The 40,490-nt window shown below is 66.5% G+C and carries 47 protein-coding genes, 1 tRNA gene and 1 pseudogene; 3 read left to right on the forward strand and 46 right to left on the reverse strand.

Translation table 11 applies throughout. The annotated features are described in order from the left end of the window. From ACZ5XS_RS41435 to rpsJ, 29 genes and pseudogenes are all read right to left on the reverse strand, one after another. A pseudogene (locus tag ACZ5XS_RS41435) lies at nt 1–261 on the reverse strand (DNA-directed RNA polymerase subunit alpha); the annotation flags it as partial. 138 nt (nt 262–399) lie between these two features. After that, the gene (rpsK, locus tag ACZ5XS_RS41440; RefSeq protein ID WP_003956432.1) at nt 400–804 is read right to left on the reverse strand and encodes a 30S ribosomal protein S11; all 405 of its coding nucleotides are present in this window, start codon (nt 802–804) and stop codon (nt 400–402) included. A gap of 65 nt (nt 805–869) precedes the next feature. After that, complete coding sequence (rpsM, locus tag ACZ5XS_RS41445) at nt 870–1,250, reverse strand: 30S ribosomal protein S13 (RefSeq protein WP_037680379.1); 381 nt, start codon at nt 1,248–1,250, stop codon at nt 870–872. A 225-nt stretch (nt 1,251–1,475) separates the two neighbouring features. Then, nucleotides 1,476–1,589, reverse strand: a complete 114-nt coding sequence (rpmJ, locus tag ACZ5XS_RS41450; protein WP_003998809.1) for a 50S ribosomal protein L36 — start codon at nt 1,587–1,589, stop codon at nt 1,476–1,478. 59 nt (nt 1,590–1,648) lie between these two features. Continuing rightward, nucleotides 1,649–1,870: a translation initiation factor IF-1 gene (gene infA / locus ACZ5XS_RS41455; protein ID WP_003948620.1), complete on the reverse strand. Its 222-nt coding sequence runs from the start codon at nt 1,868–1,870 to the stop codon at nt 1,649–1,651. A gap of 304 nt (nt 1,871–2,174) precedes the next feature. Continuing rightward, nucleotides 2,175–3,011 (reverse strand): type I methionyl aminopeptidase, encoded by an 837-nt coding sequence (gene map / locus ACZ5XS_RS41460; protein ID WP_468660428.1) that lies wholly within the window; start codon nt 3,009–3,011, stop codon nt 2,175–2,177. Nucleotides 3,012–3,129: 118 nt separating this feature from the next. Further along, nucleotides 3,130–3,792, reverse strand: a complete 663-nt coding sequence (locus ACZ5XS_RS41465; RefSeq protein ID WP_468660430.1) for an adenylate kinase — start codon at nt 3,790–3,792, stop codon at nt 3,130–3,132. Further along, nucleotides 3,792–5,105, reverse strand: coding sequence for a preprotein translocase subunit SecY (secY, locus tag ACZ5XS_RS41470; protein WP_468660432.1), 1,314 nt, complete (start codon nt 5,103–5,105; stop codon nt 3,792–3,794). Before secY ends, ACZ5XS_RS41465 begins: the two co-directional genes overlap by 1 nt. A 454-nt stretch (nt 5,106–5,559) precedes the next feature. Beyond that, a complete protein-coding gene (gene rplO, locus ACZ5XS_RS41475) occupies nt 5,560–6,015 on the reverse strand; it encodes a 50S ribosomal protein L15 (protein ID WP_217237692.1) in 456 nt (151 codons plus the stop codon). Between the two features lie 2 nt (nt 6,016–6,017). Further along, the gene (gene rpmD, locus ACZ5XS_RS41480) at nt 6,018–6,200 is read right to left on the reverse strand and encodes a 50S ribosomal protein L30 (RefSeq protein ID WP_005481207.1); all 183 of its coding nucleotides are present in this window, start codon (nt 6,198–6,200) and stop codon (nt 6,018–6,020) included. Continuing rightward, the gene (gene rpsE / locus ACZ5XS_RS41485) at nt 6,200–6,808 is read right to left on the reverse strand and encodes a 30S ribosomal protein S5 (protein ID WP_217237693.1); all 609 of its coding nucleotides are present in this window, start codon (nt 6,806–6,808) and stop codon (nt 6,200–6,202) included. Before rpsE ends, rpmD begins: the two co-directional genes overlap by 1 nt. A 41-nt stretch (nt 6,809–6,849) precedes the next feature. Further along, nucleotides 6,850–7,233, reverse strand: a complete 384-nt coding sequence (gene rplR / locus ACZ5XS_RS41490) for a 50S ribosomal protein L18 (RefSeq protein WP_053753923.1) — start codon at nt 7,231–7,233, stop codon at nt 6,850–6,852. 3 nt (nt 7,234–7,236) lie between these two features. Continuing rightward, nucleotides 7,237–7,776, reverse strand: a complete 540-nt coding sequence (rplF, locus tag ACZ5XS_RS41495; RefSeq protein ID WP_217237694.1) for a 50S ribosomal protein L6 — start codon at nt 7,774–7,776, stop codon at nt 7,237–7,239. Nucleotides 7,777–7,800: 24 nt separating this feature from the next. Next, nucleotides 7,801–8,199 carry a 30S ribosomal protein S8 gene (gene rpsH, locus ACZ5XS_RS41500; RefSeq protein WP_007384075.1) on the reverse strand — a complete coding sequence of 133 codons (399 nt, stop codon included), beginning with the start codon at nt 8,197–8,199 and terminating at the stop codon, nt 7,801–7,803. Between the two features lie 214 nt (nt 8,200–8,413). Continuing rightward, nucleotides 8,414–8,599 (reverse strand): type Z 30S ribosomal protein S14, encoded by a 186-nt coding sequence (locus tag ACZ5XS_RS41505; protein WP_003948630.1) that lies wholly within the window; start codon nt 8,597–8,599, stop codon nt 8,414–8,416. A gap of 5 nt (nt 8,600–8,604) precedes the next feature. After that, on the reverse strand, nt 8,605–9,162 hold the full coding sequence (gene rplE, locus ACZ5XS_RS41510; protein WP_217237695.1) for a 50S ribosomal protein L5: 558 nt from the start codon (nt 9,160–9,162) through the stop codon (nt 8,605–8,607). Beyond that, nucleotides 9,162–9,485, reverse strand: coding sequence for a 50S ribosomal protein L24 (gene rplX, locus ACZ5XS_RS41515; RefSeq protein ID WP_006376030.1), 324 nt, complete (start codon nt 9,483–9,485; stop codon nt 9,162–9,164). The genes rplE and rplX overlap by 1 nt, the downstream gene beginning before the upstream one ends. Nucleotides 9,486–9,487: 2 nt before the next feature. Continuing rightward, nucleotides 9,488–9,856, reverse strand: coding sequence for a 50S ribosomal protein L14 (gene rplN / locus ACZ5XS_RS41520; RefSeq protein ID WP_003998823.1), 369 nt, complete (start codon nt 9,854–9,856; stop codon nt 9,488–9,490). Nucleotides 9,857–9,960: 104 nt separating this feature from the next. Continuing rightward, on the reverse strand, nt 9,961–10,248 hold the full coding sequence (gene rpsQ, locus ACZ5XS_RS41525; protein ID WP_217237696.1) for a 30S ribosomal protein S17: 288 nt from the start codon (nt 10,246–10,248) through the stop codon (nt 9,961–9,963). Continuing rightward, complete coding sequence (rpmC, locus tag ACZ5XS_RS41530) at nt 10,248–10,472, reverse strand: 50S ribosomal protein L29 (protein WP_003998824.1); 225 nt, start codon at nt 10,470–10,472, stop codon at nt 10,248–10,250. The genes rpsQ and rpmC overlap by 1 nt, the downstream gene beginning before the upstream one ends. After that, a complete protein-coding gene (gene rplP / locus ACZ5XS_RS41535; protein WP_004927269.1) occupies nt 10,472–10,891 on the reverse strand; it encodes a 50S ribosomal protein L16 in 420 nt (139 codons plus the stop codon). Before rplP ends, rpmC begins: the two co-directional genes overlap by 1 nt. Before the next feature lie 5 nt (nt 10,892–10,896). Next, nucleotides 10,897–11,730: a 30S ribosomal protein S3 gene (rpsC, locus tag ACZ5XS_RS41540; RefSeq protein ID WP_217237697.1), complete on the reverse strand. Its 834-nt coding sequence runs from the start codon at nt 11,728–11,730 to the stop codon at nt 10,897–10,899. Next, nucleotides 11,730–12,077 carry a 50S ribosomal protein L22 gene (gene rplV / locus ACZ5XS_RS41545; protein ID WP_006604878.1) on the reverse strand — a complete coding sequence of 116 codons (348 nt, stop codon included), beginning with the start codon at nt 12,075–12,077 and terminating at the stop codon, nt 11,730–11,732. Before rplV ends, rpsC begins: the two co-directional genes overlap by 1 nt. Nucleotides 12,078–12,118: 41 nt before the next feature. Then, nucleotides 12,119–12,400: a 30S ribosomal protein S19 gene (gene rpsS, locus ACZ5XS_RS41550; RefSeq protein ID WP_030619138.1), complete on the reverse strand. Its 282-nt coding sequence runs from the start codon at nt 12,398–12,400 to the stop codon at nt 12,119–12,121. A gap of 12 nt (nt 12,401–12,412) precedes the next feature. Beyond that, nucleotides 12,413–13,249 (reverse strand): 50S ribosomal protein L2, encoded by an 837-nt coding sequence (gene rplB / locus ACZ5XS_RS41555; RefSeq protein WP_030039757.1) that lies wholly within the window; start codon nt 13,247–13,249, stop codon nt 12,413–12,415. A 40-nt stretch (nt 13,250–13,289) separates the two neighbouring features. Beyond that, nucleotides 13,290–13,709 carry a 50S ribosomal protein L23 gene (rplW, locus tag ACZ5XS_RS41560; RefSeq protein WP_217237698.1) on the reverse strand — a complete coding sequence of 140 codons (420 nt, stop codon included), beginning with the start codon at nt 13,707–13,709 and terminating at the stop codon, nt 13,290–13,292. Beyond that, complete coding sequence (gene rplD, locus ACZ5XS_RS41565) at nt 13,709–14,365, reverse strand: 50S ribosomal protein L4 (protein ID WP_468660437.1); 657 nt, start codon at nt 14,363–14,365, stop codon at nt 13,709–13,711. Before rplD ends, rplW begins: the two co-directional genes overlap by 1 nt. Nucleotides 14,366–14,373: 8 nt before the next feature. Further along, on the reverse strand, nt 14,374–15,018 hold the full coding sequence (gene rplC, locus ACZ5XS_RS41570; RefSeq protein WP_217237700.1) for a 50S ribosomal protein L3: 645 nt from the start codon (nt 15,016–15,018) through the stop codon (nt 14,374–14,376). A gap of 17 nt (nt 15,019–15,035) precedes the next feature. Continuing rightward, nucleotides 15,036–15,344: a 30S ribosomal protein S10 gene (gene rpsJ / locus ACZ5XS_RS41575; protein ID WP_003948644.1), complete on the reverse strand. Its 309-nt coding sequence runs from the start codon at nt 15,342–15,344 to the stop codon at nt 15,036–15,038. A gap of 677 nt (nt 15,345–16,021) precedes the next feature. On the opposite strand from rpsJ, the gene ACZ5XS_RS41580 reads away from it, so the two are divergent. Continuing rightward, entirely contained in the window at nt 16,022–16,336 is a 315-nt protein-coding gene (locus ACZ5XS_RS41580; RefSeq protein WP_468660439.1) for a hypothetical protein, read from the forward strand. Nucleotides 16,337–16,339: 3 nt separating this feature from the next. Here ACZ5XS_RS41580 and ACZ5XS_RS41585 read toward each other — a convergent pair whose 3' ends face one another. The 16 genes from ACZ5XS_RS41585 to ACZ5XS_RS41660 all read right to left on the reverse strand — a co-directional run bounded on the left by ACZ5XS_RS41585 (nt 16,340) and on the right by ACZ5XS_RS41660 (nt 36,573). Then, complete coding sequence (locus ACZ5XS_RS41585; protein ID WP_468660457.1) at nt 16,340–17,560, reverse strand: acyltransferase family protein; 1,221 nt, start codon at nt 17,558–17,560, stop codon at nt 16,340–16,342. A gap of 293 nt (nt 17,561–17,853) precedes the next feature. Next, nucleotides 17,854–19,047, reverse strand: coding sequence for an elongation factor Tu (tuf, locus tag ACZ5XS_RS41590; RefSeq protein WP_217237702.1), 1,194 nt, complete (start codon nt 19,045–19,047; stop codon nt 17,854–17,856). Nucleotides 19,048–19,205: 158 nt separating this feature from the next. Further along, a complete protein-coding gene (gene fusA, locus ACZ5XS_RS41595) occupies nt 19,206–21,335 on the reverse strand; it encodes an elongation factor G (protein ID WP_217237703.1) in 2,130 nt (709 codons plus the stop codon). Nucleotides 21,336–21,374: 39 nt separating this feature from the next. Then, nucleotides 21,375–21,845 (reverse strand): 30S ribosomal protein S7, encoded by a 471-nt coding sequence (gene rpsG / locus ACZ5XS_RS41600; protein ID WP_005481264.1) that lies wholly within the window; start codon nt 21,843–21,845, stop codon nt 21,375–21,377. A 2-nt stretch (nt 21,846–21,847) separates the two neighbouring features. Further along, entirely contained in the window at nt 21,848–22,219 is a 372-nt protein-coding gene (gene rpsL / locus ACZ5XS_RS41605; RefSeq protein WP_003948652.1) for a 30S ribosomal protein S12, read from the reverse strand. Nucleotides 22,220–22,597: 378 nt separating this feature from the next. Continuing rightward, nucleotides 22,598–23,140, reverse strand: coding sequence for a DUF1707 and DUF4190 domain-containing protein (locus ACZ5XS_RS41610; protein ID WP_308406648.1), 543 nt, complete (start codon nt 23,138–23,140; stop codon nt 22,598–22,600). A 134-nt stretch (nt 23,141–23,274) separates the two neighbouring features. Further along, nucleotides 23,275–27,174: a DNA-directed RNA polymerase subunit beta' gene (locus tag ACZ5XS_RS41615; protein WP_468660442.1), complete on the reverse strand. Its 3,900-nt coding sequence runs from the start codon at nt 27,172–27,174 to the stop codon at nt 23,275–23,277. 94 nt (nt 27,175–27,268) lie between these two features. Next, on the reverse strand, nt 27,269–30,754 hold the full coding sequence (rpoB, locus tag ACZ5XS_RS41620; RefSeq protein ID WP_217237705.1) for a DNA-directed RNA polymerase subunit beta: 3,486 nt from the start codon (nt 30,752–30,754) through the stop codon (nt 27,269–27,271). Between the two features lie 611 nt (nt 30,755–31,365). Beyond that, entirely contained in the window at nt 31,366–31,749 is a 384-nt protein-coding gene (gene rplL, locus ACZ5XS_RS41625) for a 50S ribosomal protein L7/L12 (protein ID WP_468660444.1), read from the reverse strand. A gap of 125 nt (nt 31,750–31,874) precedes the next feature. Beyond that, entirely contained in the window at nt 31,875–32,405 is a 531-nt protein-coding gene (gene rplJ / locus ACZ5XS_RS41630; RefSeq protein ID WP_217237707.1) for a 50S ribosomal protein L10, read from the reverse strand. Between the two features lie 307 nt (nt 32,406–32,712). Next, nucleotides 32,713–33,573, reverse strand: coding sequence for an SCO4651 family lipoprotein (locus tag ACZ5XS_RS41635; protein ID WP_468660446.1), 861 nt, complete (start codon nt 33,571–33,573; stop codon nt 32,713–32,715). A 120-nt stretch (nt 33,574–33,693) separates the two neighbouring features. Then, nucleotides 33,694–34,419 carry a 50S ribosomal protein L1 gene (gene rplA / locus ACZ5XS_RS41640; RefSeq protein WP_217237709.1) on the reverse strand — a complete coding sequence of 242 codons (726 nt, stop codon included), beginning with the start codon at nt 34,417–34,419 and terminating at the stop codon, nt 33,694–33,696. A 76-nt stretch (nt 34,420–34,495) separates the two neighbouring features. After that, on the reverse strand, nt 34,496–34,930 hold the full coding sequence (gene rplK / locus ACZ5XS_RS41645) for a 50S ribosomal protein L11 (RefSeq protein ID WP_020135826.1): 435 nt from the start codon (nt 34,928–34,930) through the stop codon (nt 34,496–34,498). A gap of 185 nt (nt 34,931–35,115) precedes the next feature. Then, a complete protein-coding gene (gene nusG / locus ACZ5XS_RS41650; protein ID WP_468660449.1) occupies nt 35,116–36,027 on the reverse strand; it encodes a transcription termination/antitermination protein NusG in 912 nt (303 codons plus the stop codon). 77 nt (nt 36,028–36,104) lie between these two features. After that, the gene (gene secE / locus ACZ5XS_RS41655) at nt 36,105–36,392 is read right to left on the reverse strand and encodes a preprotein translocase subunit SecE (protein WP_217237711.1); all 288 of its coding nucleotides are present in this window, start codon (nt 36,390–36,392) and stop codon (nt 36,105–36,107) included. 108 nt (nt 36,393–36,500) lie between these two features. Next, nucleotides 36,501–36,573: transfer RNA gene (locus ACZ5XS_RS41660), tRNA-Trp, on the reverse strand. Nucleotides 36,574–36,859: 286 nt separating this feature from the next. On the opposite strand from ACZ5XS_RS41660, the gene ACZ5XS_RS41665 reads away from it, so the two are divergent. Together ACZ5XS_RS41665 and ACZ5XS_RS41670 are read left to right on the forward strand one after the other, a co-directional pair. Then, entirely contained in the window at nt 36,860–38,086 is a 1,227-nt protein-coding gene (locus ACZ5XS_RS41665) for a pyridoxal phosphate-dependent aminotransferase (protein ID WP_468660451.1), read from the forward strand. A gap of 126 nt (nt 38,087–38,212) precedes the next feature. Beyond that, nucleotides 38,213–39,244: an adenosine deaminase gene (locus ACZ5XS_RS41670; protein ID WP_468660453.1), complete on the forward strand. Its 1,032-nt coding sequence runs from the start codon at nt 38,213–38,215 to the stop codon at nt 39,242–39,244. A 40-nt stretch (nt 39,245–39,284) separates the two neighbouring features. Here the strand turns inward: ACZ5XS_RS41670 and ACZ5XS_RS41675 are convergent, their stop codons facing one another. Beyond that, nucleotides 39,285–40,340, reverse strand: coding sequence for a UDP-N-acetylmuramate dehydrogenase (locus ACZ5XS_RS41675; protein ID WP_468660455.1), 1,056 nt, complete (start codon nt 40,338–40,340; stop codon nt 39,285–39,287). Nucleotides 40,341–40,490: the final 150 nt, after the last annotated feature.

Below are 40,490 nucleotides of genomic sequence, written 5' to 3' on the forward strand. Positions count from 1 at the left end.
CGAGGAGACGACCAGCTGCTTGATGTTGAGGATCAGGTCGGTGACGTCCTCCTTGACGCCCGGCACGGTGGTGAACTCGTGCAGAACGCCGTCGATGCGGATGGACGTGACCGCCGCACCCGGGATCGAGGACAGGAGCGTACGACGCAGGGAGTTGCCGAGGGTGTAGCCGAAGCCCGGCTCCAGCGGCTCGATCACGAACCGGGAGCGGAATTCGTCGACGACCTCTTCGGTCAACGAGGGACGCTGAGCAATCAGCATGGTGCGATCCTTCAGTCAGGGGCGCCCGCTATTTGACGCCCTGCTCCGGGCGGCAGCCCGATGGTGTTACTTCTGCAAGGGTACGGGCGGCACGCCTCCGAAGAGCCGTACCGCCCGGAACCTCAGGACGACCGAGCCTCAGACGCGGCGGCGCTTGGGCGGACGGCAGCCGTTGTGCGGGGTGGGGGTGACGTCCTGGATGGAGCCGACCTCGAGACCGGTGGCCTGGAGGGAGCGGATCGCGGTCTCGCGACCGGAGCCCGGGCCCTTCACGAAGACGTCGACCTTGCGCATGCCGTGCTCCTGCGCGCGGCGGGCGGCCGACTCGGCGGCCATCTGCGCGGCGAAGGGGGTGGACTTGCGCGAGCCCTTGAAGCCGACGTGGCCGGCGGAGGCCCAGGAGATCACGTTGCCCGAGGGGTCCGTGATCGAGACGATCGTGTTGTTGAACGTGCTCTTGATGTGCGCGTGGCCGTGAGCGACGTTCTTCTTTTCCTTGCGGCGCACCTTCTTGGCAGCGCCCTGACGACCCTTGGGGGGCATCTATAACTCCTACGGGAGGTGGTCGGTCCTACAGCTGAAGACCGCTGATGAGCGTCCGCTGAGGACTACTTCTTGCCCGGCTTCTTCTTACCGGCGATGGCGCGACGCGGGCCCTTGCGGGTGCGGGCGTTCGTGCTGGTGCGCTGACCGCGGACAGGCAGACCGCGACGGTGACGGAGACCCTGGTAGCAACCGATCTCGACCTTGCGGCGGATGTCGGCCTGGATCTCGCGACGGAGGTCACCCTCGGTCTTGATGTTGTTGTCGACGTACTCGCGGATCGCGACCAGCTGCTCCTCGGAGAGGTCGCGAACCCGGGTGTTCGGGTCGATGCCGGTCTCGGCCAGCGTGAGCTGGGAAAGGGTCCGGCCGATGCCGAACACGTAGGTCAGGGCGACCTCCACGCGCTTTTCGCGCGGGATGTCAACACCGGAAACGCGTGCCATTCAATGGCTCCAGTTGATCTTCGGAGGTCTTCCACAGAACCGACCCCCAGCCGCCGGCCTCTTCACGCTGATCCATGGATGCAGCGAAAGACTTGGTACGAACTGGGTCCCCGGCCTCCGAACCGGGGGTGTCAGGCGATCGCTCGCGATGCCTGGGTCCTGCGTATGAACATGTTCAGCTCGCGTCGCGCGAAGTTCTGCGAAGAGCAGAGGGTGGGTCGTGCGTCAGCCCTGGCGCTGCTTGTGCCGCGGGTTCTCGCAGATGACCATGACCCGACCGTGACGGCGGATCACCCTGCACTTGTCGCAGATCTTCTTGACGCTCGGCTTGACCTTCATGGGGTGAGGTTCTCCGGGTCAGTGCCACCACCCCGCCGGAAGCGGGGCAAAGGCAAGATCTACTTGTACCGGTAGACGATCCGGCCACGCGTCAGGTCGTACGGAGACAACTCCACCACGACCCGGTCGTCAGGGAGGATACGGATGTAGTGCATACGCATCTTGCCGCTGATGTGCGCCAGGACCTGGTGGCCGTTCTGGAGCTCGACCTTGAACATGGCGTTCGGAAGAGACTCGACGACAGTGCCCTCGATCTCGATGGCACCTTGCTTCTTGGCCACGCTTCGCCCTTCGAATCGACTACCTTGATCGACTCCCTTTGCGTCTCATACGAGCGCATGCGGACATGCGGGTGCACGAGAGCCGACGAGTCAGTCTACGACAGCGCACCCGGAAAGACGAATCGAGAGAGTCTGCCCCGGGCCGGAGATCTCTAAGCACGTCGGCCTGTGACCCAGCCCGGCGCCAGGCGCCCTGAAGAGGCGCGGGGCCGGCCGATGCGCCGGCTCCGCCGCGTGGGGGCGCGACCAGCCACCGCGTACGCGCGGCCGGCGTCCGGACAGGACCCGGCATCCGGGAACGCGCTCAGGCAAGCGGATCCGGCGCCGCCGTGATCCCGTGCTCCGCGAGCTTCGCCTTGCCGCCGTCCGGAGCCGTCAGGACCAGCGGGCCCTCCTCCGTCAGCGCGACCGAGTGCTCCCAGTGCGACGACCACGTGCCGTCGGTGGTGATGACCGTCCAGTCGTCCTGGAGGACCTCGGTCCTGGGCGTGCCCAGGGAGACCATCGGCTCGATGGCGAGGCAGAAGCCGGGGACGAGCTTGGGGCCCTTGCCGCGGCGGCGGTCGACGTAGTTCAGCAGGTGCGGGTCCATGTGCATCTCGGTGCCGATGCCGTGGCCGCCGTAGTCCTCGATGATGCCGTAACGCCCACCGCCGGCCTTGGGCTGGCGGCGGATGTACGTCTCGATGGCCCGGGACACGTCCACGAGCCGGTTGCCCTGCTTCATGGCCGCGATACCGGCCCACATCGACTCCTCCGTCACCCGGGAGAGCTCGATGAGCTCCGGGGCGTGACCGGAGCCCACGAAGGCCGTGTAGGCCGCGTCGCCGTGCCAGCCGTCGATGATCGCGCCGCAGTCGATGGAGATGATGTCGCCGTCCTTGAGGACGACCTCGTCCGACGGGATGCCGTGGACGACGACCTCGTTCACCGAGGTGCAGATGGTCGCGGGGAAACCGCCGTACCCGAGGAAGTTCGGCTTCGCGTCGTGCTCCGCCAGCACCTTGCGCGCGACCTGGTCCAGGTCCTTCGTCGTGGCCCCGGGCACCGCTGCCTCACGCGTCGCCGCGTGAATGGCGGCGACGACCAGCCCCGCCTCACGCATCTTGGCGATCTGCTCGGGGGTCTTGATCTGCACCATGGGGGCGGGGGCCTTTCTGCGACCGAGGGGTGTGACGGGTGTCTTCAACGATACGTGCACCCACGCAACAGCCGCGGCCCCCCAGGAGGGGAACCGCGGCTACGGCACGTACGAACGACTACGCGGCGTCGTCCTCGCGCTTCAGTGCCTCCATGGCCCGGCCGGTGACGTCCTCGACCTTGCCGAGCGCCGAGATCGTGACGACCAGACCCTGCGCCTTGTAGTAGTCGATGATCGGCTCGGTCTGCGTGTGGTAGACCTCCAGCCGCTTGCGGACCGTCTCCTCGGAGTCGTCGTCCCGCTGGTACAGCTCGCCGCCGCAGACGTCGCAGACGCCGTCCTGCTTCGGCGCCTTGTACGTCACGTGGAAGACGTGCGCCGAGTCGTTACGGCAGATGCGGCGGCCGGCGATGCGCTTGACGACCTCTGCCTCGGGGACCTCGAGGTCCAGCACCGCGTCCAGCTTCATGGTCTCGGCCTGCAGCATCTCGTCCAGCGCCTCGGCCTGCGACACGTTCCGGGGGAAGCCGTCGAGAAGGAACCCGTTCTCGGCGTCCGGCTTCTCCATGCGGTCCTTGGCCATCGCGATGGTGACCTCGTCGGGGACCAGGTTGCCGGCGTCCATGTAGGACTTCGCCAGTTTGCCGAGTTCCGTCTGCTGGCTGATGTTGGCCCGGAACAGGTCGCCCGTGGAGATGTGCGGGATCGACAGATTCTGGGCGAGGTAGGCGGCCTGCGTGCCCTTTCCCGCACCCGGCGGTCCGACGAGGACGATTCGCATCAGCGGAGGAACCCTTCGTAATTGCGCTGCTGAAGCTGGCTCTCAATCTGCTTCACCGTCTCGAGGCCGACACCCACGATGATCAGGATGCTGGTGCCGCCGAAGGGGAAGTTCTGGTTTGCACCGAAACCACTCAACGCCATTGTCGGGATGAGAGCGATCAGACCCAGATACAGCGATCCCGGCCAGGTGATCCGGTTGAGTACGTAGCTCAGGTACTCAGCGGTCGGTCGGCCAGCCCGGATGCCCGGGATGAAGCCACCATACTTCTTCATGTTGTCGGCGACTTCCTCGGGGTTGAAGGAGATCGCGACGTAGAAGAAGGCGAAGAAGACGATCAGGAAGAAGTAGAGAGTGACGTGCGCCGGAGCAGCCGGATCCGCGAGATTTCGTTCGATCCAGGTCTTCCAACCGGAGTTTCCACCGGAGAACTGCGCGACCAGTGCCGGGATGTAGAGCAGCGACGAGGCAAAGATCACAGGGATGATGCCCGCCTGGTTGACCTTCAGCGGGATGTACGTCGACGTGCCGCCGTAGGAACGGCGGCCGATCATGCGCTTCGCGTACTGGACCGGAATGCGGCGCTGAGCCTGCTCGACGAAGACGACCAGGCCGATCATGACGAGACCGATGGCGACCACGGTGCCGAACTCGATCCAGCCGTCGGCCAGGGAGCCCTCCTGCTTGATGGCCCACAGCGCGGACGGGAAGGTCGCGGCGATCGAGATGAACATCAGGATCGACATGCCGTTGCCGATACCACGGTCGGTGATGAGCTCACCGAGCCACATGACGACGGCCGTGCCGGCGGTCATGGTGATGACCATGGTCATCGTGGAGAAGATCGAGCGGTCCGGCACGATCGAGGTGGCGACCGGGCAACCGCTGAAGAGCGCACCGCTGCGGGCCGTGGCCACCAGGCCGGTGCCCTGCAGGACGGCGAGCGCCACCGTCAGATAACGGGTGTACTGCGTGATCTTCGCCGTACCGGCCTGTCCCTCTTTCTTGAGGGCCTCCAGACGCGGGATCACGACGGTCAACAGCTGCAGGATGATGCTCGCCGTGATGTACGGCATGATGCCGAGCGCAAAAATGGTGATCTGCAGCAGCGCGCCACCACTGAACATGTTGACCAGCCCGAACAGACCCGAGTTGGCGCTGGCCTGGTCGATGCAGGTCTGTACGTTCCTGTAGTCGACACCGGGGATCGGCACATGCGTGCCGACGCGGTAGACCACGATGATGCCGAGCGTGAAGAGCAGCTTCTTGCGCAGGTCGGGCGTCCTGAACGCCCGGGCGAACGCGGTGAGCACGGAGCCTCCTGCGCCCCCCGCACGCAGAGCAGGGAGGCTAGTCGTTGACAAGGCCTTGAAAAGCCAGTAGACGGTCGCCCAACAGTGCTGAGGGAGACAGACACCTGTCACCACTAGCTATGGATGGACCACAGGACTCTAACAGTGCCGACCCCCTTGCAAGAAGCGGACGAACCCGATGACGGCCGCCCGGGACCGGCTCCGCGCCACGTCCGCTAATCGCTTCTTCCACGCACACCGCCGCATTTCAGATCAATCACCTCTACGAAAGCGGCCGAACTGTGCCGTGACCTGTGGGGTGACATGTGGGATGACATGTCCGGGACTCCCGCGGTGACCCGCCTCATAGGAAAAGGGCCCGCCGAAATATCGGCGGGCCCTTTTCAGCCAGGGATACCCACAAAAGAGGTATCCCCGAGCGGGATCGTTCAAGTCAGCGAGACGTCCGAGGAAATCAGACGAGCTCGGTGACGGTACCGCCGGCGGCGGTGATCTTCTCCTTGGCGGAGCCGGAGACGGCGTCGACCGTCACCTGCAGCGCCACGGAGATCTCGCCCTGGCCGAGGACCTTGACGAGGCTGTTCTTGCGAACGGCACCCTTGGCGACGAGCCCCTCGACGGTGACCTCGCCACCCTCCGGGTACAGGGCGCCCAGCTTGTCGAGGTTCACGACCTGGAACTCGGTCTTGAACGGGTTCTTGAAGCCCTTGAGCTTCGGAAGGCGCATGTGGAGGGGCATCTGGCCACCCTCGAAGCGCGCCGGAACCTGGTAGCGGGCCTTCGTGCCCTTGGTACCACGACCAGCCGTCTTACCCTTCGACGCCTCACCACGACCCACACGGGTCTTGGCGGTCTTGGCGCCCGGGGCGGGACGGAGGTTGTGGATCTTGAGCGGGTTGTTCTCCGCCATGATCAGTCGACCTCCTCGACCGTCACGAGGTGGCGGACGGTGTGCACCATGCCGCGGAACTCGGGACGATCCTCCTTGACGACCTGCGTGTTGATGCCCTTGAGACCAAGGGAGCGCAGGGTGTCACGGTGGTTCTGCTTGCTGCCGATGTACGACTTCGTCTGCGTGATCTTGAGCTGAGCCATTACGCAGCACCAGCCCCGGCACGCGCACGCAGCAGAGCCGCGGGAGCGACGTCCTCGAGCGGCAGACCGCGGCGGGCCGCGACCTCCTCGGGACGCTGCAGGCCCTTCAGGGCCGCCACGGTCGCGTGCACGATGTTGATCGCGTTCGACGAGCCGAGCGACTTCGACAGGATGTCGTGGATACCGGCGCACTCGAGCACGGCACGCACCGGACCACCGGCGATAACGCCGGTACCCGGGGACGCCGGCTTGAGCAGCACGACGCCGGCAGCCTTCTCACCCGTGATCGGGTGCGGGATGGTGCCCTGGATACGGGGGACCTTGAAGAAGTGCTTCTTGGCCTCCTCAACACCCTTGGCGATGGCGGCCGGCACCTCCTTGGCCTTGCCGTAACCGACACCCACGGTGCCGTCACCATCGCCCACCACGACCAGCGCGGTGAAGCTGAAGCGACGACCACCCTTCACAACCTTGGCGACACGATTGATCGCGACGACGCGCTCAACGTAAGCGGTCTTCTCGGCGGCAGCTGCGCCGCCGTCACGGCCCTTCCGGTCCCGCCGCTCGCCGCCACCGGCACCGCCACCGCGGCGCTGGGGTCCAGCCATTGGAATTACCTCTCTCTGTTTCCGCTAGCTACGGAACCGGCTCAGAACTTCAGTCCGGCTTCGCGGGCGGCGTCCGCCAGGGCAGCAATCCGCCCGGCGTACTGGTTGCCACCACGGTCGAATACGACAGCCTCGACACCGGCGGCCTTGGCACGCTCGGCGACCAGGGCGCCGACCTGCTTGGCCTGCGCCGACTTGTCGCCCTCCGCACCGCGGATCGAGGTGTCCAGGGTGGACGCCGACGCAAGGGTGTGACCCTTGAGGTCGTCGATCACCTGGGCCACGATGTGGCGGTTCGAGCGGGTCACGACCAGACGAGGACGCTCCGCCGTACCGTTGATCGACTTGCGGATCCGGATGTGGCGGCGCTTGATCGCGGCGCGCTTGTAGGCGTCGCCCTTGAGGATCTTCTGTCCGTATGCCATGGCTTACTTACCCGCCTTTCCGACCTTGCGGCGGATGACTTCGCCCTCGTACTTGACACCCTTGGCCTTGTACGGGTCGGGCTTGCGCAGCTTGCGGATGTTGGCCGCAACCTCGCCGACCTTCTGCTTGTCGATGCCCTCGACCTGGAAGCGGGTCGGGTTCTCCACCTTGAAGGTGATTCCCTCGGGCGCCTCGACGGTGATCGGGTGGCTGTAGCCCAGAGCGAACTCGAGGTTCGATCCCTTGGCCTGTACGCGGTAACCGACACCGCTGATCTCGAGCTTCTTCACGTAACCCTGGGTCACGCCGGTGATCATGTTCGCCACCAGCGTGCGGGACAGGCCGTGCAGGGCCTTGTTCTGACGCTCGTCGTTGGGGCGGGTGACGTTGAGTACGCCGTCCTCACCCTTGGCGATGTCGATCGGCGCAGCGACGGTGTGGCTCAAGGAACCCTTGGGGCCCTTGACCGAGACCGTACGGCCGTCGATGGTGACGTCCACGCCGGCGGGAACCGTGATGGGGAGCTTGCCAATACGCGACATAGCTGTTTCCTCCGTTCCCTTCCGTTACCAGACGTAGGCGAGAACTTCTCCGCCTACGCCCTTCTTGCCGGCCTGCTTGTCGGTGAGAAGCCCGTGCGACGTGGAGATGATCGCCACGCCCAGGCCGCCGAGCACCTTCGGCAGGTTGGTGGACTTCGCGTACACCCGGAGACCGGGCTTGGAGATCCGCTTGATGCCCGCGATGGAGCGCTCACGGTTCGGGCCGAACTTCAGCTCGAGAACGAGGTTCTTGCCGACCTCGGCGTCCTCGACCTTCCAGCCCGTGATGAAGCCCTCCTGCTGGAGGATCTCCGCGATGTGCGACTTGATCTTCGATGCCGGCATCGTCACGGAGTCGTGGTATGCCGAGTTCGCGTTCCGCAGACGCGTAAGCATGTCTGCGATCGGATCAGTCATGGTCATGAATTGGCCTTCGGCCTCTCTCGCCGGGGTTTCCTGGTGCGCCATCCCTCTCCCCGATCCGAGACGGGGCGGGTGCGGCGCGGTGGACCTACGGCGTAGTAAGTCGTACGGGCGACCATCAGGCGCCCAACCCTCCAAGCCTAAGCCATGAAGGGGTGGGCGCCTGACACGCCCATTGCTTACCGAGAGCTCCGGAAATCCCTGATTAGGGGGATTACCAGGAGCTCTTGGTCACGCCCGGCAGCTCGCCACGGTGAGCCATCTCACGAAGGCAGACGCGGCACAGGCCGAACTTGCGGTACACGGAGTGCGGACGGCCGCAGCGCTGGCAGCGCGTGTAGCCGCGTACTCCGAACTTGGGCTTACGAGCAGCCTTGGCAATCAGAGCCTTCTTCGCCATCTCGCTCACGCCTCCTTGAAGGGGAAGCCGAGGTGACGAAGGAGCGCGCGGCCCTCAGCGTCGTTGGTCGCCGTGGTGACCACGGTGATGTCCATACCCCGGACGCGGTCGATCTTGTCCTGGTCGATCTCGTGGAACATGACCTGCTCGGTGAGACCGAAGGTGTAGTTGCCACGACCGTCGAACTGCTTGGGAGACAGGCCGCGGAAGTCGCGGATGCGCGGCAGCGCGAGCGACAGGGTGCGGTCCAGGAACTCCCACATGCGGTCGCCACGAAGCGTGACGTGGGCCCCGATCGGCTGACCCTCACGCAGCTTGAACTGCGCGATGGACTTGCGGGCCTTGGTGACGGCCGGCTTCTGACCGGTGATCGTGGTGAGGTCGCGGATGGCGCCCTCGATCAGCTTGGAGTCGCGGGCGGCGTCGCCCACACCCATGTTGACCACGATCTTGACGAGACCGGGGATCTGCATGACGTTCTCGTACTTGAACTCGTCACGCAGCTTGCCCGCGATCTCCTCGCGGTACCTCGTCTTCAGACGCGGAGTGGTGGTGGTCGTCATCAGATGTCCTCACCCGTCCGCTTGGCAACGCGGATCTTGTTGCCCTCGTCGTCGAAGCGGTAACCGACACGCGTGACGACCTTGTTGCCGTCCTTCTCCACGACGAGCTGAACGTTGCTCACGTGGACAGGGGCCTCGGTCGTGACGATGCCACCGGCCTGCGAACCCTTGGCGGTCGGGCCGGCCTTGGTGTGCTTCTTGACCCGGTTGACACCCTCGACCAGGACACGGTCCTCACGGGGGAAGGCCGCGATGACCTTGCCCTGCTTGCCCTTGTCCTTACCGGTGATGACCTGGACCAGGTCGCCCTTCTTGATCTTCATGCTTACAGCACCTCCGGCGCGAGCGAGATGATCTTCATGAACTTCTTCTCGCGCAGCTCACGACCCACCGGGCCGAAGATACGGGTGCCGCGAGGGTCGCCGTCGTTCTTCAGAATGACAGCGGCGTTCTCGTCGAAGCGGATGTACGAGCCGTCCGGACGGCGGCGCTCCTTGACGGTGCGAACGATGACCGCCTTGACGACGTCACCCTTCTTCACGTTGCCACCGGGGATCGCGTCCTTGACGGTGGCGACGATGACGTCACCGATGCCCGCGTAGCGGCGACCGGAGCCACCGAGCACACGGATGCAAAGGATTTCCTTCGCACCAGTGTTGTCGGCGACACGCAGTCGCGACTCCTGCTGGATCACGTCTATCTCCTGTTTGTCTGCCGGTTCCCGGCGAGCTCCGCAAGTTACTTACGGAGCTCGCCGAGCCTGGCGGAACTGTCCTGCGGGGTTTGCCCCGCAGGAAATTACTTGGCCTTCTCGAGGATCTCGACGACGCGCCAGCGCTTCGTGGCGGACAGCGGACGCGTCTCCATGAGGAGGACGCGGTCGCCGACGCCGGCAGCGTTCTGCTCGTCGTGCGCCTTGAGCTTGTTCGTACGGCGGATGACCTTGCCGTACAGCGCGTGCTTGACGCGGTCCTCGACGGCGACGACGACGGTCTTGTCCATCTTGTCGCCGACGACCAGGCCCTCACGGGTCTTGCGGAAGCCGCGGGCCTCTGCAGTCTGCTCAGTCACGTTGCTCTCACTCATCAGGCGCTCTCCACCGTCTCGATGCCCAGCTCGCGCTCACGCATCAGGGTGTAGATCCGCGCGATGTCCTTACGGACGGCCTTGAGCCGACCGTGGTTCTCGAGCTGACCGGTCGCCGCCTGGAAGCGGAGGTTGAACAGCTCTTCCTTGGCTTCGCGGAGCTTCGCGAGAAGCTCCTCGTCACCCAGTTCGCGCAGCTCGGACGCCTTGGTACCGGCCGACATCACGCTTCACCTGCCTCGCGCTTGACGATCCGGCACTTCATCGGCAGCTTGTGGGCTGCGCGAGTCAGGGCCTCACGGGCGATCTTCTCGTTGGGGTAGGACAGTTCGAACATGACCCGTCCCGGGTGCACGTTCGCGATCCACCACTCCGGCGAACCCTTACCGGAACCCATGCGGGTCTCGGCAGGCTTCTTCGTGAGCGGGCGGTCCGGGTAGATGTTGATCCAGACCTTGCCGCCACGCTTGATGTGGCGGGTCATCGCGATACGGGCCGCCTCGATCTGGCGGTTGGTCACGTACGCCGGCGTGAGGGCCTGAATGCCGTACTCGCCGAACGCGACCGTCGTACCACCCTTGGCCTGACCGCGGCGCTTCGGGTGGTGCTGCTTGCGGTGCTTGACCCGTCGGGGGATCAGCATTTCGGTCAGGCCTCCGTTCCGGTGCTCTCAGCCGGAGCGGCAGCCGGAGCGTCGGCCTTGGGGGCCTCGGCAGCGGGAGCCTGCTGCGGCTTGCGACCGCGACCGCCACGCTCGCCACCACGGCCACCACGGGCCGGGCGGTCGGCGCCGCCGCCACCACGGGCCGGGCGGTTGCCGGCGCGGGCAGCAGCGTTCTCGGCGCGGACCTCGGCGATGTTCTTGACGTCGCCCTTGTAGATCCAGACCTTCACGCCGATGCGGCCGAAGGTCGTCTTGGCCTCGAAGAAGCCGTAGTCCACGTTCGCGCGGAGCGTGTGCAGGGGCACACGGCCCTCGCGGTAGAACTCCGAGCGGGACATCTCGGCGCCACCGAGGCGGCCACCGCACTGGATCTTGATGCCCTTGGCGCCGGCCTTCATCGTGCCCTGCATGCTCTTGCGCATGGCGCGACGGAAGGAGACGCGGGAGGAGAGCTGCTCGGCAACGGCCTGGGCAACCAGCTGAGCGTCGGTCTCGGGGCTCTTGACCTCGAGGATGTTCAGCTGGACCTGCTTGCCCGTGAGCTTCTCGAGGTCACCGCGGATGCGGTCGGCCTCGGCGCCACGGCGGCCGATGACGATGCCCGGACGGGCCGTGTGGATGTCCACACGGACGCGGTCACGGGTGCGCTCGATCTCCACCTTCGAGATACCGGCGCGCTCCATGCCGGACGTCATCATCCGACGGATGGCGACGTCTTCCTTGACGTAGTCCTTGTACAGCTTGTCGGCGTACCAACGGGACTTGAAGTCCGTGGTGATGCCGAGCCGGAACCCATGCGGGTTAACCTTCTGGCCCATTACCGGGTTCCTTCCTTGCTGCTGACGACCACGGTGATGTGGCTGGTCCGCTTGCGGATCCGGTAGGCGCGGCCCTGGGCACGCGGACGGAACCGCTTCAGGGTCGGACCCTCGTCGACATACGCCTCGGAGATGACGAGGCTGCCGGCGTCGGTGTGGTCGTAGTTGTGTGCGGCGTTGGCAATGGCGCTGTCAAGCACCTTGCCGACCGGCACGCTCGCGGCCTGCGGGGCGAAACGCAGGACCGCCTGAGCCTCCGTGGCGTCCATGCCACGGATAAGGTCCACCACTCGGCGGGCCTTCATGGGCGTGACGCGGATGTACCGCGCCTGGGCCCTGGCTTCCATGGTTGTCCTTCCAGTGTCTGTCATGGTCATTCCACCCCGCGTTAGCGGCGCTTCGACTTCCGGTCGTCCTTGACGTGACCCCGGAAGGTGCGCGTCGGCGAGAACTCGCCGAGCTTGTGGCCGACCATCGACTCGGTGACAAACACCGGAATGTGGGTCTTGCCGTTGTGCACCGCGATCGTGTGGCCCAGCATGGCCGGGACGATCATCGAGCGACGGGACCAGGTCTTGATGACGTTCTTGGAACCCGCTTCGTTCTGGACGTCCACCTTCTTGATCAGGTGGTCGTCGACGAAGGGCCCCTTCTTGAGACTGCGCGGCATCTAAACCCGCTCCTAGCGCTTCTTGTTCGTCTTGCGGCGGCGGACGATGTACTTGTTCGAAGCCTTCTTCGGCGAACGAGTACGACCCTCCTTCTGACCCCACGGCGAGACCGGGTGGCGACCACCGGAGGTCTTGCCCTCACCACCACCGTGCGGGTGGTCAACCGGGTTCATCGCCACACCGCGAACGGTCGGGCGGACGCCCAGCCAGCGCTTGCGCCCGGCCTTGCCCCAGTTGATGTTGCTCTGCTCGGCGTTGCCGACCTCGCCGACCGTGGCGCGGCAGCGCTGGTCGACCAGGCGGATCTCACCGGAGGGCATACGAAGGTGGGCCATCGTGCCCTCCTTCGCCAGCAGCTGCACCGAGGCGCCTGCGGAGCGGGCGAACTTGGCGCCGCCACCGGGACGGATCTCGATCGCGTGGATCGTGGTACCGACCGGGATGTTGCGGAGCGCCAGGTTGTTGCCCGGCTTGATGTCGGCCCCGGGACCGTTCTCGACGCGGTCACCCTGCTGCAGGTTGCGCGGGGCGAGGATGTAGCGCTTCTCGCCGTCCGCGTAGTGCAGCAGCGCGATGCGCGCGGTGCGGTTGGGGTCGTACTCGATGTGCGCGACCTTCGCCGGCACGCCGTCCTTGTCGTGACGACGGAAGTCGATCACTCGGTAGGCGCGCTTGTGTCCGCCACCCTGGTGGCGAACGGTCACACGACCGGCGTTGTTACGGCCGCCCTTGCTGTGCAGCGGGCGGACCAGCGACTTCTCCGGCGTGGACCGCGTGACCTCGACGAAGTCGGCGACGCTCGAGCCACGACGGCCCGGCGTAGTCGGCTTGTACTTGCGGATTCCCATTTCTCAGTCCTCGTCCGATATCGGACGATCCAGACCGCCGTCAGGCGGTCGGACCGCCGAAGATGTCGATACGGTCGCCCTCAGCGAGGGTCACGATCGCGCGCTTGGAGCCGGCGCGCTGACCGAAACCGGTCTTGGTGCGCTTGCGCTTGCCCTGGCGGTTGATCGTGTTGACCCCGGTGACCTTGACCGAGAAGACCGCCTGGACGGCCTGCTTGATCTGGGTCTTGTTGGCGCCCGGGGCGACGATGAAGGTGTACTTGCCCTCGTCGAGAAGCGCGTAGCTCTTCTCGGACACGACCGGCTTGAGCAGGATGTCACGGTGGTCCGTGAACGACTTGCTCACCGGGGTGACGACGGTGTTCTTGCCCTCGGTCTCGTGGCGACGCGCCTTGGCGACGCGCGCGACCTTCTTGGCCTTGGCGGCCTTCGAGGCGATGCTCGGGTGACGCGTAGCCATCAGGCCTCGCTCCCTTCGGTGTCGGTGGCCTGCGGGCCGGACACGAAGGACTCGAAAGCGGCCTGGGTGAAGACCACGTCGTCGGAGACGATCACGTCGTACGTGTTCAGCTGGCCCGGCTCCAGGATGTGGACCTGGGGCAGGTTGCGGGCGGAGAGCCACGCGGCCTCGTCGGCGCGGTCGATGACCAGGAGCAGGTTCTTGCGCTCCGAGATCTTGCCGAACAGCGTCCTGGCGGCCTTCGTGGAGGGGTTCTCGCCCTCGATCACGCCGGTGACGACGTGGATGCGGTTGTGGCGGGCCCGGTCGGTGAGGGCGTGACGCAGAGCGGCAGCCTTCATCTTCTTCGGGGTCCGCTGCGAGTAGTCACGCGGCTGCGGGCCGTGGACGACGCCACCGCCTGCGAACTGCGGCGCGCGGGTCGAGCCCTGACGGGCGCGGCCGGTGCCCTTCTGGCGGTACGGCTTCTTGCCGCCACCACGGACTTCACCGCGACGCTTGGTCTTGTGCGTGCCCTGACGGGCAGCGGCGTTCTGCGCGACGACGACCTGGTGGATCAGCGGAATGCTGATCTTCTCCACGCCGAAGATCTCCGCGGGGAGCTCGACGCTTCCGGTCTTCTCGCCTGCAGGCGAAAGGATGTCAACAGTGCTCATCGGTTACCTCAGGCCCCCTTGGCCGCGGTGCGGACCAGGACGAGGCCGCCGTTCGGACCGGGGATGGCTCCCTTGATGAGGAGCAGTCCCTTCTCCGCGTCAACAGCATGGACGGTCAGGTTCTGGGTGGTGACCCGCTCGTTACCCATACGGCCCGCCATACGCATGCCCTTGAAGACACGGCCGGGGGTGGCGCAGCCACCGATGGAGCCGGGAGAGCGGTGCTTGCGCTGGGTGCCGTGTCCGGCGCCGAGGCCCTTGAAGTTGTGACGCTTCATGACACCGGCGAAGCCCTTGCCCTTGCTCTTGCCGGTCACGTCGACCTTGATGCCGGCCTCGAACACCTCAGCGGTGATCTCCTGGCCGAGGGTGTACTCGCTGGCGTCAGCGGTACGGATCTCGACGAGGTGGCGGCGGGGAGTGACGTCGGCCTTGGCGAAGTGACCCTTGAGGGGCTTGTTCACCTTGCGAGGGTCGATCTCGCCGAAGGCGATCTGGACCGACTCGTAGCCGTCGGAGTCATTCGTACGGACCTGGGTGACGACGTTGGGGCCGGCCTTGACGACGGTGACGGGAACAACACGGTTGTTCTCGTCCCACACCTGCGTCATGCCGAGCTTCTCGCCCAGGATGCCCTTGATCTGCTTAGCCATTCTCAGATCACCGGCCCCTAGAGCTTGATCTCGATGTCGACACCGGCCGGGAGGTCGAGTCGCATCAGAGAGTCAACGGTCTTGGGCGTCGGGTCGAGGATGTCGATCAGGCGCTTGTGCGTGCGCATCTCGAAGTGCTCGCGCGAGTCCTTGTACTTGTGCGGCGACTTGATGACGCAGTACACGTTCTTCTCAGTGGGCAGCGGCACCGGGCCCGCGACCGACGCACCAGTACGCGTCACCGTCTCGACGATCTTCTTCGCCGAGCTGTCGATGACCTCGTGGTCGTAGGCCTTGAGCCGGATGCGGATCTTCTGTCCCGCCATGGCTACTAGTAGTCCTGTCTCTCGTTTAACGCTCTGGAACCCGATGTTCCGAACACTCGCTCTCCGACCCACGCGGTCGGGTGTGTCGCACTCTCACTGACACAGAGGTCCCATCTCTGGAACATCCCGTCTGGGAAAGCACGGCCCTTCCGGAACCGCAAGCCGAGGGCGAAGGCCCACCGGGTGCCTGGCCGGCGCTGCACTGACACTTCCCGAAAGATTCCCGTACGTCCGCCCCAGCGCTGCCACCTGGCAGTTGGGGCGACGAGTACTGTGGGACTCGCTTCCGGTCCTCCCGGCGGGAGGCGCGCAGCATCAACACTCGACCGAGCAACTCCGACAGTCTGCCATATGGGGCAGGGGCCTGGCCAATCGGGCCGGAGACAATACCCCGGGAGTGACGTAGGTCAAACCCTTTGGGGTGGCTACGCGCCTGCGATGGCGGGTTCGGGCAGCACAGTGGGCAACACCGTGTACACCACGCCCCACACGTTCCTGGTCGCCGCGAACAACCCCGTCCCGGTATGCGGCGCACCGGCACGCGGGCTGCCGGCCGACGCCGAGATGACGTCGACCGCCCGCCGCCCCGAAACCCCACCGGCCCGGGTCTTCGCGACACGCTCCGCACCACGCCGGAGCCGCAACACTCCCCCACCCTTCTGGATTCACGGCGGCGCGTGCTCCTGGCGCGGATCCTCCGCCGCCCCGGCCGCCTGCTGCCCTGGCCCCGACGCCTCCTCTGGTCCGTGCGGTTCACCGACACCCCACGGCAGGTCACGGGCAAGGAGGGCACCTGGTACTCGTGGCTCGTCCACGTGGTGCCCGCGCCCGCCTGGATCCTCTTCCCGCTCTTCGCGCTGCTGTACGCCTTCTTCGACGGCACCACGGACGACCACTCGTTCTCACGACCGCCTCGCCCCTGGGGGCCTGGACGTCCGGCTCGCCTACGCTCTGGCGGTCTCCAGACCTGGGAGCGCAAGCGCGGAGCGTGAAGCTCAGGCCGGTCCCCGGGCGTTCCGCATCCGCGCGAACGACGTGTCCAGCCCCCGCTTCAGCACCCCCGCCACCGGCCGCTCCACGAACCGGTGCACCAGCCAGCTCAGCACCAGGAATCCGGCGAGCACCACACAGACCAGCACCCGGGCGTCCATCGTGTCCCGCAAACGGTTGATCAGCGTCGTACCGGCCGCGTAGTGCGTCAGGTACAGCGGATACGTCAACGCACCCGCCGTGACCAGCCACTTCCCTCGCACGCGGTCCGTCGCGCCGAGCGCGATGGCGACCATGGCCAGCAGGAACACGGTGAAGATCAGCACGCTCCCCCGCCAGCCGGAGACGTGCTCCACCTCGTCGATCCGCAGGCCCAGCTCCCGCTGTCCCATCAGCCACGCCATCGCGAGGATGCCCCACAACAACAGGTCCTGACCGAAGCGGTGCATGAGGTAGAGGGCGAGGCCGGCGATGAAGTACCAGGCACCGTCGGGGTTGGCCAGCAGCTCCAGCAGGGGCAGACCGGACACCGGCGCGAGCATCGCGGCGGCACCCCAGACACAGCAGAAGACGACGACCTTCCGGTAGGTCAGCCCGGTGGCGACGACGAGGAGGAAGAGCAGGTAGAAGCGCAGCTCCGACCAGAGGGTCCAGTAGACGCCGTCGACGTTCATGACCCCCGAACCGGACTGCAGCATCGTGAGGTTGAGGAGTACGTCCCGCGCGCGCAGGCGGTCCCAGACGCCGGGCAGTGCCACCAGTACGGCCGTGGTGAAGGCGACGGCGAACCAGTACGCGGGGTAGAGCCGCATCACCCGCGACACGAAGAACTGCCGCGGGGAGCGCCCCCAGCACGACATGCAGATCACGAAGCCGCTGATCACGAAGAAGATCTCGACGCCGATCCAGCCGTAGGAGGCGAAGCGGAACACCGTGGGCATGATGTCGGACACCGGCCGGTCCCAGATCGCGTTGCCCGGCTGGTCGACGCGGTGGGTGCCGGCGTAGTGGTGGACGGCGACCATGAGGGCGGCCAGCAGCCGGATGCCGTCGATGGCGTACAGCCTGCGGCCCGCCCTCTCGCGTACGGCAGTCCGGCGGCCCGCTCCGACGGGCCGCGGCGAGCGCCCCGTGGGCACGGCGAGCGGGGGCAACGGCTGTTGCAGCGTGCCGCCCAGGCCCGCCGCCCGCGTCGGGATCGTCGTTCTGCCGTCCGCACCACGCATCGGCACCAGTCAGTCCGTCCTCATGGGAAAACTCGAAGAACTCCGGCCGCCGCACACGCTACGACCGCCACAACCACCCCACAGAGAACAGACGAGAACATTCCGTGCCACCGGCGCCGCGGAGTTGCCCGAAACCTCGCCGACGCGCCCCACAGCGTTCGGCAACACTTCACCTGCCCCCTCGAGCCGTTGGCGCCCACGGCACTCCGGACAGCGAAGAGGCCCGCACGACCGAAGTCGTACGGGCCCCTTCAGGTGCTCGCGGCTGGAGCTACCAGGTCAGATCAACGGACTTACTTGTTGATCTTGGTGACCTGGCCGGCGCCCACGGTCCGGCCACCCTCACGGATGGCGAACTTCAGGCCCTCTTCCATGGCGACGGGCTGGATGAGCTCCACCTTCATCTCGGTGTTGTCACCCGGCATGACCATCTCGGTGCCCTCGGGGAGGGTCACGACGCCGGTCACGTCCGTCGTACGGAAGTAGAACTGCGGGCGGTAGTTGTTGAAGAACGGCGTGTGACGGCCGCCCTCGTCCTTGGACAGGATGTACGCCTGCGCCTCGAACTCGGTGTGCGGGGTGACCGAACCCGGCTTGATGATGACCTGGCCGCGCTCGACGTCCTCGCGCTTGATGCCGCGAAGCAGCAGACCGACGTTCTCACCGGCCTGGCCCTCGTCGAGCAGCTTGCGGAACATCTCGATGCCGGTGACCGTGGTGGTGGTCTTGTCCTGCTTGATGCCGATGATGTCAACGGTCTCGTTGACCTTCAGGACACCACGCTCGATACGGCCGGTGACGACCGTACCGCGACCGGTGATCGTGAAGACGTCCTCGACGGGCATGAGGAACGGCTTGTCGACGTCACGCTCGGGGGTCGGGATCGCCTCGTCGACGGCGGCCATCAGGTCCAGGACCGACTGGCCCCACTCCTTGTCGCCCTCGAGCGCCTTGAGCGCCGAGACCTTGACGACCGGCAGGTCGTCGCCCGGGAACTCGTACTCGGAGAGGAGCTCACGGACCTCGAGCTCGACGAGCTCCAGGATCTCCTCGTCGTCCACCATGTCGGCCTTGTTCAGGGCGACGACGATGTACGGAACGCCGACCTGGCGGGCCAGGAGCACGTGCTCCTTGGTCTGCGGCATCGGGCCGTCCGTGGCGGCGACAACGAGGATGGCGCCGTCCATCTGCGCCGCACCCGTGATCATGTTCTTGATGTAGTCCGCGTGACCGGGGCAGTCGACGTGGGCGTAGTGACGCGTCTCCGTCTGGTACTCGACGTGCGCGATCGAGATCGTGATACCGCGCTGGCGCTCCTCAGGAGCCTTGTCGATCTGGTCGAAGGCCGAGGCCTCGTTCAGGTCCGGGTACGCGTCGTGCAGCACCTTGGTAATGGCGGCCGTGAGGGTCGTCTTACCGTGGTCGATGTGACCGATGGTGCCGATGTTGACGTGCGGCTTAGTCCGCTCGAACTTCGCCTTCGCCACTGGGGTCCTCCTGGGAGTGGTTCTGGTACGCCTTACTTCATCGGCGCCAGGTGATCTTTGCTGGATGGCCCGGATCCCCGGGGCATTCCCTCCGCCGTTTGCGGCGGAATGCCCCGCGAGGCTCCGGAGTCAAGCCTACGGCGTGTGAACGCGGTGCGTTACTCGCCCTTGGCCTTCGCGATGATCTCCTCGGCGACGTTCCGCGGAACCTCGGCGTAGGAGTCGAACTGCATCGAGTAGCTTGCGCGACCCGAGGTCTTGCTGCGGAGGTCTCCGACGTAGCCGAACATCTCCGAGAGGGGCACGAGGCCCTTCACGACGCGGGCACCGGCCCGCTCCTCCATGGCCTGGATCTGACCACGGCGGGAGTTGATGTCGCCGATGACCTCACCCATGTAGTCCTCGGGCGTGGTGACCTCGACGGCCATCATGGGCTCGAGCAGCACGGGGCTGGCCTTGCGGGCGGCCTCCTTGAAGGCCTGCGAACCGGCGATCTTGAACGCGAGCTCGGAGGAGTCGACCTCGTGGTAGCCACCGTCGATCAGCGTGACGCGCACGCCGGTCATCTCGTAGCCGGCCAGGATGCCGAACTGCATGGCCTCCTGCGCACCGGCGTCCACCGACGGGATGTACTCCCGCGGGATACGGCCACCGGTGACCTTGTTCACGAACTCGTACGCCGGACCGTCGGCCTCGGTGATGGGCTCGATCGCGATCTGCACCTTGGCGAACTGACCGGTACCACCGGTCTGCTTCTTGTGGGTGTAGTCCACGCGCTCGACGGCCTTACGGATCGTCTCACGGTAGGCGACCTGCGGCTTACCGACGTTGGCCTCGACCCTGAACTCGCGCTTCATACGGTCGACCAGCACCTCGAGGTGCAGCTCGCCCATACCGCCGAGGATGGTCTGGCCCGTCTCCTCGTCCGAGTGAACGTGGAAGGAGGGGTCCTCCTCCGCGAGACGCTGGATGGCCACACCCAGCTTCTCCTGGTCACCCTTGGACTTGGGCTCGATGGCGACCTGGATGACCGGAGCCGGGAAGTCCATGGACTCCAGGATCACCGGGTTCTTGTCATCGCAGAGCGTCTCACCGGTCGTGGTCTGCTTCAGACCCATGACGGCGACGATGTCGCCGGCGCCCACCGCTTCGATCTCCTCACGCTTGTTCGCGTGCATGCGGTAGATCTTGCCGATGCGCTCCTTCTTGCCCTTGACGGAGTTCAGCACGGCAGTGCCGGTCTCCAGGCGGCCCGAGTACACCCGGACGAAGGTGAGCTTGCCCAGGTGCGGGTCGCTCATGATCTTGAACGCGAGGGCGGACAGCGGCTCGTCCACGGACGGCTTGCGCTTGACGACCAGCTCGGGGTCCTTCACGTCGTGGCCCTCGATGGCCTCGACGTCGAGCGGGGTCGGCAGGTAGCGCACGACCGCGTCGAGCAGGGGCTGGACGCCCTTGTTCTTGAACGCGGTACCGCAGAACACCGGGGTGACCGTGACGCCGTCGGACTTGCCGGACGCGATGGTGATACGACGGATCGCGGCGTACAGCTGCTCCTCGGTGGGCTCCTGGCCCTCCAGGAACAGCTCCATGATCTCGTCGTCGTTCTCCGCGACGGTCTCGACCAGCCGGCCGCGGTACTCCTCGGCAGCCTCGGCGTGCGTGGCGGGGATGTCGACGACGTCGTACATCTCGCCCTTCGCCGCCTCGGCGGACCACACGAGCGCCTTCATGCGGACCAGGTCCACAACGCCCTTGAAGTCCATCTCGGCACCGATGGGCAGCTGCATGATGATCGGCACGGCACCGAGCCGGTCCTTGATCATGTCCACACAGCGGTGGAACTCCGCGCCGGTGCGGTCCAGCTTGTTCACGAAGCAGATGCGCGGCACGCCGTAACGGTCGGCCTGACGCCACACCGTCTCGGACTGCGGCTCGACACCGGCGACACCGTCGAACACCGTGACGGCACCGTCGAGGACGCGCAGCGAGCGCTCCACCTCGACCGTGAAGTCGACGTGGCCCGGGGTGTCGATGATGTTGATCGTGTAGTCGTTGTCCTCAAGCGGCCAGTGACAGGTGGTGGCAGCAGAGGTGATCGTGATGCCACGCTCCTGCTCCTGCTCCATCCAGTCCATGGTGGCGGCGCCGTCGTGGACCTCACCGATCTTGTAGCTGACGCCGGTGTAGAAGAGGATCCGCTCGGTGGTGGTCGTCTTGCCCGCGTCGATGTGGGCCATGATCCCGATGTTGCGGACCTTGGCCAGGTCAAGTGAAGTGGTAGCCATAAGGCTTTCGTCTTCTCTCGGTCTCGATGTGGGTAGCGACTACCAGCGGTAGTGCGCGAAGGCCTTGTTGGACTCGGCCATCTTGTGGGTGTCCTCGCGCTTCTTCACAGCGGCACCAAGGCCGTTGGAGGCGTCGAGAAGCTCGTTGAGCAGACGCTCGGTCATGGTCTTCTCGCGACGGGCGCGGGAGTAACCGACCAGCCAGCGCAGCGCGAGCGTGTTGGCGCGACCGGGCTTGACCTCGATCGGGACCTGGTACGTCGCACCGCCGACTCGGCGGGACTTGACCTCGAGGGTCGGCTTGATGTTCTCCAGCGCGCGCTTCAGCGTGATGACCGGGTCATTGCTGGTCTTCTCGCGCAGGCCCTCCATGGCGCCGTACACGATGCGCTCGGCGGTGGAGCGCTTGCCGTTCAGCAGCACCTTGTTGATGAGGGAGGTCACCAGAGGAGAACCGTAGACCGGGTCGATGATGACCGGGCGCTTCGGGGCGGGGCCCTTACGAGGCATTTCTACTTCTCCTTCTTGGCGCCGTAGCGGCTGCGGGCCTGCTTGCGGTTCTTGACACCCTGGGTGTCGAGCGAACCGCGGATGATCTTGTAGCGAACACCGGGCAGGTCCTTCACACGACCGCCACGCACGAGCACGATGGAGTGCTCCTGCAGGTTGTGTCCCTCACCCGGAATGTAAGCGGTGACCTCGATCCCGCTGGTCAGACGCACACGCGCGACCTTACGCAGGGCCGAGTTCGGCTTCTTCGGGGTGGTCGTGAACACACGCGTGCAGACGCCGCGACGCTGAGGGGAACCCTCGAGTGCGGGCGTCTTGTTCTTCTCGACCTTGTCCTGCCGGCCCTTCCGGACCAGCTGCTGGATCGTAGGCACTACTTCTCCGGTTTCTGTGTGCCGAATGGTGAAGCTAACCTGGAACATCTCCGACCCACGCGGTCGGGTGTGTCGAATACTGCAGACCCCCGCCGCAAGGCAGAAAGAGCGCAGATTACGGTGGCCAGTGACGGCTCCCTATGTGCGGTTGAAGGCACGCACGGGAGCCAGGGCACACCCCAGGCACAAGGTCTGAGCGTACCTAGCTCATTCGCTGCGGTCAAAACAACTGGGACCCACCCGCATACCCAAGCGGCGCATCTCATACTCACGCACCGTCCGTGATCTTCGAATCGACGATCCGGACCATCCCCGACGGCCGTTCCCGATCTTCGAGCCGCGGCCTCACGCAAGCCGCGCACGCCGCCCCGCGGACACTCAGCCGGTCGCCAGGGCCACCACGAACAACAGTGCCAGTACGGCGGCCCAGACTGCGGTGGACAGCCACCCCAGCGCCAGTCCGGTCAGCGCGAGCCCGTCCCCGCCCTCCCCCGTGCGCTGGATCTCCGCACGCGCCGCATGCCCCAGGACCACCGCCGGGATACCGGTGAGCCCGAACGTGGGCAGACAGAGCACACCGCAGAGCGCCGAGCCGACCGCCTTCCCGTTCGTCCGCGGCCGCGCCACGGGCACGAACGTCCCCGGCACGGCCGGCACACCCGCCGGCTGCGGCACGGGCCCCTGAGGCAGGTCCGCGACCACCAACGCCAGCTCCCCGACCGTACGAGCCGCGTAGGCCCGCGCCACCCGCCGGTCGAACTCGGACTTCTCCAGCCGGCCCTCGCCATAGCCCGCTCTGAGCACGTCCACGGCACGCTCCCGATCGGCGTGCGAGGCGAGCATGGACGGGGCGCTGTGGCCCTGCCAGGGCTGTGGAAGGCCCTGTCCAGGCTGCCAGGGCTGCCACGACGGATTCGACACCGAGCACCTCCCCGATCCCCGAGGTCCCTCCATGATGCGCCGAACCGCCACGTCCGCACAGACCGCGTCACCGGACACGCCGAAGGGCGGCCACCCCGGAAGGTGACCGCCCCTCGACTCAACCTGCGCGCCTACTACTGGTTGTACGGACCGTAGTCGTAGTCCTCCAGCGGAACGGCCTGGCCGGAGCCCGTGCCGAACGGCGAGTAGTCGATGTCGTCGTAGCCGACGGCCGAGTACATCGCGGCCTTGGCCTCCTCGGTCGGCTCGACCCGGATGTTGCGGTAGCGGGACAGGCCCGTACCGGCCGGGATGAGCTTACCGATGATGACGTTCTCCTTGAGGCCGATCAGGGAGTCGGACTTGGCGTTGATCGCCGCGTCCGTCAGAACCCTGGTCGTCTCCTGGAAGGACGCCGCCGACAGCCACGACTCGGTCGCCAGCGAGGCCTTGGTGATACCCATCAGCTGCGGACGACCGGAGGCCGGGTGACCGCCCTCCTGGACCACACGACGGTTCTCGGTCTCGAACTTCGACCGCTCGACCAGCTCGCCGGGCAGCAGCTCGGCGTCGCCGGACTCGATGATCGTCACGCGGCGGAGCATCTGCCGGATGATGATCTCGATGTGCTTGTCGTGGATCGACACACCCTGCGAGTTGTAGACCTTCTGGACCTCGCCGACCAGGTGGACCTGGACGGCACGCTGACCCAGGATGCGCAGCACGTCGTGCGGGTTGGTGGCACCCACGGTGAGCTTCTGGCCCACCTCGACGTGCTCGCCCTCGCTGACCAGGAGTCGGGCACGCTTCGAGATCGGGAACGCCGTCTCGTCGCTGCCGTCGTCCGGGGTGACGACGATCTTCTTGGTCTTCTCGGTCTCCTCGATCCGCACGCGGCCCTGGGCCTCGGAGATCGGGGCGACACCCTTGGGCGTACGAGCCTCGAAGAGCTCGACGACACGGGGCAGACCCTGGGTGATGTCGTCACCGGCCACACCACCGGTGTGGAAGGTACGCATCGTCAGCTGGGTACCGGGCTCACCGATGGACTGGGCGGCGATGATGCCGACCGCCTCACCGATGTCGACCAGCTTGCCGGTGGCCAGCGAACGGCCGTAGCACATCGCGCAGGTACCGACGTGGGACTCGCAGGTCAGGATCGAACGCGTCTTGACCTCCTCGACCCCGTGGTGCACGAGCTGGTCGATCAGGACATCGCCGAGGTCGACGTTGGCCGGCGCGATCACCTTGCCGTCGATGACGACGTCCTCGGCGAGCATGCGGGCGTAGACGCTGGTCTCGACGTCCTCCGTCTTGCGCAGCACACCGTCGGCGCCGCGCGTGGCGATCTTCAGCTTCAGACCGCGCTCGGTGCCGCAGTCCTCCTCGCGGATGATGACGTCCTGCGAGACGTCCACCAGACGACGGGTCAGGTAACCCGAGTCGGCGGTACGCAGGGCGGTGTCCGCCAGACCCTTACGGGCACCGTGCGTGGAGATGAAGTACTCCAGCACGGACAGGCCCTCACGGAAGGACGCCTTGATCGGACGCGGGATGGTCTCGTTCTTCGCGTTCGACACCAGACCACGCATACCGGCGATCTGCCGCATCTGCATCATGTTTCCTCGGGCACCCGAGTCAACCATCATGAAGATGGGGTTCGTCTTGGGGAAGTTCTCGTTCATCGCCTCGGCGACCTCGTTGGTCGCCTTGGTCCAGATCGCGATGAGCTCCTGCGTGCGCTCTTCCTTGGTGATCAGACCGCGCTCGTACTGCTTCTGGACCTTCTCGTCCAGCGCCTCGAAGCCCTTGACGATCTCCTTCTTCGCCTCGGGAACGACGATGTCGGAGATGGCCACGGTGACGCCGGAGCGGGTCGCCCAGAAGAAGCCGGCCGCCTTCAGGTTGTCGAGCGTCGCCGCCACGATGACCTTGGGGTAGCGCTCGGCGAGGTCGTTGACGATCTCGGAGAGCTGCTTCTTGCCCACCGAGTAGTCGACGAACGGGTAGTCCTCGGGCAGCAGCTCGTTGAAGAGCGCGCGGCCCAGGGTGGTGCGCAGGCGGAACGTGTCCCCCTGCTGCCACTCGGGCTCGCCCTCCTCGCGCGCCGGCGGCATCCAGCCGCGCGGCGGGATGGTGCCCACCGGGAAGCGGATGTCGATCGGCGACTGCAGCGCGAGCTCGCCGGCGTCGAACGCCATGATCGCCTCGGCCGTGGAGCCGAAGGACCGGCCCTCGCCCTTGGTGTCACGCAGTTCGCCGTCGGTGGTGAGGAAGAACAGACCGAGGACCATGTCCTGGGTCGGCATCGTCACCGGACGGCCGTCGGCGGGCTTGAGGATGTTGTTCGAGGACAGCATCAGGATGCGGGCCTCGGCCTGCGCCTCCGCGGACAGCGGAAGGTGCACGGCCATCTGGTCACCGTCGAAGTCCGCGTTGAACGCGGTGCAGACGAGCGGGTGGATCTGGATGGCCTTGCCCTCGACCAGCTGCGGCTCGAAGGCCTGGATGCCGAGGCGGTGCAGGGTGGGCGCACGGTTCAGCAGAACCGGGTGCTCGGCGATGACCTCTTCGAGGACGTCGTACACGACCGTGCGGCCGCGCTCGACCATGCGCTTGGCGCTCTTGATGTTCTGCGCGTGGTTCAGGTCCACCAGGCGCTTCATCACGAACGGCTTGAAGAGCTCCAGCGCCATCGCCTTCGGCAGACCGCACTGGTGCAGCTTCAGCTGCGGACCGACGACGATCACGGAACGCGCGGAGTAGTCCACACGCTTGCCGAGGAGGTTCTGACGGAAGCGGCCCTGCTTGCCCTTGAGCATGTCGCTCAGGGACTTCAGCGGACGGTTACCGGGACCGGTGACCGGGCGACCACGACGACCGTTGTCGAAGAGGGCGTCCACGGCCTCCTGGAGCATGCGCTTCTCGTTGTTCACGATGATCTCGGGCGCACCGAGGTCGAGAAGCCGCTTCAGGCGGTTGTTCCGGTTGATCACACGGCGGTACAGGTCGTTCAGGTCGGAGGTCGCGAAGCGGCCACCGTCCAGCTGCACCATCGGGCGAAGGTCCGGCGGGATGACCGGGACGCAGTCGAGGACCATGCCCTTGGGGCTGTTGGAGGTCTGCAGGAAGGCAGACACGACCTTCAGCCGCTTCAGCGCACGGGTCTTCTTCTGGCCCTTGCCGGTACGGATGATCTCGCGAAGCCGCTCGGCCTCTTCGTCCAGGTCGAAGGACTCCAGGCGCTTCTGCAGCGCCGCGGCACCCATCGAACCGTCGAAGTACGTGCCGAAGCGGTCACGGAGCTCGCGGTAGAGCAGTTCGTCGCCCTCGAGGTCCTGGACCTTGAGGTTCTTGAACCGGGTCCACACCTCGTCGAGACGGTCGATCTCGCGCTGCGAACGGTCGCGCAGCTGCTTCATCTCCCGCTCGGCACCTTCGCGCACCTTGCGGCGCACGTCGGCCTTGGCACCCTCGGCCTCGAGCTCGGCCAGGTCGGTCTCGAGCTTCTTGGCGCGGGCCTCCAGGTCGGAGTCCCGGCGGTTCTCGACCTGCTGCCGCTCGACGGAGACGTGCGCCTCCAGGGAGGGCAGGTCGCGGGTGCGGCGCTCCTCGTCGACGTACGTGATCATGTACGCCGCGAAGTAGATGACCTTCTCGAGGTCCTTCGGGGCGAGGTCGAGCAGGTAGCCCAGCCGCGACGGAACGCCCTTGAAGTACCAGATGTGCGTGACGGGAGCGGCGAGCTCGATGTGGCCCATCCGCTCACGACGCACCTTGGCGCGCGTGACCTCTACGCCACAGCGCTCACAGATGATGCCCTTGAAGCGGACGCGCTTGTACTTGCCGCAGTAGCACTCCCAGTCCCGGGTAGGACCGAAGATCTTCTCGCAGAAGAGTCCGTCCTTTTCGGGCTTGAGTGTGCGGTAGTTGATCGTCTCGGGCTTCTTGACCTCGCCGTGGCTCCACTGACGGATGTCGTCAGCGGTGGCCAGACCGATCCGGAGCTCGTCGAAGAAGTTGACGTCGAGCACTATGCGTCAATCCCTCTCAGGGTTGTAAGTCATGGGGTCTGATACGGGGGTCCTGGGGCCGGAGGCCTTCATGGCGAAGGCCTCCGAACTCCCGTCAGACCTCTTCGACGCTGCTCGGCTCACGCCGGGACAGGTCGATGCCAAGCTCCTCCGCAGCGCGGAAGACGTCCTCGTCGGTGTCGCGCATCTCGATGGACATGCCGTCCGAGGACAGCACCTCCACGTTGAGGCACAGGGACTGCATCTCCTTGATGAGCACCTTGAAGGACTCGGGGATGCCGGGCTCGGGAATGTTCTCGCCCTTGACGATGGCCTCGTAGACCTTCACGCGGCCGGTGACGTCGTCGGACTTGATGGTCAGCAGCTCCTGGAGGGCGTACGCGGCGCCATAAGCCTCCAGCGCCCACACCTCCATCTCACCGAAGCGCTGGCCACCGAACTGGGCCTTACCACCCAGCGGCTGCTGGGTGATCATCGAGTACGGACCGGTCGACCGGGCGTGCAGCTTGTCGTCGACCAGGTGGTGGAGCTTGAGGATGTACATGTAACCGACCGAGATCGGCTCCGGGAACGGCTCGCCGGAGCGGCCGTCGAACATCCTCGCCTTACCGGTCGGCTGCACCATGCGCTCGCCGTCGCGGTTCGGGATGGTGTGCTGCAGCAGACCCGCGAGCTCGTCCTCACGCGCACCGTCGAAGACGGGGGTGGCGACGTTCGTGCCCGGGTCGACCTGGTCGGCGCCGATGACCTGCAGGCGCTTCGCCCAGTCCTCACCGAGGCCGGAGACGTCCCAGCCGCGGCTGGCGAGCCAGCCGAGGTGGATCTCCAGGACCTGTCCCGGGTTCATTCGGGACGGCACACCCAGCGGGTTCAGGATGATGTCGACCGGGGTCCCGTCCTCGAGGAACGGCATGTCCTCGATGGGAAGGATCTTGGAGATGACGCCCTTGTTGCCGTGACGGCCGGCGAGCTTGTCACCGTCCGTGATCTTGCGCTTCTGCGCCACGTAGACACGAACCAGCTGGTTCACGCCCGGCGGCAGCTCGTCGCCTTCCTCACGGTCGAAGACGCGGACGCCGATGACCTTGCCGATCTCGCCGTGCGGCACCTTCAGCGAGGTGTCGCGCACCTCGCGCGCCTTCTCACCGAAGATCGCACGGAGCAGGCGCTCCTCCGGGGTCAGCTCGGTCTCACCCTTGGGCGTGACCTTGCCGACCAGGATGTCGCCGGCGACGACCTCGGCACCGATACGGATGATGCCGCGCTCGTCGAGGTCGGCGAGGACCTCCTCGGAGACGTTCGGGATGTCCCGGGTGATCTCCTCCGGGCCGAGCTTGGTGTCACGGGCGTCGACCTCGTGCTCCTCGATGTGGATCGAGGAGAGGACGTCGTCCTGCACGAGGCGCTGCGACAGGATGATCGCGTCCTCGTAGTTGTGACCCTCCCACGGCATGAACGCCACGAGCAGGTTCTTGCCCAGCGCCATCTCGCCGTTCTCGGTGGCCGGACCGTCGGCCAGGACCTGGCCGTCGATGATCCGGTCGCCCTCGTTGACGATGACCTTCTGGTTGACCGAGGTGCCCTGGTTGGAACGGGCGAACTTGGCCAGGCGGTACGTGATGTACGTGCCGTCGTCGTTGGCGGTGGTGATGTAGTCCGCGGAGACCTCCTGGACCACACCCGCCTTCTCGGCCTTGACCACGTCGCCGGCGTCGACCGCGGAGCGGTACTCCATGCCGGTGCCGACGAGCGGGGACTCGGACTTGATGAGCGGCACGGCCTGACGCATCATGTTCGCGCCCATGAGGGCACGGTTGGCGTCGTCGTGCTCGAGGAACGGGATCATGGCGGTCGCGACCGACACCATCTGGCGCGGCGAGACGTCCATGTAGTCCACGTCGTCACCGGGGACGTAGTCGACCTCGCCGCCACGACGGCGGACCAGGACGCGGTTCTCGGTGAAACGCATGTCGTCATTGAGCGTGGCGTTGGCCTGCGCGATGACGAATCGGTCCTCTTCGTCGGCCGTGAGGTAGTCGACCTCGTCGGTGACGACACCGTCGGTGACCCGGCGGTACGGCGTCTCGACGAAACCGAACGCGTTGACGCGGCCGTAGGAGGCGAGCGAGCCGATCAGACCGATGTTCGGGCCTTCAGGCGTCTCGATCGGGCACATGCGGCCGTAGTGGGACGGGTGCACGTCACGGACCTCGAAGCCGGCCCGCTCACGGGAGAGACCACCCGGGCCGAGCGCCGACAGACGGCGCTTGTGGGTGAGACCCGACAGCGGGTTGTTCTGGTCCATGAACTGCGACAGCTGGCTGGTGCCGAAGAACTCCTTGATGGAGGCGACGACCGGCCGGATGTTGATCAGGGTCTGCGGCGTGATCGCCTCGACGTCCTGGGTCGTCATGCGCTCGCGGACGACTCGCTCCATACGCGCCAGACCCGTACGGACCTGGTTCTGGATGAGCTCGCCGACGCTGCGCAGACGACGGTTGCCGAAGTGGTCGATGTCGTCGGTCTCGACGACGATCGTCGTGCCGTTGTCAGTGGCCGTCTCGGTCTCGCCTGCGTGCAGCTTCACCAGGTACTTGATCGTCGAGATGACGTCCTCGACGGTCAGGACACCCGCGTTCAGCGGAGCGTCCCCACCCAGCTTCTTGTTGACCTTGTAGCGGCCGACCTTGGCCAGGTCGTAGCGCTTGGGGTTGAAGTAGAGGTTCTCGAGCAGGGTCTGCGCGGCCTCACGCGTCGGGGGCTCGCCCGGACGCAGCTTGCGGTAGATGTCGAGCAGCGCGTCGTCCTGGCCCTGGGTGTGGTCCTTCTCCAGGGTGGCGCGCATGGACTCGTACTCGCCGAACTCCTCGAGGATCTGCTCGGTGGTCCAGCCGAGAGCCTTGAGCAGGACGGTGACGGACTGCTTGCGCTTGCGGTCGATGCGCACACCGACCATGTCGCGCTTGTCGATCTCCATCTCCAGCCAGGCACCCCGGGACGGGATGATCTTGGCGGAGAAGATGTCCTTGTCGGACGTCTTGTCGATGGAGGAGTCGAAGTAGACGCCGGGCGAGCGGACCAGCTGCGACACCACGACACGCTCGGTGCCGTTGATGACGAAGGTGCCCTTGCCGGTCATGAGCGGGAAGTCGCCCATGAAGACCGTCTGGGACTTGATCTCGCCGGTCTCGTTGTTGGTGAACTCGGCGGTGACGAAGAGCGGGGCCGCGTACGTGAAGTCGCGGTCCTTGCACTCGTCGATGCTGTTCTTGGGAGGCTCGAAACGGTGGTCGCGGAACGTCAGCGACATCGACCCGGAGAAGTCCTCGATCGGAGAGATCTCCTCGAAGATCTCCTCCAGACCGGACTTGGTGGGGACGTCCTGACCGGACTCCAGAGCCGCCTCGACACGAGCCTTCCACGCGTCGTTGCCGAGCAGCCAGTCGAAGCTCTCGGTTTGCAGCGCAAGAAGGTTCGGAACCTCGAGGGGCTCCTTGATCTTTGCAAAGGAGATGCGCAGCGGGGCGGTGCTGGCGCCGTTGTTCGTATTCGCGGTCGAGGCAGTGCGCGAGGCGGCCAAGAGGGGGTCCTTCCGAGGGCTCGGACTCACTACGCGCGTACCGGTCCCTCTCCCGGACACAGAGACAGACATTTCCCGCACCGGCTCAGAGAGCCAGGTCAGATTCTGTCTGTTCGTCGGTGCTCGAGTGAGGGTATGCCCCTGGTGACGGGCAGGAGGCAGCTAACAGGCAGCGCAAAGGGTCAGTGTAGCCACTTGGCACACTGATGTCCAGCTCGGGTTTTTGAGACCCTCGTTGTTCTCAACACCTTCGGCAAGCCCACGTCCTCAACGCACGTTGATACTGCCCTCTTCGTCGCCGATCCATGCCTCGGATTCGGATCCTTGTGACGACGCGTCCTGAGAATTGCGCGCTGCGTGCGGTTCGTCAAGGCCCTCCTTGCCCGAACCGGATGCTGCGCTCGTCACGTGCAGCCTGCACCGGGGGCGCCCGGAGACACGACGAAGATCACCATACTCCGCACGAACGTCGGTGCAAGGCAGTCGCGCCCGGCTCCCCGGAACGCCGAAGAGCGACCACCCGGATGGATGATCGCTCTTCGGTGCGTCAGCGTTACAGCCCTCTCAGAGGGACCGTGTCAGCTAGCAGGAGAGTCCCGTGGACTCTGGGGTCACTTGACCTCGACGGAGGCGCCGGCGGCCTTGAGGGACTCGGCAGCCTTCTCGGCGGCCTCCTTGGCGACCTTCTCGAGGACGGGCTTCGGGGCGCCGTCCACGAGGTCCTTGGCCTCCTTGAGGCCCAGGGAGGTCAGCTCGCGCACGACCTTGATGACCTGGATCTTCTTCTCGCCGGCGCCGGTGAGGACGACGTCGAACTCGTCCTGCTCCTCGGCAGCCTCGACCGGGGCGCCGGGGGCAGCGGGGCCGGCAACGGCGACCGCGGCGGCGGCGGTGACGTCGAACTTCTCCTCGAACGCCTTCACGAACTCGGAGAGCTCGATGAGGGTCATCTCTTCGAACTGCGCGAGCAGGTCTTCCTGGCTGAGCTTCGCCATGAGGGGCGATCCTTCCACTTTTCGGCTGGTGCCGGGATGTACATGTATGGCGGGCGTACGTTCGGCCCGCTACAACCGCTGCTTCAGGCGGGCTGCCTCAGGCGGCGGTCATTTCGCGAGCCGAATTACTCGGCACCGCCCTGCTCGTCCTGCTTGGCGCGAAGAGCGTCCACGGTGCGGACGAGCTTCGACGGGAGCGCCTGGAAGACCTGAGCAGCCTGAGTCTGCTTGCCCTTGAAGGCACCCGCCAGCTTGGAGAGCAGAACCTCGCGGGACTCGAGGTCCGCAAGCTTCTTGATCTCGTCGGCGGACAGCACCTTGCCGTCAAGGACACCGCCCTTGATGACGAGGTTCGGGTTGTCCTTGGCGAAGTCACGAAGACCCTTCGCCGACTCCACCGGGTCACCGGTGACGAAGGCGACCGCCGTCGGACCGTTGAACAGGTCGTCGAGCGTCGAGATGCCGGCCTCGTTGGCCGCAATCTTGGTCAGCGTGTTCTTCACCACGGCGTACTGGGCGTTCTCACCGAGCGAACGACGCAGCGTCTTGAGCTGCGCCACGGTGAGACCCCGGTACTCGGTCAGCACGGCAGCATTCGAGCTGCGGAACTGCTCCGCGAGCTCGGCCACCGCGGCAGCCTTGTCGGGCCTTGCCATAGAGCGTCGGCCTCCTTCCGGGTGATGAGGACCGCTCAGAAGGGGCTGGGACAAACGAAACGCCCCGGCGCAGGCGCACGGGGCGTAGCTCCACCGGACATTCGCAGCGTGAGCAGCGAGCTCCGGGAGTACATCCACATTCACCTGCGCGGGTCGTCCGCAGTTCAGCGGATCCTTCGGTCACCGCGCCCTCTTACGAGCACACGGCAACGACCAGCGGTCTTTGGCTTCTCCAGGAGAGTACGCGACCGGATCGCCGTCGAGCAAATCCGCTCGTACGGGGCTCAGCTCTCGACGGGGTCCGGGCTCAAGGGGCCGGGCTGTCGCCGCCCTGCTCCCCCAGCAGTTCCTTGAAGTCCTTGGTGTCGGCGGCCGGAGGCCTGCGTACGGAGACCCGCGTGCCGTAGTCGCTGTAGTACGCGGTCTGGGTCAGCTCGCCGGTGGCCATCCGGCCCTTCTCGACCTTCTTGACCAGCAGGTCGTGGTCGCCGACCCAGATGTCGACGGTCTGCGTGGTGAGGCCGGCCTGTTCGAGCTGCTTTCTCAGCTCGGCGTCGGCGACGTCACTCACCCGGACCGTGCCGGAGTAGTGCGTGGCGGCCTGTCCGCTCACCGTCTCCACGCCGACTCTGCGCACGTCCGCGGAGTCCAGGAGCAGCTTCACCGACTGGTTCGGCGTGGTGTTGCGTATCTGGTCCGCGAAGTTCGCGCCCCCGCCGCCGAGAGTCTCGAGGTCCTCGTACACGTACTTGAGCCAGTGCTTGCCGCCGGCCTTCGCGGCGAACGCGTCGCCCATCCGCGCGTAGTAGGCGTCGGACAGATAGCGGGCCTCCATCGACGTGATGCCGAGCCCGCGCATCGTCTCGGCCGTCGTACCGCCGGTGTACGTGATGGTCAGGGTGCCGGTGAGCGTGCTGCCCCAGTCGAGGGCACCGTCGGACTCGATGGACAGCTGGCTGCCCATGACCGTCGTGGAGCGCACCCTGGCCGACTCGGCCCGGTCGGTGGACCGCTCGGCGGCCCGCAGGGCCGGGAGGAGCTCGGAGGCCGCCCGGCGGTCCTTCTCGGGCTCCGCGGAGGGCTCGGAGGACGTACACGCGGTCACCGCGGTCAGCACGGTCGCCGACGCGACCGCGAGGGCGACGCGGCGCCCCTTCGTGCACTTCATACGTCCCCCTGTGCCATTGCCGTGTCCGCACGCTAACCCAGGACACGACCCCCGGACACAGGAACGGGCCCCGCACCATTCAGGTGCGGGGCCCGTCGCCGACAGGGCGAGTCGTCAGACTCAGACCGACGCCGGGTCCTCCTCGACGAGGAGGTTGCGGGTGCGGTTCGGGTCGAGCGGAATGCCGGGACCGATCGTGGTGCTCAGCGCGGCCTTCTTGATGTAGCGGCCCTTGGCGGCGGACGGCTTCAGACGAAGGATCTCGTCCAGGGCCGCGCCGTAGTTCTCCACCAGCTTGGTGTCGTCGAACGACACCTTGCCGATGATGAAGTGCAGGTTCGAGTGCTTGTCGACGCGGAACTCGATCTTGCCGCCCTTGATCTCGGTGACGGCCTTGACCACGTCCGGCGTGACGGTGCCGGTCTTGGGGTTCGGCATGAGACCACGGGGACCGAGCACGCGGCCAAGGCGGCCGACCTTGCCCATGAGGTCCGGGGTGGCGACGACGGCGTCGAAGTCCAGACGGCCCTTCGACACCTCGTCGATGAGCTCGTCGGCGCCGACGATGTCGGCGCCCGCGGCACGAGCGGCCTCGGCACGGTCACCGGTCGCGAAGACCAGGACCCGGGCGGTCTTACCGGTGCCGTGCGGGAGGTTCACGGTGCCACGGACCATCTGGTCGGCCTTGCGCGGGTCGACACCCAGGCGGAAGGCGACCTCGACGGTGCCGTCGAACTTGCTGGTGGAGGTCTCCTTGGCGAGACGGACGGCCTCGAGCGGGGCGTAGAACTTGTCCCGGTCGATCTTGGCGTCCGCAGCGCGGAGAGACTTGCTGCGCTTGCTCACTACTGCTCCTGAGGGTTCTTGAGGAGTCGTGGTGCGGGCCGAGCAGGCCCTGCCACTACTGCTGGGAGGTTGGGGCTCAGCCCTCGACCGTGACGCCCATGGAACGCGCGGTACCGGCGATGATCTTCGCGGCGGCGTCCAGGTCGTTGGCGTTGAGGTCGGGGAGCTTGGTCGTGGCGATCTCGCGGACCTGCGCCTGGGTGATCTTGGCGACCTTGGTCTTGTGCGGCTCGCCGGAGCCCTTCTCGATGCCCGCGGCCTTGAGGATCATCTTGGCGGCCGGCGGCGTCTTGGTGATGAAGGTGAAGGAACGGTCCTCGTAGACCGTGATCTCCACCGGGATCACCCAGCCACGCTGCGACTCGGTCGCGGCGTTGTACGCCTTGCAGAACTCCATGATGTTGACGCCGTGCTGACCCAGCGCGGGGCCGACCGGCGGAGCCGGGTTGGCGGCACCGGCCTGGATCTGGAGCTTGATGAGCCCCGTGACCTTCTTCTTCTTGGGAGGCATTGCTCTCCGGGTCCTTTCGATTCGGGTCTACCCCCACCCGGGTCGCGTCCCAGATGAAGGCATACCGCACAACGATAACGGGTATAGATGTGCGGCCAAAAACCGAGCAGGTCAGAGGGGCTTTTGACAGCCCTTCTGACCTGCTCGGACGCGGTGGGTCCAGATGGGAACCAGTGGAGGACTAGTTAGTTCTTCTGGATCTGGTCGAACGACAGCTCGACCGGCGTCTCGCGGCCGAAGATCTCGACGAGACCCTTGACCTTCTTCGAGTCGGGGTTGATCTCGTTGATGGTCGCCTGCAGCGTGGCGAACGGGCCGTCGGTGACGGTGACCGAGTCGCCGACCTCGAAGTCCAGCACCTGGACCTCGACCTTGCGCTGCGGAGCGGGCTTGCCCTCGGCCTCGGCGGCCTCGCGGGCGGCCTTCTCCTCGGCCTCCGGGGCGAGCATCTTGACGATCTCGTCCAGGGTCAGCGGGTACGGGTCGTAGGCGTTGCCCACGAAGCCGGTGACGCCGGGGGTGTTGCGGACGACACCCCAGGACTCGTTCGTCAGGTCCATGCGCACCAGGACGTAACCGGGGAGCTTGTTCTGACGGACGGTCTTGCGCTCGCCGTTCTTGATCTGCGCGACCTCTTCCTGCGGCACCTCGGCCTGGAAGATGAAGTCCTCGACGTTCAGCGAGACGGCACGCTGCTCGAGGTTGGTCTTCACGCGGTTCTCGTAACCGGCGTACGTGTGGATGACGTACCACTCGCCGGGGAGGGTGCGCAGTTCCTCGCGCAGGGCGGCGACGGGGTCGACCGGCTCGGCCGGCTCCTCCTCGACGTCCTCTTCCTCTTCCGCGACGGCCTCGTCCTCGGCGTCCTCGGCGGACTCGTCCTCGACTGACTCAGCAGCCTCGGCGGTCTCGTCCTCAGCGGAATCGTCCTCGACGGTCTCGTCGTCGACGTGTACGGCGGCTTCCTCGGCGGGCTCACCCAGTTCGGCTTCCGCAGCCTCGAGCTCGTCTGCCTCGTCCGCGCCCTCGACGATGTCGAGTTCGTCATCCACGGACTGGTCCGGCTCGACGGCCTCGTTCAGGTTCGGGTCAGACACGGTGGCTGCTTCTTCCTGGATACATGGGGGTGGAACACGCGAAAGGGGCGCCGGTGACGGCGCCCTTCGCTCTTGGCTCAGCCAAAGACGTACTTGGCGGCGTTGTCGAGCCCATAGTCGATCAGGGTGACCAAGCCGATCATAATAACGACGAAGACGATCACAACGGTCGTGTACGTCGTCAGCTGGTTGCGCGTAGGCCATACGACCTTGCGAAGCTCAGCGACAATCTGGCGGTAGAAGAGAGCGAGGCGCTTCAGCGGGCCCTTCTTGGCACGCTTTCCGCCCTTACGAGTCTTCTTCTGGGACTCCGGCGCCTCGTCCTGGGCATCAGGCATGTCGATGGAGCCCACGGCGTCCGTCACTCGTCCTCACCTGATTCCGGGTCGTGGCCGTGCCGCGCCCGGTCTGAGCCGCACGGCGGTGCATTGCTGTACGTACATGCGCACACATCCTGGCGAAGGAGTGTGTAGCAGGGCCGGAGGGACTTGAACCCCCAACCGCTGGTTTTGGAGACCAGTGCTCTACCAATTGAGCTACGACCCTTTGCGTGTTCCCCAACAACGTACCGCATCCGACCGAGTGCTCGGTGTGCACCGGTTGAGCGCAGGCTGCTGAGGGCCAACGAGGTGAGAGTGTACGTGTTCCGTGCGTCCTCGTCGAACAGAAAGCGCCCGTTAGAGCCCTGCCGCGGGAAGAACGGCGGAAGATCGACTGAAGATCGCCCTGGCCGTGGCGGGGATCAGGATGGGTGTCCAGGGGTTTGCCCGCACATGTTCAGTCTGTGAAACCCGCGTGCCGGGGTCGTTTCCGGTCTGGAACGATGGGCCCCATGAGCCCTGCAACCCCTCCCACCGAGCGCCGGGTCTCCGCCCGAGTCGGCGCGATCTCCGAGTCCGCCACTCTCGCCGTGGACGCCAAGGCCAAGGCCCTGAAGGCGGCCGGCCGGCCGGTGATCGGCTTCGGCGCCGGTGAGCCCGACTTCCCGACCCCGGACTACATCGTCGAGGCGGCCGTCGAGGCCTGCAAGAACCCCAAGTACCACCGCTACACGCCGGCCGGTGGTCTTCCCGAGCTGAAGGCCGCGATCGCCGCGAAGACGCTGCGCGACTCGGACTACGAGGTCGACCCGGCGCAGATCCTCGTCACCAATGGCGGAAAGCAGGCCATCTACGAAGCCTTCGCCGCGATCCTCGACCCGGGCGACGAGGTCATCGTCCCGGCGCCGTACTGGACGACGTACCCGGAGTCGATCCGGCTGGCCGGCGGTGTCCCCGTCGACGTCGTCGCGGACGAGACGACCGGCTACCGCGTCAGCGTGGAGCAGCTGGAGGCGGCTCGCACGGACAGGACGAAGGTCGTCCTCTTCGTGTCCCCCTCCAACCCGACCGGCGCGGTCTACAGCGCCGAGGACGCCGAGGCGATCGGCCGCTGGGCCGTCGAGCACGGCCTGTGGGTGATGACGGACGAGATCTACGAGCACCTGGTCTACGGCGACGCGAAGTTCACGTCGCTGCCCGCGATCCTGCCGGAGCTGCGGGACAAGTGCATCGTCGTCAACGGCGTCGCCAAGACCTACGCCATGACGGGCTGGCGGGTCGGCTGGATCATCGGCCCGAAGGACGTCGTGAAGGCCGCGACGAACCTCCAGTCGCATGCCACCTCCAACGTGTCGAACGTGGCCCAGGTCGCGGCGCTGGCCGCGGTGTCGGGTGGACTGGACGCCGTCGCGACGATGCGGGAGGCCTTCGACCGCCGTCGCAAGACGATCGTGCGGATGCTCAACGAGATCGACGGCGTCGTCTGCCCCGAGCCCGAGGGTGCCTTCTACGCGTACCCCTCGGTGAAGGGCCTGCTCGGCAAGGAGATCCGCGGCAAGCGTCCGCAGGACACGGTCGCGCTGGCGGCGCTGATCCTGGAGGAGGCCGAGGTCGCGGTCGTCCCGGGCGAGGCCTTCGGCACGCCGGGCTATCTGCGGCTGTCGTACGCCCTCGGGGACGAGGACCTCGTCGAGGGTGTCTCGCGGATCCAGAAGCTCCTGGCCGAGGCCCGGGACTGAGTTTCCGTCACAGGGCGGTCACCTACGGAGATCCGTGGGTGACCGCCCTGTGTTTGTTTGTGCGAGCAAGACCACTAAAGGGGAAAGCGCTACCGGGACGGCAGGGACGTACGGCAGGATCCTGGAATGGAGCGTGTACGTGATGTCTCTGAGCTGCCCAAAGCCCATCTGCACCTGCACTTCACCGGTTCTATGCGGCCCGGCACCGTGCTGGAGCTGGCCGACAAGTACGGCGTGCGCCTGCCCGAGGTGCTCAGCGAGGCCCTGACCAGCGGGGAACCGCCGCAGTTGCGGGCGACGGACGAACGGGGCTGGTTCCGCTTCCAGCGCCTGTACGACGCGGCGCGCTCGTGCCTCAGAGAGCCCGAGGACATCCGGCGCCTGGTGCGGGAGGCCGCGGAGGAGGACCTGAAGGACGGCTCCGGCTGGCTGGAGATCCAGGTCGACCCGACGTCGTACGCCCCGCGCCTGGGCGGTCTGATCCCGGCGCTGGAAGTCATCCTGGACGCGGTGGAGACGACATCGCGCGAGACGGGCCTCGGCATGCGGGTCCTGGTCGCCGCGAACCGTATGAAGCACCCGCTGGACGCGCGGACGCTGGCCCGCCTGGCGGTGCGGTACGCGGACCGTGGTGTCGTCGGCTTCGGACTGTCCAACGACGAGCGCCGGGGGCTGGCGAGGGACTTCGACCGCGCCTTCGCCATCGCGCGCGAGGGCGGCCTGCTGTCGGCGCCGCACGGCGGCGAGCTGACGGGGCCGTACTCGGTACGGGACTGCCTCGACGACCTGCACGCGAACCGGCTCGGACACGGGGTCCGGGCGGCGGAGGATCCGCGCCTGCTGAAGCGGCTCGCGGAGCGCGGTGTGACGTGTGAGGTGTGTCCGGCGTCGAACGTGGCGCTGGGTGTGTACGAGAAGCCCGAGGACGTGCCGCTGCGGACGTTGTTCGAGGCGGGTGTGCCGATGGCGCTGGGCGCCGACGATCCGCTTCTGTTCGGTTCCCGTCTGGCCGCCCAGTACGAGATCGCCCGCCGGCACCATGCCTTCACGGACCTGGAGCTGGCGGAGCTGGCCCGACAGTCGATCCGTGGCTCGGCCGCCCCCGACGACACGAAAGCGAAACTGCTGGCGGGGGTGGACGACTGGCTCGCGGCTTGAGGACCGCCGGGGTCGGGGTCGGCTCGGGTCGGGGTCGGCTTTACAGGCTGACGCCGACTGTCACCGGCTCGTTGACCAGCGTCACCCCGAAGGCGTCACGGACGCCGGTGACCACCTCGCGGGCCAGCGCGAGGAGGTCCTCGGTGGTCGCCGCGCCGCGGTTGGTGAGGGCGAGGGTGTGCTTGGTGGAGATGCGGGCGGGTCCGGTGCCGTAGCCCTTGGTGAAGCCCGCCTTGTCGATCAGCCAGGCCGCGGAGGTCTTGGTGCGGCCCTCCCCCGCCGGGTACGAGGGCGGCGCCACGCCCTCGCCCAGCCGCTCACGCACGCGCGCGTGGAAGGCCGCGAACTCCTCCTCGGTGAGGATCGGGTTGGTGAAGAAGGAGCCGGCCGACCAGGTGTCGTGATCTTCCGGGTCCAGGACCATGCCCTTGCCGGAGCGCAGCTTCAGTACCGTCTCGCGGGCGTCGGCGAGCGGCACGCGGTCGCCGGGTTCCACACCGAGGGCGCGGGCGGTCTCGGCGTACTTGAGAGGAGCGGACAGTCCGTCCGCGTCCTCCAGCTCGAAACGGACGCGCAGGACGACGTAGCGCTCCGGAGTGGCCTTGAAGCGGCTGTGCCGGTACGAGAAGGCGCAGTCGGCGTTCGGGATCGTGACCGTCTCCCGCGTGATCCGGTCGTAGGCGGTCACCTCGGTGATCGTCGAGGAGACCTCCTGGCCGTACGCCCCCACGTTCTGGATGGGGGTCGCGCCCGCCGAGCCGGGGATGCCGGCCAGGCACTCGATGCCGGCGAGTCCGGCGTCCACGGTGCGGGCGACGGCGTCGGTCCACACCTCGCCGGCGGCCAGCTCCAGGCTGGTGCCGTCGAGGGCGAAGCCCTTGGTGGCGATGACGAGTGCGGTGCCCGCGAAGCCGTTGTCGCCGATGACCAGGTTCGATCCGCCGCCGATGAGCAGCAGGGGCGTGCCGCTGTCGTCGGCCTCTCGGACGGCCGCGATCACCTCGGCGTCGGTCCTCGCGGTGACCAGGCGGGTCGCGGGGCCGCCGAGCCGGAAGGTGGTCAGCGGGGCGAGGGGGGCATCGTGGAGTTCCTGCACGCGCCCAAGACTACGAGACGGGGCTGACCGCTTCGGTTGCGGCGCAGATGCCTGCGTGGGGGTCGGGGCCGTGTCGGGGGGTGTCCGTCCTCGGAACGGCGCGGAATCGGTTGCTCATCGAGGTGCCGGCGTTGACGCGCCAACCGCTGC

The sequence above is a fragment of the Streptomyces sp. NPDC033131 genome, assembly GCF_055578365.1.

Excerpts from the sequence above, each read along its gene's own strand:
- fusA (WP_217237703.1), bottom strand. The coding sequence starts at position 21,335 with ATGGCTACCACTTCACTTGACCTGGCCAAGGTCCGCAACATCGGGATC.
- rpsE (WP_217237693.1), bottom strand. The coding sequence starts at position 6,808 with ATGGCTGGACCCCAGCGCCGCGGTGGCGGTGCCGGTGGCGGCGAGCGG.
- ACZ5XS_RS41635 (WP_468660446.1), bottom strand. The coding sequence starts at position 33,573 with ATGAAGTGCACGAAGGGGCGCCGCGTCGCCCTCGCGGTCGCGTCGGCG.
- rplX (WP_006376030.1), bottom strand. The coding sequence starts at position 9,485 with ATGAAGATCAAGAAGGGCGACCTGGTCCAGGTCATCACCGGTAAGGAC.
- rplW (WP_217237698.1), bottom strand. The coding sequence starts at position 13,709 with ATGGCTACGCGTCACCCGAGCATCGCCTCGAAGGCCGCCAAGGCCAAG.
- ACZ5XS_RS41505 (WP_003948630.1), bottom strand. The coding sequence starts at position 8,599 with ATGGCGAAGAAGGCTCTGATTGCCAAGGCTGCTCGTAAGCCCAAGTTC.
- rplP (WP_004927269.1), bottom strand. The coding sequence starts at position 10,891 with ATGCTGATCCCCCGACGGGTCAAGCACCGCAAGCAGCACCACCCGAAG.
- ACZ5XS_RS41585 (WP_468660457.1), bottom strand. The coding sequence starts at position 17,560 with ATGCGTGGTGCGGACGGCAGAACGACGATCCCGACGCGGGCGGCGGGC.
- ACZ5XS_RS41465 (WP_468660430.1), bottom strand. The coding sequence starts at position 3,792 with ATGCGAATCGTCCTCGTCGGACCGCCGGGTGCGGGAAAGGGCACGCAG.
- rpsQ (WP_217237696.1), bottom strand. The coding sequence starts at position 10,248 with ATGAGTGAGAGCAACGTGACTGAGCAGACTGCAGAGGCCCGCGGCTTC.
- ACZ5XS_RS41665 (WP_468660451.1), top strand. The coding sequence starts at position 36,860 with ATGAGCCCTGCAACCCCTCCCACCGAGCGCCGGGTCTCCGCCCGAGTC.
- rpmC (WP_003998824.1), bottom strand. The coding sequence starts at position 10,472 with ATGTCGGCCGGTACCAAGGCGTCCGAGCTGCGCGAACTGGGTGACGAG.
- rpsG (WP_005481264.1), bottom strand. The coding sequence starts at position 21,845 with ATGCCTCGTAAGGGCCCCGCCCCGAAGCGCCCGGTCATCATCGACCCG.
- rplB (WP_030039757.1), bottom strand. The coding sequence starts at position 13,249 with ATGGGAATCCGCAAGTACAAGCCGACTACGCCGGGCCGTCGTGGCTCG.
- rpsH (WP_007384075.1), bottom strand. The coding sequence starts at position 8,199 with ATGACCATGACTGATCCGATCGCAGACATGCTTACGCGTCTGCGGAAC.
- rpsC (WP_217237697.1), bottom strand. The coding sequence starts at position 11,730 with ATGGGCCAGAAGGTTAACCCGCATGGGTTCCGGCTCGGCATCACCACG.
- rplD (WP_468660437.1), bottom strand. The coding sequence starts at position 14,365 with ATGAGCACTGTTGACATCCTTTCGCCTGCAGGCGAGAAGACCGGAAGC.
- rplC (WP_217237700.1), bottom strand. The coding sequence starts at position 15,018 with ATGGCTAAGCAGATCAAGGGCATCCTGGGCGAGAAGCTCGGCATGACG.
- rplK (WP_020135826.1), bottom strand. The coding sequence starts at position 34,930 with ATGCCTCCCAAGAAGAAGAAGGTCACGGGGCTCATCAAGCTCCAGATC.
- rplF (WP_217237694.1), bottom strand. The coding sequence starts at position 7,776 with ATGTCGCGTATTGGCAAGCTCCCCATCACGGTTCCCGCCGGCGTGGAC.
- rpsS (WP_030619138.1), bottom strand. The coding sequence starts at position 12,400 with ATGCCGCGCAGTCTCAAGAAGGGGCCCTTCGTCGACGACCACCTGATC.
- ACZ5XS_RS41670 (WP_468660453.1), top strand. The coding sequence starts at position 38,213 with ATGGAGCGTGTACGTGATGTCTCTGAGCTGCCCAAAGCCCATCTGCAC.
- rplE (WP_217237695.1), bottom strand. The coding sequence starts at position 9,162 with ATGACGACCACCACCACTCCGCGTCTGAAGACGAGGTACCGCGAGGAG.
- rpsM (WP_037680379.1), bottom strand. The coding sequence starts at position 1,250 with ATGGCACGCGTTTCCGGTGTTGACATCCCGCGCGAAAAGCGCGTGGAG.
- rpsK (WP_003956432.1), bottom strand. The coding sequence starts at position 804 with ATGCCCCCCAAGGGTCGTCAGGGCGCTGCCAAGAAGGTGCGCCGCAAG.
- rplL (WP_468660444.1), bottom strand. The coding sequence starts at position 31,749 with ATGGCGAAGCTCAGCCAGGAAGACCTGCTCGCGCAGTTCGAAGAGATG.
- rplO (WP_217237692.1), bottom strand. The coding sequence starts at position 6,015 with ATGGCGGAGAACAACCCGCTCAAGATCCACAACCTCCGTCCCGCCCCG.
- rpsJ (WP_003948644.1), bottom strand. The coding sequence starts at position 15,344 with ATGGCGGGACAGAAGATCCGCATCCGGCTCAAGGCCTACGACCACGAG.
- rpmD (WP_005481207.1), bottom strand. The coding sequence starts at position 6,200 with ATGGCTCAGCTCAAGATCACGCAGACGAAGTCGTACATCGGCAGCAAG.
- rplV (WP_006604878.1), bottom strand. The coding sequence starts at position 12,077 with ATGGAAGCCAGGGCCCAGGCGCGGTACATCCGCGTCACGCCCATGAAG.
- rplJ (WP_217237707.1), bottom strand. The coding sequence starts at position 32,405 with ATGGCAAGGCCCGACAAGGCTGCCGCGGTGGCCGAGCTCGCGGAGCAG.
- rplR (WP_053753923.1), bottom strand. The coding sequence starts at position 7,233 with ATGGCATACGGACAGAAGATCCTCAAGGGCGACGCCTACAAGCGCGCC.
- rpmJ (WP_003998809.1), bottom strand. The coding sequence starts at position 1,589 with ATGAAGGTCAAGCCGAGCGTCAAGAAGATCTGCGACAAGTGCAGGGTG.
- map (WP_468660428.1), bottom strand. The coding sequence starts at position 3,011 with ATGGTGCAGATCAAGACCCCCGAGCAGATCGCCAAGATGCGTGAGGCG.